The sequence below is a fragment of the Pseudomonas allokribbensis genome, assembly GCF_014863605.1.
Classification (GTDB): domain Bacteria; phylum Pseudomonadota; class Gammaproteobacteria; order Pseudomonadales; family Pseudomonadaceae; genus Aquipseudomonas; species Aquipseudomonas allokribbensis.
On record NZ_CP062252.1, the window covers coordinates 2,124,976 to 2,182,646 of the forward strand.

The 57,671-nt window shown below is 60.9% G+C and carries 46 protein-coding genes and 5 tRNA genes (2 of these 51 only partly in view); 31 read left to right on the forward strand and 20 right to left on the reverse strand.

The genetic code is table 11. From position 1 onward, the window contains the following. The 4 genes from IF199_RS09600 to pvdM form a co-directional block, all read right to left on the reverse strand. A protein-coding gene (locus tag IF199_RS09600; protein WP_192560205.1) for a cyclic peptide export ABC transporter crosses the window boundary here: on the reverse strand, positions 1-1,572 show its 5' portion. The gene continues 87 nt to the left of window position 1, outside the view; the window shows 1,572 of its 1,659 coding nt (coding positions 1-1,572); it begins with the start codon at positions 1,570-1,572; its stop codon lies beyond the left edge, outside the window. Between the two features lie 88 nt (positions 1,573-1,660). After that, positions 1,661-2,569, reverse strand: coding sequence for a dihydropyoverdine dehydrogenase (gene pvdO, locus IF199_RS09605; protein ID WP_192560920.1), 909 nt, complete (start codon positions 2,567-2,569; stop codon positions 1,661-1,663). Positions 2,570-2,608: 39 nt separating this feature from the next. After that, positions 2,609-3,904, reverse strand: a complete 1,296-nt coding sequence (gene pvdN, locus IF199_RS09610) for a pyoverdine-tailoring periplasmic protein PvdN (RefSeq protein ID WP_192560206.1) — start codon at positions 3,902-3,904, stop codon at positions 2,609-2,611. Then, positions 3,901-5,271: a pyoverdine-tailoring dipeptidase-like protein PvdM gene (gene pvdM / locus IF199_RS09615; protein ID WP_102621958.1), complete on the reverse strand. Its 1,371-nt coding sequence runs from the start codon at positions 5,269-5,271 to the stop codon at positions 3,901-3,903. Before pvdM ends, pvdN begins: the two co-directional genes overlap by 4 nt. Positions 5,272-5,455: 184 nt before the next feature. Between pvdM and pvdP the strand changes: the two genes are divergently transcribed. After that, positions 5,456-7,066, forward strand: a complete 1,611-nt coding sequence (pvdP, locus tag IF199_RS09620) for a pyoverdine maturation tyrosinase PvdP (protein WP_192560207.1) — start codon at positions 5,456-5,458, stop codon at positions 7,064-7,066. A 33-nt stretch (positions 7,067-7,099) separates the two neighbouring features. Here the strand turns inward: pvdP and IF199_RS09625 are convergent, their stop codons facing one another. Genes IF199_RS09625 through IF199_RS09635 form a run of 3 tightly spaced genes read right to left on the reverse strand, consistent with a single transcriptional unit; the run spans position 7,100 to position 11,648 of the window. Further along, positions 7,100-8,494, reverse strand: a complete 1,395-nt coding sequence (locus IF199_RS09625; protein WP_192560208.1) for an efflux transporter outer membrane subunit — start codon at positions 8,492-8,494, stop codon at positions 7,100-7,102. Positions 8,495-8,501: 7 nt separating this feature from the next. Continuing rightward, positions 8,502-10,475 (reverse strand): MacB family efflux pump subunit, encoded by a 1,974-nt coding sequence (locus IF199_RS09630; protein ID WP_096821161.1) that lies wholly within the window; start codon positions 10,473-10,475, stop codon positions 8,502-8,504. After that, positions 10,476-11,648 carry an efflux RND transporter periplasmic adaptor subunit gene (locus tag IF199_RS09635; RefSeq protein ID WP_096821162.1) on the reverse strand — a complete coding sequence of 391 codons (1,173 nt, stop codon included), beginning with the start codon at positions 11,646-11,648 and terminating at the stop codon, positions 10,476-10,478. It lies immediately after the preceding gene. A gap of 320 nt (positions 11,649-11,968) precedes the next feature. Here IF199_RS09635 and IF199_RS09640 point away from each other — a divergent pair, with 320 nt between their 5' ends. The 7 genes from IF199_RS09640 to IF199_RS09670 all read left to right on the forward strand — a co-directional run bounded on the left by IF199_RS09640 (position 11,969) and on the right by IF199_RS09670 (position 22,430). After that, complete coding sequence (locus IF199_RS09640; RefSeq protein WP_096821163.1) at positions 11,969-12,451, forward strand: sigma-70 family RNA polymerase sigma factor; 483 nt, start codon at positions 11,969-11,971, stop codon at positions 12,449-12,451. A gap of 132 nt (positions 12,452-12,583) precedes the next feature. Next, positions 12,584-13,921, forward strand: coding sequence for a lysine N(6)-hydroxylase/L-ornithine N(5)-oxygenase family protein (locus IF199_RS09645; RefSeq protein ID WP_096821164.1), 1,338 nt, complete (start codon positions 12,584-12,586; stop codon positions 13,919-13,921). Between the two features lie 493 nt (positions 13,922-14,414). After that, positions 14,415-17,114 carry a magnesium-translocating P-type ATPase gene (gene mgtA, locus IF199_RS09650; protein ID WP_096821165.1) on the forward strand — a complete coding sequence of 900 codons (2,700 nt, stop codon included), beginning with the start codon at positions 14,415-14,417 and terminating at the stop codon, positions 17,112-17,114. A 54-nt stretch (positions 17,115-17,168) separates the two neighbouring features. Continuing rightward, a complete protein-coding gene (locus IF199_RS09655) occupies positions 17,169-17,885 on the forward strand; it encodes an MgtC/SapB family protein (protein ID WP_085711975.1) in 717 nt (238 codons plus the stop codon). 110 nt (positions 17,886-17,995) lie between these two features. Further along, complete coding sequence (locus IF199_RS09660; protein WP_192560209.1) at positions 17,996-18,427, forward strand: chemotaxis protein CheY; 432 nt, start codon at positions 17,996-17,998, stop codon at positions 18,425-18,427. A gap of 144 nt (positions 18,428-18,571) precedes the next feature. Further along, positions 18,572-19,198 (forward strand): response regulator transcription factor, encoded by a 627-nt coding sequence (locus IF199_RS09665; RefSeq protein ID WP_096821167.1) that lies wholly within the window; start codon positions 18,572-18,574, stop codon positions 19,196-19,198. Between the two features lie 10 nt (positions 19,199-19,208). Beyond that, positions 19,209-22,430: an ATP-binding protein gene (locus IF199_RS09670; protein WP_192560210.1), complete on the forward strand. Its 3,222-nt coding sequence runs from the start codon at positions 19,209-19,211 to the stop codon at positions 22,428-22,430. A 4-nt stretch (positions 22,431-22,434) separates the two neighbouring features. Here the strand turns inward: IF199_RS09670 and dkgB are convergent, their stop codons facing one another. Together dkgB and IF199_RS09680 are read right to left on the reverse strand one after the other, a co-directional pair. Next, positions 22,435-23,238, reverse strand: a complete 804-nt coding sequence (dkgB, locus tag IF199_RS09675; protein ID WP_192560211.1) for a 2,5-didehydrogluconate reductase DkgB — start codon at positions 23,236-23,238, stop codon at positions 22,435-22,437. A 116-nt stretch (positions 23,239-23,354) separates the two neighbouring features. Next, positions 23,355-24,263 (reverse strand): LysR substrate-binding domain-containing protein, encoded by a 909-nt coding sequence (locus tag IF199_RS09680; RefSeq protein WP_192560212.1) that lies wholly within the window; start codon positions 24,261-24,263, stop codon positions 23,355-23,357. A 104-nt stretch (positions 24,264-24,367) separates the two neighbouring features. On the opposite strand from IF199_RS09680, the gene IF199_RS09685 reads away from it, so the two are divergent. The 4 genes from IF199_RS09685 (at position 24,368) to IF199_RS09700 (ending at position 28,282) form a co-directional block, all read left to right on the forward strand. Beyond that, positions 24,368-25,234 carry a pirin family protein gene (locus tag IF199_RS09685; protein WP_102621969.1) on the forward strand — a complete coding sequence of 289 codons (867 nt, stop codon included), beginning with the start codon at positions 24,368-24,370 and terminating at the stop codon, positions 25,232-25,234. A 93-nt stretch (positions 25,235-25,327) separates the two neighbouring features. Next, positions 25,328-26,011 carry an isochorismatase family protein gene (locus IF199_RS09690; protein WP_192560213.1) on the forward strand — a complete coding sequence of 228 codons (684 nt, stop codon included), beginning with the start codon at positions 25,328-25,330 and terminating at the stop codon, positions 26,009-26,011. A gap of 51 nt (positions 26,012-26,062) precedes the next feature. Further along, on the forward strand, positions 26,063-26,689 hold the full coding sequence (gene ycaC, locus IF199_RS09695) for an isochorismate family cysteine hydrolase YcaC (RefSeq protein WP_096821173.1): 627 nt from the start codon (positions 26,063-26,065) through the stop codon (positions 26,687-26,689). A 150-nt stretch (positions 26,690-26,839) separates the two neighbouring features. After that, positions 26,840-28,282 (forward strand): mechanosensitive ion channel family protein, encoded by a 1,443-nt coding sequence (locus IF199_RS09700; protein ID WP_192560214.1) that lies wholly within the window; start codon positions 26,840-26,842, stop codon positions 28,280-28,282. Positions 28,283-28,288: 6 nt separating this feature from the next. Here the strand turns inward: IF199_RS09700 and IF199_RS09705 are convergent, their stop codons facing one another. Then, positions 28,289-28,876, reverse strand: coding sequence for a GNAT family N-acetyltransferase (locus IF199_RS09705; protein ID WP_096821175.1), 588 nt, complete (start codon positions 28,874-28,876; stop codon positions 28,289-28,291). Positions 28,877-29,074: 198 nt separating this feature from the next. Here IF199_RS09705 and IF199_RS09710 point away from each other — a divergent pair, with 198 nt between their 5' ends. Further along, complete coding sequence (locus IF199_RS09710) at positions 29,075-29,902, forward strand: arylamine N-acetyltransferase family protein (protein ID WP_192560215.1); 828 nt, start codon at positions 29,075-29,077, stop codon at positions 29,900-29,902. A 3-nt stretch (positions 29,903-29,905) separates the two neighbouring features. Here the strand turns inward: IF199_RS09710 and IF199_RS09715 are convergent, their stop codons facing one another. Further along, the gene (locus IF199_RS09715; RefSeq protein ID WP_102621970.1) at positions 29,906-30,235 is read right to left on the reverse strand and encodes a BrnA antitoxin family protein; all 330 of its coding nucleotides are present in this window, start codon (positions 30,233-30,235) and stop codon (positions 29,906-29,908) included. A gap of 3 nt (positions 30,236-30,238) precedes the next feature. Next, complete coding sequence (locus tag IF199_RS09720; RefSeq protein ID WP_102621971.1) at positions 30,239-30,523, reverse strand: BrnT family toxin; 285 nt, start codon at positions 30,521-30,523, stop codon at positions 30,239-30,241. A 254-nt stretch (positions 30,524-30,777) separates the two neighbouring features. Between IF199_RS09720 and IF199_RS09725 the strand changes: the two genes are divergently transcribed. Continuing rightward, complete coding sequence (locus IF199_RS09725; RefSeq protein WP_096821179.1) at positions 30,778-32,298, forward strand: nucleobase:cation symporter-2 family protein; 1,521 nt, start codon at positions 30,778-30,780, stop codon at positions 32,296-32,298. A gap of 121 nt (positions 32,299-32,419) precedes the next feature. On the opposite strand, the gene IF199_RS09730 is transcribed toward IF199_RS09725, so the two are convergent. Further along, positions 32,420-32,495, reverse strand: a tRNA-Asn gene (locus IF199_RS09730). Positions 32,496-32,723: 228 nt separating this feature from the next. Between IF199_RS09730 and IF199_RS09735 the strand changes: the two genes are divergently transcribed. Further along, positions 32,724-32,954, forward strand: a complete 231-nt coding sequence (locus IF199_RS09735) for a hypothetical protein (RefSeq protein WP_192560216.1) — start codon at positions 32,724-32,726, stop codon at positions 32,952-32,954. Here IF199_RS09735 and IF199_RS09740 read toward each other — a convergent pair. Beyond that, positions 32,951-33,151 carry a hypothetical protein gene (locus tag IF199_RS09740; RefSeq protein ID WP_007956421.1) on the reverse strand — a complete coding sequence of 67 codons (201 nt, stop codon included), beginning with the start codon at positions 33,149-33,151 and terminating at the stop codon, positions 32,951-32,953. The genes IF199_RS09735 and IF199_RS09740 overlap by 4 nt on opposite strands. 113 nt (positions 33,152-33,264) lie before the next feature. Further along, entirely contained in the window at positions 33,265-34,461 is a 1,197-nt protein-coding gene (locus tag IF199_RS09745) for an amino acid aminotransferase (RefSeq protein WP_096821181.1), read from the reverse strand. A 336-nt stretch (positions 34,462-34,797) separates the two neighbouring features. On the opposite strand from IF199_RS09745, the gene uvrB reads away from it, so the two are divergent. Then, on the forward strand, positions 34,798-36,813 hold the full coding sequence (gene uvrB / locus IF199_RS09750; protein ID WP_096821182.1) for an excinuclease ABC subunit UvrB: 2,016 nt from the start codon (positions 34,798-34,800) through the stop codon (positions 36,811-36,813). Positions 36,814-36,873: 60 nt separating this feature from the next. Here uvrB and IF199_RS09755 read toward each other — a convergent pair whose 3' ends face one another. After that, a complete protein-coding gene (locus IF199_RS09755; RefSeq protein WP_482082704.1) occupies positions 36,874-38,424 on the reverse strand; it encodes an MDR family MFS transporter in 1,551 nt (516 codons plus the stop codon). Further along, entirely contained in the window at positions 38,414-39,463 is a 1,050-nt protein-coding gene (locus tag IF199_RS09760; RefSeq protein ID WP_192560217.1) for an HlyD family secretion protein, read from the reverse strand. The genes IF199_RS09755 and IF199_RS09760 overlap by 11 nt, the downstream gene beginning before the upstream one ends. A 230-nt stretch (positions 39,464-39,693) precedes the next feature. Between IF199_RS09760 and gltX the strand changes: the two genes are divergently transcribed. The 12 genes from gltX (at position 39,694) to IF199_RS09820 (ending at position 49,105) form a co-directional block, all read left to right on the forward strand. Further along, positions 39,694-41,175 (forward strand): glutamate--tRNA ligase, encoded by a 1,482-nt coding sequence (gene gltX, locus IF199_RS09765; RefSeq protein ID WP_102621977.1) that lies wholly within the window; start codon positions 39,694-39,696, stop codon positions 41,173-41,175. A 202-nt stretch (positions 41,176-41,377) separates the two neighbouring features. After that, positions 41,378-41,453: transfer RNA gene (locus IF199_RS09770), tRNA-Ala, on the forward strand. Positions 41,454-41,532: 79 nt separating this feature from the next. Then, positions 41,533-41,608 (forward strand) — tRNA-Glu (locus IF199_RS09775). Between the two features lie 53 nt (positions 41,609-41,661). Next, a tRNA-Ala gene (locus IF199_RS09780) sits at positions 41,662-41,737 on the forward strand. Between the two features lie 78 nt (positions 41,738-41,815). Further along, positions 41,816-41,891: transfer RNA gene (locus tag IF199_RS09785), tRNA-Glu, on the forward strand. A gap of 181 nt (positions 41,892-42,072) precedes the next feature. Beyond that, positions 42,073-42,612 (forward strand): TetR/AcrR family transcriptional regulator, encoded by a 540-nt coding sequence (locus IF199_RS09790; RefSeq protein ID WP_102621522.1) that lies wholly within the window; start codon positions 42,073-42,075, stop codon positions 42,610-42,612. A gap of 30 nt (positions 42,613-42,642) precedes the next feature. Next, positions 42,643-43,476 carry an alpha/beta fold hydrolase gene (locus IF199_RS09795; RefSeq protein ID WP_085732470.1) on the forward strand — a complete coding sequence of 278 codons (834 nt, stop codon included), beginning with the start codon at positions 42,643-42,645 and terminating at the stop codon, positions 43,474-43,476. Positions 43,477-43,523: 47 nt separating this feature from the next. Continuing rightward, positions 43,524-43,985, forward strand: a complete 462-nt coding sequence (locus tag IF199_RS09800; protein WP_085732471.1) for an acyl-CoA thioesterase — start codon at positions 43,524-43,526, stop codon at positions 43,983-43,985. Between the two features lie 35 nt (positions 43,986-44,020). Then, a complete protein-coding gene (locus tag IF199_RS09805; protein WP_102621523.1) occupies positions 44,021-44,980 on the forward strand; it encodes a tRNA dihydrouridine synthase in 960 nt (319 codons plus the stop codon). Between the two features lie 119 nt (positions 44,981-45,099). After that, a complete protein-coding gene (locus tag IF199_RS09810) occupies positions 45,100-45,546 on the forward strand; it encodes an Hsp20 family protein (RefSeq protein WP_102621524.1) in 447 nt (148 codons plus the stop codon). Positions 45,547-45,731: 185 nt separating this feature from the next. Beyond that, positions 45,732-46,430 carry a DUF1266 domain-containing protein gene (locus IF199_RS09815; RefSeq protein ID WP_192560218.1) on the forward strand — a complete coding sequence of 233 codons (699 nt, stop codon included), beginning with the start codon at positions 45,732-45,734 and terminating at the stop codon, positions 46,428-46,430. Continuing rightward, the gene (locus tag IF199_RS09820; protein ID WP_192560219.1) at positions 46,427-49,105 is read left to right on the forward strand and encodes a DUF805 domain-containing protein; all 2,679 of its coding nucleotides are present in this window, start codon (positions 46,427-46,429) and stop codon (positions 49,103-49,105) included. The genes IF199_RS09815 and IF199_RS09820 overlap by 4 nt, the downstream gene beginning before the upstream one ends. Here IF199_RS09820 and IF199_RS09825 read toward each other — a convergent pair. The 3 genes from IF199_RS09825 to IF199_RS09835 all read right to left on the reverse strand — a co-directional run bounded on the left by IF199_RS09825 (position 49,102) and on the right by IF199_RS09835 (position 55,140). Then, the gene (locus IF199_RS09825; RefSeq protein ID WP_192560220.1) at positions 49,102-50,793 is read right to left on the reverse strand and encodes a molecular chaperone HscC; all 1,692 of its coding nucleotides are present in this window, start codon (positions 50,791-50,793) and stop codon (positions 49,102-49,104) included. The two genes, IF199_RS09820 and IF199_RS09825, sit on opposite strands and share 4 nt — an antisense overlap. A 109-nt stretch (positions 50,794-50,902) precedes the next feature. Then, positions 50,903-54,181, reverse strand: a complete 3,279-nt coding sequence (locus IF199_RS09830) for a PAS domain S-box protein (RefSeq protein WP_192560221.1) — start codon at positions 54,179-54,181, stop codon at positions 50,903-50,905. A 68-nt stretch (positions 54,182-54,249) separates the two neighbouring features. Next, positions 54,250-55,140: a LysR family transcriptional regulator gene (locus IF199_RS09835; RefSeq protein WP_096821193.1), complete on the reverse strand. Its 891-nt coding sequence runs from the start codon at positions 55,138-55,140 to the stop codon at positions 54,250-54,252. A gap of 140 nt (positions 55,141-55,280) precedes the next feature. On the opposite strand from IF199_RS09835, the gene leuC reads away from it, so the two are divergent. The 3 genes in view from leuC to IF199_RS09850 are tightly spaced (at most 37 nt apart) and all read left to right on the forward strand, a layout consistent with a single transcriptional unit that may run on beyond the window. Next, complete coding sequence (leuC, locus tag IF199_RS09840; protein ID WP_096821194.1) at positions 55,281-56,699, forward strand: 3-isopropylmalate dehydratase large subunit; 1,419 nt, start codon at positions 55,281-55,283, stop codon at positions 56,697-56,699. A 10-nt stretch (positions 56,700-56,709) separates the two neighbouring features. Then, entirely contained in the window at positions 56,710-57,354 is a 645-nt protein-coding gene (leuD, locus tag IF199_RS09845) for a 3-isopropylmalate dehydratase small subunit (protein WP_192560222.1), read from the forward strand. Between the two features lie 37 nt (positions 57,355-57,391). Then, positions 57,392-57,671, forward strand: the 5' end (the start) of a protein-coding gene (locus tag IF199_RS09850) for a class I SAM-dependent methyltransferase (RefSeq protein ID WP_011333352.1). It continues 488 nt past the right edge of the window; only the first 280 of its 768 coding nucleotides appear in the window; it begins with the start codon at positions 57,392-57,394; its stop codon lies off the right edge, out of view.

Sequence of the window (57,671 nt, forward strand, 5' to 3'; positions counted from 1 at the left end):
GTCGTGGGAGATCACGATGATGGTCTTGCCCAGGTATTTGAGTTCCGGCAGCAGCTCGGTGTAGAAAATCCGCCGGAACACCGGGTCCTGATCCGCTGCCCATTCGTCGAACACCAGCACCGGACGTTCCTCCAGCCAGGCGTTGAGCAGGGCCAGACGCTTGCGCTGGCCGGTGGACAGGTCGGTAGTGCTGAACGCGCCATCGCGAATGCTGACCTTGTGCGAAATTTCCAGGCGTTCGAGGTAGCGGTTGGCGTCCTCGGGCACTTGTTGATCGCCTTGCACCAGTTCGTCGAACAGGTAGTAGTCGGCAAAAATCGTGGTGAACAACTGACGGTAATCGTCACGGTTCTCGGCCACCACGGGCGCACCGTTGAGCAGGATTTCCCCGCCCTTTGGCGCGTACAGCCCCAACAGCAATTTGATCAGGGTGGTTTTGCCGCCGCCGTTCTCGCCGACGATGAACACGATCTCACCCTGACGGATCGACAGGTTGACCGGGCCGAGGGTGAACGGTTTGTTCTCGTCCACGGCGGCGAATGCGTAGTGAACGTCACGCAGTTCCAGATGCTCGACCACCGGTTTGGCGCTGGCGGTGTCGCTCAGCAGCAGGTGGGGTTCCGGGGAGGAAAACTGCTCCGCCAGATCGGCAATGCGTTTGAAGGCGATGTTGGCGCGACTGACCACTGGCAGGGTGGTCACCAGGTATTCCAGCGGGCCTTTCATGTACAGCAGCACCAGCACGAAACCACTGAGCACCGCTTTGTCGGTGCCCAGCCAGAAGGATTGCAGGGCGAGTGCCAGGCCGATCACCACGAAGAACAGCATCGAGCCAAACGTCTTGGCGACCACGAAGGTGTTGATCGACCGGATGTGGGTGTTGCAGATGTAATCGGCGGTGCCTTCGATGCGCTGGCTGAACATGCGCTGACGGCGTGGGCGATGGATGCGCAGTTCCTTGGCGCCGGCCGCGATGGCGCTGTAGTGCTTTTGCAGTTCGTCTTCGGCTTCACGGGCGGCTTCGAAACCTTTGATGCCTTTGGCCCGGGCGACGTACTGCACGACGGTGCCGATGATGATCGCCACCAGCAGCAGCGCGAACATCGGCACCGAGAGGTAGGCCAGGTAACCCAGGCAACCGAGGGTGACGGTGAAGGCGATGGCCAGCGGCGCGAAGGAAAACGCGAAGTCGCTGACGGTGTCGACGTCGTGGGTCAGCACCGGGATCAGGCGATGGCTACGGAAGCGTTCGATCTGTTCGATCGGCGCCAGCAGGACTTTTTCGCCAAGGGATTTTCGCAGTCCGGCAATGATGTGCTGGCCGACATGGTTGGTGCCGATGTCGGACAGGATCGAGCTCAACAGTGCCAGTGCACAGAGCCCGGCGAAACTGGCGAGCACGCCCAGCGACGGGCTGCCGTTGGCGTTCAGGGCGTCATTGATGGTCGCCAGCAACGCCGTGACGCTGAGGCCGCCGACCATGCCGAGCATGATCGAGATCATGACCACCAGCCAATAGGGCTTGAGCAGACTGAGAACTTCGCTGATGGCGCCACGGGATTTAGTGGTCATGGGGGGATTCCGCTTTAGGAGGCCGCTGGGGGCGATGATTCGAGAAAAACCGGGAGGGCGTCGACCCGATGGTCGACGCCGGGGTGGATCAGAGGTCGCGGGCTACACGAAAGCCCAGCCAGTCGCCCCGCACTTTGGGGTAGACCGCGTTGCGGTTGCCGGAGCGCGAGAACACCGGCGCTTCGCCCCAGTCATTGCCGCGGATGCGCTGGATGGTGCAGTCGCCGCTCCGCCACGCGCTGCCGTCACTTGGGGCACCGACGTAGTTTTCGTTGTAGCAGTCGGCCGTCCATTCGTAGACGTTGCCGTGCATGTCATAGACGCCGAAGGCGTTGGCCGGAAAGCTGCCGGCCGGTGCGGTGAAGTTGTAGCCATCGGCCGCGCCGTAGGTGTTGGCGTGTTTGGCGATGCTGTATTCCTTGCCCTCATCGAACGGGAACGGGAAGGGTCCGGTGCTGCCGGCACGCGCGGCGTATTCGCGCAGAGACTCACTGACCAGACGGTATTGTTTGCCGGTCTTTTTCGAGAGCCACGCCACGTACGCGTTGACCTCGGCGAAGTCCATGCACACGGCCGGATGCCTGTCGGTGTACTGCTTGCGCGGGTCGCTGCCCGCATAATCCGGAATCCCGGCCTTGCACGCGCGGCCCTCGCGATCATCACCGTCGGGCATCTGATAACCGGTGTCCTTGAGGTAGGCGTCCCACTGGCCCCGAAGGACCTGGAAGCGGCTGATGGCCAGCGGTTTGGCGAACGTCACCGGGTGCATCGGGCCTTCGTCCGGTTCGCGGCCGACTTCGTCTTCCGGGGTGCCCATGGTGAACGTACCGGTGGGCAGCACGACCATTTCCGGGCAGTCCTTGCAGTCTTTGAACATCTTGCCCGGCTGCAGCGGTTCAGCCGCCTGCGCCAGCCCCGGCAACAGGCTGGCGAGCAGGGCGGCCAGGGTCAGCGCGGGGAGCGACTTGATGGAAAAACTACGTAGCTCACTGTTCATCATTTCTCTCGATAACAGGTTTAAAGGAGTTCGCGGTGCTCAGATCTGGCTGACGAGCACGGTCATGAAGCGGTCGATTTCTTGTTCGTTGTTCAGCAGGCCCGGCGCGCTGCGAATGACCGGGCCGACGTCGCGGTCGACGGCATCGGCGATCACCTTGTTCTGCATCAGGTAGGCGGCGATCTTGTCGCAGTCCTTGCCCTTGACCCGGAAGAAGGTGAAGCCGGCGGACAGTTCGGGGCTCAGTGGCGTGACCAGTTCGATCTGCGGGTGTTCCTGCAGGCGTTTTTTCAGGTAGCTGTTCAAGGCGTGAATGCGCGCCTGGACCTCGGCCTTGCCCAATTGCAGGTGCAATTTGAACGCTTCGTTCAAGGCCCAGCGGTGCTCGAAGGCGTGGTAGCCGCCGGGGGTCATGGTGGTGGAAAACGCGGTGGCTTCGGAGAAGGTCGGAATGATCGGCGTGACGTACCTGACCTGATCGAAACGGCTGCAGACGATGCCGGTCCCGCGCGGGCCGAACATCCATTTGTGCGTACCGGCGATAAAGAAGTCGCAGTTCATCGCCGGGAAACTCAGATCGTCGACGCCGAAGCCGTGCACGCCGTCCACCAGATAAATGATCCGGTTATCGTCCGAACGGCCCTTGTTGTGCTTGTCGACCAGTGCGCCGATTTCAGCGATCGGCAGTTTCACGCCGCTGCCCGAATGCACCCAGCACATGCCCAGCACGCGGGTTTCGGGGCGGATGTTGCTGTCGATGGCCGCGAGGATTTCGGCCTTGGTCGCCGTGTGCGGATCCTTGAACAGACGGATCTTGCGCACCTTGGTGCCTTCACGCTGCGTGCGCAGCGCGAGGATGGTGTGGGTGGCGTAGTGTTCGTGCTGAGTGGTGAGGATTTCCTGATCGGTACGCACATGGGCGCCGCCGTAAATCATCGCCAGGCCCTCGGTGGTGCTGCCGGTCAGGGCGATCTGTCTGGCGTCGGCTTGCAGATAGCGTCCGGCCCAGACCCGCACCTCTTCTTCGCGCTGCTCGATCACGCCCAGGTCCCAGTCCATCGCCAGTCCCGGATTCTTGTCGAGGGCGGCGCGGTGCTGGGCGATGGCGTCACGCACCGGTTTGGGGTGCGAGGTGATCAGGAAGTTGGAGAAGTGCAGGCAGTCCGGGTCCTGCTCGAACAGCGTGCGCAACTGCGCCCATTTGTCCTGTGCCGGCGCTGCTGGCGCAACGTTTGCGGTGCTGGCGGGGCCGGCGCCCTGGACGATGCCCGAGGCCAGCGGCAGGCCGGCGGCGAGAATCCCCGCCTGCTTGAGAAACGTACGACGATCACTCATGGCTTGATCTTGTCCTGCTGTGAAATCAGCGCAGGTCGGGCGGCTTTCTGCACCTGATCCCAGACCCGCAGGAAGTTGCCCCCCCAGAGCTTGGCGATGTCGGCTTCGGAGTAGCCGCGCGAAATCAGTTCGGCGGTGACGTTGGGGATGTCGCCGACGTTCTCCCAGCCTTTGACGCCGCCGCCTTCGTTGAAGTCGGAGCTGATGCCGACATGGTCGATGCCGATCTTGCGCACGGTGTAATCGATGGCGTCGCCGTAGTCCTTGAGCGTGGCTTTGGGTTCTTCATCGAGGATCGCGTAGAGGCGGCTGGCGTACTGGCCGAACTTGGCCTCGGGCCACGCGGCGATGATCGGGTCGCCCGGCATCAGCGCCATCGCGAGGTTGGGCAGTGGCGGCAGGTCAAAGCTCTTGCGCAGTTCGTTGAGTTTGTCCTGGGTGGTCTGGGTCAGCGGGCGCAGATACTGCGAGAAACCCACCACCTGCACCACGCCGCCGCTGTTCTTGATCAGTTGCAGTTCTTTGTCGCTGAGGTTGCGGGGGATGTCGACCATCGCCCGAGGCGCCGAGTGCGAGGCCACCATTGGTGTACGGCTCAGTTGTGCGACTTGCTCCAGGGCTTTGGTCGACATCTGCGACACGTCGATGATCACGCCCAGGTCATTGAGGCGCTTGACCGCTTGCTTGCCGATGTCGGAGAGGCCGTCGAGTGCATCCGGCGAATCATTGAAGAACGGCAGTGGTCGGGACGAGTCGGCCCAGTCGTTGTTGCCGATGTAGCTGAAGCCGAACATGCGCATGCCGCGCGCGGTCCACAGGTCCAGCAGGTTCAGGTCGTGGCCCAGCGGGTAGGCGTTGAGCATGCTGATGAAAATCGCGAACTTGCCTTCGCCGTGCAGGCGCCGGAAATCATCGGGCGTGTAGGCGATCCCGACCTGATTGGGGAAGTCGCGGACCATGCCGGAGATGATCTTGTAGCGGATCTCCTGCTGGTTGCGCGCCTCTTCAACGAAACCCGCCGTCGGCTTGTGCGGCGCATTGGCGCCGTTCCACAGCTCTGGCCAGCCGAAAATCGTCAGCGCCGCACCGGACAGTTGCCCGCGATTGGCCTTGATCAGGTCGAACTGCCCCGGGCCGTCCTTGTCGGCTTCATTGCCGTGGGTGCCGAAGTCCTGGAGGACGGTGATGTGGCTGTCGAACGACAGCAGGTGCTGGTGCATCTCGCGGGCCTGGTCCATCACCTTGGCCGGATAGCCGGGGTTGTCGTTGAGCCAGTAATCCCAGGCTGCGAAGCCTGCTGCGGCACTGATCGCCAGGGCCAGTGGCAGGCCAATGAAAAGAGCCTTTTTCGAACGTGGTTTTGTCATTGCCATCTCAGTCAGGTTCGCCGTCGAGGTGCTGGCGCAGGGGCCATTGCTATCTGGAAAGAACGAGTGATTGGCAACGAAATTTAGTCGCATCGCCCCGTGGCGAGGACGCCCTTAAATTTGTCGGGGCAGCGTACGTTCTAGCTTGGATAAGGCCTGCTTCATGGCTGACACAGGTAGGGCAATGAAGATTTCTCGACGATGGTTCATGGCAGGCCTGGCGCTGACCGGCGCTGCGGTGCCTGCGGCTTATTTTGGTCATCGTGAATGGACCAGACCGGACCCCACGATCACCCCCGGCGAGGCGTCGTTCGACGTGGCCGACATGGCCGGTCAGCGTCTGGCGAACAAATTGCGCGGGGTCTGGGACATCCGTTTCGAGGGCCGCGACGCCGGCGTCGAAGGGCTGCCGGCAAGCGGTCTGCAAGTGTTCCTCGACATCGGCCAGAAGGGGCGCGGTGTCTGCGGTTTTCTGGATACGCCCGAGCGTCTGCGCTCTGGCGAAACACCGCGTTACCGAATAATCGGAGATCTGGCCGAGGGCGACGCGGCGAAGCTGAGCTGGCGGCTGATCAGTGCCAACGGTCATATCGACTACGAACTGCAAATGATCCTCGACGAAGTCTGGGCCGATTTCGGCAACGCCGGCAGCGGCAGCCTCAGCGGTCGGGTGTCGCGTCTGGATCGGCCGTTGGCGCTGCCGATGCAGGACAACCGCTTCATTGCTGTCAAACATCTGTTCCCCGAAGCCCGGCAGCGCACGCCGCTGAATCCGACGCTGCTGGCGTGGCTGATCTCTCCCGAGCATCGGTTGTTTCACCAGGTCTGGCATGCGACGCGGGACAAGTGGCACACCCTGGCCGAAGACAAGCGCAACGCGTTGCGCGGTCTCGGCTGGCAGCCCGGCCCGCGCGACAACGAGCGCGATGCCCGTGGCGACCGCAAGGATCGCAACGGTTCGGGCGTCGACTTTTTCTTCATGCACCGGCACATGCTGGGCACAGCGCGTTCGATGCAGGATCTGCCGTCGTGGGAGTATTTCCCGCTGCCGCAGCCCGAACTGATCCGCGACCGCATCGGTTTCGCCCGCTACTTCGACAACCACGACGGCACGGCACTGCCGCCGACGTGGCTGGCCGATGGCGACAATGAGTACAGCCAATGGGTCAGCGACCTGAAAACCGCCGAGACCTATGAAAGCAACTTTCAGGTCTGGGAGTCGCAGTACCGCGATCCGGCCTATCTGGCCAAGCTCACGTTGGGCCAGTTCGGTTCAGAAGTGGAGCTGGGGCTGCACGACTGGCTGCACATGCGCTGGGCCTCGGTGCCGCGCGATCCGTCCAACGGTCAGCCGGTGCCGTTTGCCCGGGATCCGGCGGATTTCGCCGCACGCTGGTTTGCGGCGGAAAACGACTTCCTCGGCGATCCGTTTTCATCCCATGTCAACCCGGTGTTCTGGCATTTCCACGGCTGGATCGATGACCGCATCGAGGACTGGTTCCGCGCTCACGAGCGTTTCCATCCGGGCGAAGTCACCCGGCAAGTGGTCAACGGTGTGCAGTGGTTTGCGCCGGGGCGCTGGAACGAGGTCGCGGATCCGTGGCTGGGGCCGACCACCCACGGTTGCAGCACCACGCCGGGTTTGCAGGTGGGCAAGTCAGTGGAGATGGACCCCGAGACCATGAAGCTGGCGCTGCGCATCACCTTCATCGGCGACGAGAAGAAACTCGCCGCGCTGTTCCGCCGCGTGCCGCAACGGCCGTGGTATGCGCGTCATTTGAAAGCCAAGGTTTGAAGCAAAAGATCGCAGCTTGCGATCTTTTGTTTTTCAGCGCGTCTCCCAACCCCCACCCAACGCTTTGTACAACGCAATGCTCGCCTGCATCCGCGCCAGTCGCAGTTGCACGTTGAGATCCTGCGCGGCGTACAGCGTGCGCTGGGTTTCCAGCACGGTCAGCAGGTCTTCGGCGCCGGCCTGGTAGCGGCTTTGGGAAAGGTTGAACGCAGTCTGTGCCTGGTTCAGTTCTTCGGTCTGCCATTGCCGCTGCTGATCCAGACCCTGAATGCTGTTCAGGGCTTTTTCCACGTCGGCAAAGCCATTGATGATCGCGCCGCGATAGGTTTCCAGCAGTTCTTCCTGGCGGGCGGTTGCCTTGTCGCGTTCTGCGGACAGACGACCGTTATTGAAGATCGGCGCGATCAACCCGGCGGTGAAGTTGTAGAACGGGCTGCGCATTACATCGTCGAAGCGGTTGGCGCCGGAACCCAGCTGCGCGCTCAGGGTGATCTTGGGCAGCATGGCGGCGCGGGCGACTTTGACGTCCGCCTGGGCGGCTGCCAGTTGCGCTTCGGCGCGGGCGATGTCCGGGCGGCGGGTCAGCAGGTCGCTGGGCAATCCGGCAGCGATTTGTGGCCATTGCAGTTGATCGAACGATTCGAGGCTCGGTGGCAATTCCTGCACCGGTCGCCCGAGCAGTGCCGCGAGACCGATTCGCGCGTCCTCGGCCTGTTGCTGCACCGTGGGCAGTTGTCGCTGTTGCGCGGCCACCAGACTTTTCTGCTGGGCCAGTTCCAGCGCGGTGGCAGAGCCGGCATTGAAACGGGTCTGCACCAGTTGCAGAACACTCTGCGCGTTGGCCAGGTTCAGTGCGGCAATGCGACTTTGTTCCTGCAATGACAGCGCCTGGGTGTAACGGTTGGCGACGTCGCTGAGCAGGGTCAGTTCCACGGTGGCCTGATCGAACTCACTGGCGCGCAAGCCCTGGCGGGCGCTTTCGCGGGTGGCGGCCTGACCGCCCCAGAAGTCGATTTCATAACTGGCGCTGAGGTTGGCGTCGAAGTAGTCCACAGCCTTGTTGCTGCTGTCGGCATCCAGTTGGCTGTAGCCGTTGCCGCGCAGCAGTTTCTGGCGGTTGGCATTCAGGCCTGCGGTTATTTCCGGCAATTGCGAACCGCCGGCGATCACCGTGCTGGCGCGGGCCTGACGCACGCGGGCAATGGCGGCGGCCAGGTCGTGGCTGCCGCTTTGCGCCTGTCCGATCAACTGGTTCAGGTGCGGGCTGGCGAAATGCGTCCACCATTGCTGGTTGGTCTGCGCCACCGATTGCCCGGTCGGCGACTGCCACGCGGCGGGCGCGGTCACGCCGCTCTCCGGGCGGGGTGCGGGGCTGCCGCAGGCGCTCAGCATCAGGCAAAGGGTCAACAGGCTCAGTTGCGGTTTCATAGATCGATCATTCACTGGTGAGGGCCGTGACCGGGTCGAGCCGGGCAGCTTTGCGGGCGGGCATGAAGCCGAAAACGACCCCGGTGATCAGTGCGCAGGCGAAGGCGCCGGCGATGGCCACCAGGGAAAATGCGACGGCGACTTCGCTGAGTATCAACACGCCGCCCACGAGCAGCGCCAGGCCAATACCGGCAATGCCGCCGACCACCGAGAGCATCACCGCTTCGGTCAGGAACTGACGCAGGATGTCGCGCTGACGGGCACCGGTGGCCATACGGATACCGATTTCGCGAGTACGTTCGCGCACGGTCATGAGCATGATGTTCATCACCCCGATGCCGCCGACCAGCAGCGAAATCGCGGCAATCGAACCGAGCATCAGTGACAGGGTGTTTTGCGTGCGCGCTTCGGCCTGAATCATCGCGGCATTGTTGGTCAGCTCGAAATCCTTCTTGCCGTTGTGCAACTGCAACATCAATTGCTCGATGGCCATTTCGGTTTCATGGACCTTGCGCGCATCGGCGGCAGCGATCACCACGTACTCCGGGTTGTGCGTGCCGAACAGTCGAACGCTGGCCGCGGAGTAGGGGATGGCGATGCGATTGTCGCTGTCCTGGTCACCGGAGCTGGCGCCCTTGCCGGCCAGTACGCCGACCACCTGGAACGGCACGTTCTCGATCAGGATGTATTGGCCGATGGGATTGCTCACGTTCTTGAGCAACTTGTCGCGGACTTTCTTGCCGATCACCGCGACGGCCGCACCGTTGCGCTCATCGGCCTCGGTGAAGTAGCTGCCTTCGACCACTGGCCAGTTGAAGATGTCCGGGAAATTGGTGTCGTTGCCGCCGATGTAACTCATGTGATCGAGATTGCCGAAGCGCACCCCGGCTTCGGCACCGTTGACCGGCATGATGCGAGTGATCTGCGGCAGGCTGGCCAGTGCGGCGACTTCATCCAGGGTGACGATGCCCGGCGGCGTGCGCGGGTTCGGCGCGGCGCCGCTGAGGTAAATGATGTTGGAACCGAAGGCACCCATCTGCGCCATGACCTGGCGTTTGCTGCCTTCACCGACGGCGAGCATGACCACCACCGACGCCACGCCGATGATGATGCCCAGCAGCGTCAGCGCGGTCCGGAAGCGGTTGATCCACATGACGCGCCACGCCGCTTGCACTGCATCGACCAGTTCGCCTTTCCAGGCGCCGCTCGCTTCGCTGCCCTCGCTCAGGCGCTTGCGCAGATCCACGGCCTGCAAGGCGCCGGGGTTGGCGCTGGCCTGCACGGTGGGGTCTTCCGTGGCGCTGTCGCGAATGATCAGGCCGTCGCTGATTTCAATGATGCGCTTGGCCCGGGCTGCCACTTCACGGTCGTGGGTGATGAGGATGACCACATGACCCTGGCTCGCCAGCTCGTCGAGCAGCGCCATGACTTCCTTGCCGCTGTGGCTGTCGAGGGCGCCGGTCGGTTCGTCCGCAAGGATGATGTGACCGCCGTTCATCAAGGCGCGGGCGATCGACACCCGTTGTTGCTGACCACCGGACAGTTGATGGGGACGGTTGCCGGTGCGCGAGGCCAGACCGAGGCGCTCGAGCAGGGCGGCGGCCCGTGCATGGCGCTCGGCGGCGGGAATGCCGGCATAGATGGCCGGCATCTCGACGTTTTCCTGGGCGGAGCCGGACGGAATCAGGTGGTATCCCTGAAACACAAAACCGAAGGCTTCGCGACGCAGCCAGGCCAGTTCATCGGTGTCCAGGCCGGCGACGTTTTCCCCGGCAAAGCGGTATTCGCCGGACGTGGGCCGGTCGAGGCAGCCGAGGATGTTCATCAGCGTCGATTTGCCGGAGCCGGACGCGCCGACGATCGCCACGAACTCGCCGGCATGGATCGACAGGTCGATGCCGCGCAGCACGTGAACTTCGGGTGCGTCACCGCCGCCGTAGGATTTGCGGATGTCCTGCAGGTCGATCAGGGGCGTTTGCATTCAGCCTCCGTTGCCGTCGGCCGGGCCGATCAACAGATGATCGCCTTCGCTGAGGCCGTCGAGGATCTGCACTTTCAAGCGATCGCTGATGCCGGTGCGCACGGTGCGTTGCTCGATGTCGCCGTTCTGTGCCACGACCCGGGCAATCTGGCTGTCGGGTTTGGTGCTGCCATGCAGGGCAGCAATCGGTGCGGTGAGGACGTCTTTCGCCTGATTCGAGACAAAGAACACTTGCGTGGTCATCTCTGCCATCAGCGCGTTGTCGGCGTTGTCGACATCCAGCAACACGGTGTACAGCACCACGCGACCGGCCCCGCTTTTACTGGTGCTGGTCGGGCTGCCGCCGCCCTGGCTGGTCTGGTCCAGCGGTTTGGGTGGCACCGGCAGGATCTGCCGCACGGTGCTGCTCCAGCGCCGGTTGCCACCGCTGAGGGTGGTGAAATAAGCGCTCATGCCCGGTTTGACGTGGCCGATGTCGGCCTCGGAGACTTCCGCCCAGACCGTCATTGGCGACAGTTTGGCGATCCGCAGGATCAGCGGTGTCTGTTGTTGCGCGTTGAGTGTCTGGCCTTCGCGAGCGTCCAGCGCAACCACGGTGCCGGCCATCGGCGCGAAGATCCGGGTGTAGCCGAGTTCGGCCTGATCGCTGCGCAGGCTTGCCTGTGCCTGGCGGATCTGCGCCTGGAACATGTCGATGCGCGCCTGTGTGGCTTTGAGTTCGGCGCGGGCGGTTTGCACGTCTTCTTCGCGGGTGGCGCCGCCGGCGGCCAGGTTCTGCTGGCGTTGGTACTTCTGGCGCGCCAGTTCGTGTTGAGCCTGTTGTTCCTGCAACTGCGCCTTGAGGTTTTCGATGGAAAACTGGCTGGCGTCGAGTTTGGCCTTTTGCGTGGCCGGGTCGATTTCCACCAGCAGTTGGCCTTCCTTGACCACGTCGCCGACTTCCACGTGGATCTTGCGAATCTGCCCCGAGGCCTGGGCGCCGACATCTACGTAACGGCGAGGCTGGAGGGTGCCGAGTGCGGTCACGCTGCTTTCTATATCGCCACGGGAGACTTGTACGGTGGCGAATTTGTCCCGACCGGGCGGCAAGACTTGCCAGGCGGCAACAGCAATAACGGGAATCAGACAAAGGGCGATGAGCAGGGCGCGTCGGGCGGGGCGGGGACGTTTCATGCAGGGTTCCGGCCAGTGGAAATCGGCCCGTCGTTCAGCAGGCACCGCGAACGGGCCACGGTCGAACGCTGTCGCAGGGCGCGACAGACACGGGGGGCTGTCCTTTAAACGAGAGACGGGGTGGGGAATTTAAGCGCTGAAAAACGCGGTAACAGGTATAGCTGGCAACAATTTGTCGGGCAAATGGAAACAGCGCTTTAAATCTATATGAGAATTACTATAAATTACGCGTCTGAATTTGCCACCATCGTGCCATTGCCTGTTTTGGCAGATCGCCGGTCTGGCTCAAGGATCGAAACCGCACCCTGCGGCCGGGAGTCATGTTGGAAAACTACTATCGCGAGCTGGTGTGTTTCCTGAACGCCAAGCTAGGCAACCGCCAGGTGGCCGAAGATGTGGTGCATGACGCTTATCTGCGGGTACTGGAACGTTCCAGCGACACGCCAATCGAGCAGCCCCGCGCATTTCTCTACCGCACGGCGCTCAACCTGGTGATCGATGACCACCGGCGCAATGCTTCGCGCCAGGTCGAATCCCTTGATGTGCTCGACAGCGAAGAGCGCTATTTCAGTCCTTCTCCTCATCACAGTCTCGATCATGGCCAGCGCCTGGCGCTGTTGCAGCGTGCACTGGCCGAGCTGCCGGCGTTGTGCCGCGAGAGCTTTTTGCTGCGCAAGATCGAAGGGCTGTCGCACCCGGAGATCGCCGAGTGCCTGGGTATTTCCAAGGCCTTGGTCGAAAAACACATCGTCAACGCCATGAAACATTGCCGGGTGCGCATCAAGCAATGGGATGGACATTGATCGTTCCCGGTTAAATTTTTTTTCACCGTCCTCGTTCCTACTCAACAGACGATCTGCTGTCCTGCACAAGGCCGGTCAGGTCACCCAGGCTTCATCCCCGCTGTTGAGGGGTACATCCAGAGGACACTGGAAATGACACAGGCAATTGCATCGCCCATCGTTCACGACCTGATCGGCGTCGGTTTCGGCCCTTCGAACTTGGCGCTGGCCATCGCTCTGCAAGAGCGCGGCCCGACCCAGGGTGAACTGGATGTGCTGTTTCTCGACAAGCAACCGACCTACAGCTGGCACGGCAACACGCTCTCGACCCAGAGCGAGTTGCAGATTTCCTTCCTCAAGGATCTGGTGACCCTGCGCAATCCGACGAGCCCGTACTCGTTCGTCAATTACCTCAAGCAGCACGGTCGTCTGGTGGACTTCATCAACCTCGGCACCTTCTATCCGTGCCGCATGGAGTACAACGACTACCTGCGCTGGGTGGCCGCGCAGTTCACCGAACAGAGCCGCTACGGCGAAGAAGTGCTGACCATCGAACCGGTGCTGCACAACCATCAGGTTGAAGCGCTGCGGGTGATTTCCCGTGGTGTGGACGGCCAGCAATTCGTTCGCACCGCACGTTCGGTAGTGGTCAGCGCCGGCGGCACACCGCGCATTCCCGAAGCCTTCAAGGCACTGAAGGGCGATGCGCGAGTATTCCACCACTCGCAGTACCTGGCGGAGATGGCCAAGCAGCCGTGCGTCAATAATCAGCCAATGAGCATCGCGATCATCGGTGGCGGCCAGAGCGCGGCGGAAGCGTTCATCGATCTGAACGATTCGTTCCCGTCGGTGCAGGTCGACATGATCCTGCGCGGCTCGGCGCTGAAACCGGCGGACGACAGCCCGTTCGTCAACGAAGTGTTCTCGCCGGAGTTCACCGACCTGATCTTCCAGCAGAAGAGCAGCGAGCGTGAGCGTCTGGTCAACGAGTACCACAACACCAACTACTCGGTGGTCGACATTGACCTGATCGAGCGCATCTACGGCATTTTCTATCGGCAGAAAGTCTCGGGCGTGGCGCGCCATGCGTTCCGCACCCTGACCACTGTCGAGAAAGCCACCGCCACCGAACACGGTATCGAACTGACCGTGCGCAACAACGCTACCGGCGAAGTCACCGTGCGTGCCTACGACGCAGTGGTGCTGGCCACCGGTTACGAGCGTCAGATGCATCGCAAACTGCTGGCGCCGCTGGAAGAGTACCTGGGCGACTTCGAGGTCGATCGCAACTACAAGCTGATCACCGACGAGCGCTGCAAGGCCGGTCTGTACATGCAGGGCTTCTGCCAGGCCAGCCACGGCCTGAGCGATACGCTGCTGTCGATCCTGCCGATTCGTGCGGACGAGATTGCCGGCTCGCTGTATGAGCATGGCAAGCACCGCGGGCACAGCCGTTCGGTGATGGACTTGTTGTTGGCCACGGCCAGCTGATGACGTCCTGACGACTCCTGCGCCGAGCGCGGGAGTCGTTTCGAGGTCAATCCTGAACCCTTCCTGAATGACCTCCACATCTCCCGACCTCATTCCCTTTACGGGTTTACTCTCCAGGCATCGGGGCGTAAGCTTCGCGCGTTTTCATCAATAGCGGAGACCCACAGTGGGTACTTGTTCGAGTGACAGTTGTCGGCCGGTCCTTGTAACCGGCAGATTCTCGGCAAGATAACGCGCATTCCTTTGTGCCGTTGTCTCGCCGAACAGCGAGCAGCGGCATCCCGATCATGGTCAGTTGAGACCATGTCCCGACGTCCTTCTCATCGACGCTGAAAAGAGCGTGGTTTCGACTTTTTCGTCGCAATCGCAGCCCTATCGACACGCCTGTCTTTTTTGACCGGCGCGCCAACCCTTGCCGTGCCGAATTTTTCGGTGCAAGAGGGCTGGACGTATCTGCTTGACGGTTTCCCGGCTGACCATAGGGGCAACAGCCATGAAACTTACGCTCAAGGAATTTTTCGCAGGCTTCCTGCGGACCCGTCACATCGCCCGGCACTTCCGTCGTCTGGCCGTGCTGGAAAGTCTTCGCGACACCACGGTCAGCCGTGAAGTGCCGCCCACCCTGGCCAATACGTTGGTGGACGCCGCCCATTGCGACAGCGGCGTGTTGCTGTCGAACCTCGGTACCCACACCGACGGCCTCACCGATTTCGAAGTCGATGTGCTGCGTGCGCAGCATGGCCTCAACGAAGTCGAGCATGAGCAACCGCTGCCGTGGTGGACCCACCTGTGGCACTGCTACAAAAACCCGTTCAACCTGCTGCTGACCCTGTTGGCGGTGATCTCGTGGCTGACGGACGACCTCAAGGCCGCCACCGTGATTTTCTCGATGGTGGTGCTCTCGACCCTGCTGCGCTTCTGGCAGGAAAGCAAATCCAACCGGGCGGCCGACGCGCTCAAGGCGATGGTCAGCAACACCGCCACCGTGCTGCGCCGGGATGCGCCTCGCACTGAACTGCCGATCAAGCAACTGGTGCCCGGCGATCTGATCGTGCTCTCGGCCGGTGACATGATTCCTGCCGATTGCCGGGTGCTCAGCGCCAAGGATCTGTTCGTCAGCCAGGCCGCGATGACCGGCGAATCGATGCCGGTGGAGAAATTCCCCCGTCAGGCGGATCGCGATACGCGTAACCCGCTGGAGCTCGACAACATCCTGTTCATGGGCACCAACGTGGTGTCCGGGACAGCGGTGGCGGTGATTCTCACTACCGGCAACAGCACCTATTTCGGTGCGCTGGCGCTGCGGGTCGGGGCAACCGATCGCGGGGTGACGTCGTTCCAGCAAGGCGTGAACAAAGTCAGTTGGCTGTTGATCCGCTTCATGTTCGTCATGGCGCCGCTGGTGCTGTTCATCAACGGTTTCACCAAGGGTGACTGGACCGAAGCCCTGCTGTTCGCGCTGTCGATCGCCGTGGGCCTGACCCCGGAAATGCTGCCGATGATCGTCACCTCGACCCTGGCCAAGGGCGCGGTGTTCCTGTCGCGCAAGAAGGTCATCGTCAAACGCCTGGATGCGATCCAGAACTTCGGCGCCATGGACGTGCTGTGCACCGACAAGACCGGCACCCTGACTCAGGACAAGATCTTCCTGGCGCGCAATGTCGATGTCTGGGGTGAAGACTCCGACGATGTGCTGGAAATGGCTTATCTGAACAGCTACTACCAGACCGGCCTGAAAAACCTGCTCGACGTGGCGGTGCTGGAACACGTGGAAGTCCACCGTGAACTGAAGGTCGGCACGGCGTTTCGCAAGGTCGACGAGATCCCGTTCGACTTCAATCGCCGGCGCATGTCGGTGGTGGTCGAAGGGCACGGCCAACCGCATCAGTTGATCTGCAAAGGCGCGGTTGAAGAAGTGTTGTCGGTGTGCACCCGGGTTCGTCACGGTGAAGTCGACGAAGCCTTGAGCGATGAATTGCTGGCGAGAATTCGTCAGGTAACAGCAGCATTCAACGCTGAAGGCTTGCGCGTGGTAGCGGTGGCGGCACGGTCGATGCCTGAAGGTCGCGACACTTACAGCCTGGGCGACGAGCAGGAACTGACGCTGATCGGTTACGTGGCATTCCTCGATCCGCCGAAGGAAAGCACCGCACCGGCACTCAAGGCTCTGGCCGAACACGGCGTGGCCGTGAAAGTGCTCACCGGCGACAACGAGCTGGTGACCGCCAAGATCTGCCGCGAAGTGGGCCTCGCGCAACAAGGCCTGTTGATGGGTAACGACATCGAACGCATGAGCGACGCGGAACTGGCGGTGGCGGTAGAGACCACCAACGTGTTCGCCAAGCTGACGCCATCGCACAAGGAGCGCATCGTGCGCATCCTCAAGGGCAACGGCCACGTGGTCGGATTCATGGGCGACGGTATCAACGACGCACCGGCGCTGCGCACCGCAGACATCGGTATTTCCGTGGACAGCGCGGTGGATATCGCCAAGGAAGCGGCCGACATCATCCTGCTGGAAAAGAGCCTGATGGTGCTGGAGGAGGGCGTGCTGGAAGGGCGCCGGACCTTCGCCAACATGCTCAAGTACATCAAGATGACCGCCAGCTCGAACTTCGGCAACGTGTTCTCGGTGTTGGTGGCCAGTGCGTTCATTCCGTTCCTGCCGATGCTGCCTATGCACCTGTTGGTGCAGAACCTGCTGTATGACATTTCGCAGATCGCGATCCCGTTCGACAACGTCGACGACGAAATGCTGAAACAGCCGCAACGCTGGCAGCCTGGGGATGTCGGGCGCTTCATGCTGTTCTTCGGCCCGATCAGTTCGATCTTCGACATCACAACGTTCGCCTTGATGTGGTACGTGTTTGATGCCAACACCCCGGATCACCAGACGTTGTTCCAGTCTGGCTGGTTTGTGGTGGGATTGCTGACCCAGACGCTGATCGTGCACATGATCCGCACGCCGAAGATTCCGTTCCTGCAAAGCCGCGCGGCCATGCCGCTGCTGGTGATGACCGGAATCATCATGGCCGTGGGCATCTTCCTGCCGATGGGACCGCTGGCGCACTACTTCAAATTGCAGGCGCTGCCGTCGATGTACTTCGTGTTCCTGCCGGTGATCCTGCTGGCGTACATGGCACTGACCCAGGCCGTAAAAGGCTTCTACATCCGCCGGTTCGGCTGGCAGTAACAGGAAAGATTCCCCCCTTGTGGGAGCAAGGGGGGCGGTTTCAAGGAGTTCAACATGCAAGCCATCAACAACATCAACCTCGATTCGCTGCTCGACACCCTGGTCAGCCTCAGCGCGGCCTTCATCCTCGGTGGCCTGATCGGCTTCGAACGTCAGTACCGGCAACGTACGGCGGGCTTGCGCACCAACGTGCTGGTGGCGGTCGGCGCGGCGATTTTCGTTGACATGGCCAATCGGCTCGGCGGGGCCGAAGGCGCGGTCCGGGTGGTCGCCTACGTGGTATCCGGGATCGGCTTTCTCGGTGCCGGTGTGATCATGCGCGAAGAGGGTAATGTGCGCGGTCTCAATACCGCCGCCACACTCTGGACTTCGGCGGCGGTGGGCGCCTGTGCCGGTGCCGACCTGCTGGCCGAGGCGGTGCTCGGCACCTTGTTCGTGCTCGCCGCGAATACGTTGCTGCGACCGATCGTCAACAACATCAACCGCCAGCCACTGGATGTGGTCTCGGCGGAAGTCACCAACATCGTCTACGTCATCGCCCGGCGCTCGCAGCAGACGGCTGTGTTCGCCTTGCTTGAAGCCGAGCTCGAACGCAGCAACTACCCGGCCAGTGACGTCGATGTGCACGCCTTCGGTGCCGATGAAATCGAGATCGAAGCCACGCTCGCAACCACGTCGGTGGACGGCGATGAGCTGGACGCCCTGGTGAAGCGGATTTCAACGTCGAACCTGGTGGTGCAGGCGTTCTGGAGCCCGAGCACTACGGAGTAAAGCGTTCAATCCGGATGAGTGACGGTGTTTTTCGGAAAAGTCCTACAGAGCTCGTCCCGATGCTTGGGTAGTCTTTGCCGCCACTTGAAGCGACTACCGGGACTCCCACATTGACCGACAAAACCCTGCGCATCCTGATCGCCGACTTACAGCATTTTCACCGGATGAAAATCGAGCGGATGTTCAATAGCCTCGATTACTACCGCATCGCACCGGTGCAGAACCTTGCCGAACTGCTGACGCTGGTCGATTACGGCTGCCAGCCGTTCGATGTGCTGGTGATCAATGCCGAACTGGCGGCCGGGATGTCGGATCTGCGCGGTTTTCTGTTCGATCATCCGCAAGTCCGGCATGCGCTGGTCTATGGCGAGCCGGCGAACTCATCGGCTGTTTCCGGGCTTTTTCAGGCGAAAATCACTTCCAGCCACGCCGCGTTGCCATCAATGAATGCAATCACGCAGTTGATGGCGTCGGTCGAGGTTTCCCTAGAGCGCTCGTCGCGCAGTGGCCAGACAAAATCACCGGCGCCAATGCGCGCCTGATCACAGATCGGTCGATGGCGCAACTGTCAGGTCTGACAGGTGCTTCGCCACGCGTCCCGTGTAACAGTCGTAGCGAAGCTACCAATAGTCCCGTTCATGCAAGATCGGTGGCGCCATCGTGATGTATTCGCCCCGGGAGTGGTCATGGATTCAGCATTGATCGTCGACGATCACCCGGTGGTCGTCGGTGCCGTCAGAATGGTTCTGGAATCACTGGGCTATAAACCGGTTCATGTCGCTTCGAGCGGCGTCGACGTGGTGCCGATGATCCGTGCACACGCGCCGAAACTGATCGTGCTCGACTTGAAGCTCACGGGCTTCGGCGGTCTGGAGGTGTTGGAGCGCATCAGGACCATCGGGCTGGACTGCAAGGTGGTGATTTTCACTTCGGCCGACCCAGAGCACTATCTGATGCGTTGCCGGCGTGCGGGTGCGATGGCGTTTGTCACCAAATCCGCCGCAATGCAGCAGTTGCAGAGTGCAATCAAGGCTGTCCGTTCGGGTTATAGCTTCTTCCCCGAATTGCCTGTGAACAATGCAGGTCAATCCGACGCGAGCCGTGATGAGCGAGAGTCGATAGCAAGCCTGTCCACTCGCGAAATGGAGATCATGATAAAGCTCGCCCAAGGCGACTCCAACAAGCGAATTGCGCAAGCGATGAGCCTCAGTCACAAAACCATCAGCACCTACAAGACCCGCTTGATGCTGAAACTCGGGGTAAGCTCACTGGTAGTGTTGCGAGAGTTTGCCAAACGCAACGGCCTGTTCTGAGCGGCTGCGCATGATGAGGCCGCTACGTTTCGTCTTCCTCTTTCTGGTGATGCTCGCCAGCGGAGTGCAGGCAGGCGAGGCCGCACAAAGACTGGAAATTGTCTCTCGCACCCGGTTGGAGGGCGTGCAGCTTCGCCTCGATGAACAGGATCGGCAGTGGCTCAGTGCACATCCGGTGCTGCGTATCGGTGCCTCCTGGCCGGATTACCCACCCTTTGAATTGACTCGCAAACGATACGAACTGGAAGGCCTCACAGCCGATTACGCCGACGCGATCGCCCAGTTGCTGAGCATCGGTGTCGAGGTCTGGTGCTACCCCGATCGCGAAGCCGCCATGGCGGCACTCAAGGCCGGGGAGGTGGACCTGCTGGGCACGTCGAACAACTTCGAAATCGCTGATCCCGACCTGATGTTGTCTCGCGCCTACGCCGAGGATCAGCCGATGTGGGTGACTCGGCTTGACGAGCCATTGCCGGAAGATCTGGCAGGAAAGAGCATCGCCATGGTGGACGACTACCTGCCAGCCGCGGTGATCGAGAAGACTTACCCGCAAGCCTCCCTGCAGCGTTACCGCTCGATTCTCGATGCCCTCGGCGCCGTGGCGTTCGGTCGGGATGCTCTGTACCTCGGTGACTTCATCAGCGCCAGTTATCTGATCAACACCAATTTTCACAACGACCTGCAACTGGCCGGGCCTTCCGGCCTTGACGCCAACCCGTTCGGCTTCGCCCTGACTCGCAGCAACACGCGTTTGAAACGTCTGGTCGACAAGGCGTTGCTGGCCATTCCCATGGAGCAGCGTCTGGCCATTGAACTGCGCTGGAGCGCCGGTCGCGCCGACATGGCGGCCCAATCGCGAGTGAGCCTGAGCGCCAGCGAGCAGCAATGGCTGGATCAACATCCGGTGGTGCGGGTCGGCGCTGTCGAGGACTTTGCGCCGTTGACGTTCTTTAACGCTGACGGCCGTTTCAGTGGGCTGGTTGCTCAACTGCTCAACCTGATCAGTCAGCGCAGCGGCCTGAGGTTCGAAGTGGTACGCGGGCAGTCCCTGGATCGCCAGGTCGAGCAATTGAAGACCGGGGAGCTGGACCTGTTGCCGGTGCTGACCCCGAGCCGCGAGCGCGAACTTGAAATGCTGTTCACCCGGGCGTACGCCAACAGCCCCTTTGTGCTGATCGCCGATTCAAAGGCGCCCGGGCCTCGCAGCCTGGACGAGATGGCGGGCAAGCGTCTGGCGCTGTATCGCGGCAATCCATTGCGCACTTATCTGTTGGAACATGTGCCGCAGATCCGCCTGGTCGAATTGCCAAGCCCCGCAGCGGGCACGCAGGCACTGCTCGACGGTCAGGCCGACGCGACATTGAGTTCGTTGCTGGTGGCGCGTTATCAGATCGATCACCAGTACCGCGATCGCCTGCGTATTGTATCGACACTGGGCGATCAGCCGGCCCGGATTGCGATGGCCACGGCGCTTGAGGCTCCGCAGCTGCAATCAATTCTGAACAAGGCACTGCTGAGCATCGCTCCGCAGGAAATGGACGACCTGGTCGCGCGCTGGAGTCGCAACGTGGTGCTGCAGGACAGTTACTGGCAGCGTCATCGGGAGCAAATCCTGCGCGGGTTTGCCGTTGCGGCGGGGTTGTTGTTGCTGGCATTGGGCTGGATCGGTTTTCAACGCCGGCAGATTCGCCAGCGTCAGCAATGGCTGCGTCAATTGCAGGAAGCCAAGGAGGCGGCCGATGACGCCAACCGTGCCAAAAGCACGTTTCTCGCGGTCATGAGCCATGAAATCCGCACGCCCATGAGCGCGTTGCTGGGCATGCTCGAGCTGGCACTCAAGCGTGCCGACGAAGGCGTAACCGATCGCTCGGCGATTGAAGTGGCGTCCCATGCGGGGCAGCAGTTATTGGCATTGATTGGCGATATTCTCGACATCGCGCGGATCGAGTCCGGGCATCTGTCACTGGCTCCCGAGCGTGCCAATCTGCGCGAGGTGGTGGCGTCGGTGTGTCGGGTGTTCGAAGGCCTGGCACGACAGAAGTCATTGTCCTGGCGGGTGGAGCTGGATGAGCGTAGCGACGTCGACGTGATGCTCGACCCCGTTCGCTTCAAACAGGTGCTGTCGAACCTGTTGAGCAACGCGATCAAGTTCACCGACGAAGGTGAGGTCAGCCTGCGCTTGCAAGTGTTCACCGAACAGGACGGGCAGCTGGAAACCGGTGTGATCATCGAAGACAGTGGCCGGGGGATCAGCGCCCAGGATCAGCAACGATTGTTCAGCCCGTTTGTGCAGGTTGGCAGCCATCAGCCGTCGGCGCGCAGCGGTTCCGGTCTGGGGCTGGTGATCAGCCGCAATCTGTGTCGACTGATGGGCGGCGACTTGTGGATCAGCAGCGAGCCGGGACGTGGCACGCAAGTCATGCTGCGACTGGAGTTGCCTGTGCTGGAGCCGCTCGTGCAGGAGGCCGCAACGACGTCAGCGGTGACGGCGGTAAAGTCGCTGAAGGTGCTGGTGGTGGATGATCATCCGGTCAATCGCTTGTTGCTGTGCCGGCAGTTGAGCGAACTCGGGCATCACACCGTCGACGTCGAGGACGGTGAGCGCGGACTGGTGGTGTGGCGCGAGCAACCTTTCGATGCGCTGATCACCGATATCAACATGCCCGGGATCGACGGTTATGAACTGGCGCGGGCGATTCGTGCAGAAGAGACGGCAACGGGCAGGGCGCGTTGCCTGATTCTGGGGTTTACCGCCAATGCGCAGGTCGAAGAAATACAGCGATGCCTGGCGGCCGGCATGGACTATTGCCTGTTCAAGCCGATTCTGCTGCGCGAACTGAGCCAGGCCTTGCTGGCCGCAGAGGCCGACGAAACGCAGGTAGAGAGTGTGGATGATCAGGGGGCGACTGAATTCGACCTGAGTGCGCTGTTGCAGGTGGCGGGTGCGGACAACCCGCTCATCGGCCAATTGCGTGAAGAGGTACTGAGCAGTCTGCACGCCGACCTTGAACGGCTTGACGTGTCAGGCCGCAAAGGGGACCGCGCAGGCTTGCGTGACCTGGCGCATCACGTCACGGGTGGGGCACACATGATCGGTGCCGAGCGCGTGGTCTCGGCCTGCCGGGTACTTGAACAGGCGTGCCGCGACGACGAGCCCGAGGCGGCACTGACGGCCGCCATCAATTCGCTGCGCGAGGCCATGCACGACCTCGCGCAGCATCTTCAGGCCTGATCGATCAGTCCCACTGCGGCGCGACGCCTTTGGGGCTGGTCAGGCGATGGCCGCGCTCCAGTGTGGCGATCAGTGCCATGTCGGCGTCGCTCAGGGTCAGCGCGGCGGCGCCGAGATTGCCTTGCAGGTTGGCGCGCTTGGTTGAGGACGGAATCACTGCGTAACCCGACTGCATCGCCCACGCCAGCGTGACTTGCGCCGGGGTGGCTTGCAGACGTTCGGCGATCTGCACGATCAGCGGATCCTTCAGCACTTCGCCATAGGCCAGGGTCATATACGACGTGATCTGGATGCCCTGGCTCTGTGCGAACTCGACGACCTGGCGGTTTTGCAGGTACGGGTGCAGCTCGATCTGGTTGGTGGCGATGTTTTCTGCGCCAACGGCGGCAATCGCCTGTTTCATCAGGTCGATGGTGAAGTTGGACACACCGATCTGCCGGGTCAGGCCCAGGCGCTTGGCCTCCAGCAGGGCGCCCATGAATTCCTCCATCGGCACCTGATCTTCCGGCGATGGCCAGTGGATCAGTGTCAGGTCGAGGTAGTCGGTCTGCAGCTTTTGCAGGCTCTCCTTGAGGCTCTCGATCAGCCGGTCGCCGGCGAAGTTGGCGATCCAGATCTTGCTGGTGATGAACAGTTCGTCACGAGGGATGCCGCTGGCGGCGATGGCCTGGCCGACCTCGGCTTCGTTTTCATAGATTTGTGCGGTGTCGATGACCCGGTAACCGAGTTCAAGGGCGGTGCTCACCGAATCGATGACCACCTGACCTTGCAGGCGAAACGTACCAAGACCGAAAGCGGGAACAGACATGCAGGACTCCAGGGTTGCAGTGGGAATGGGCGGGAGTATCCGCGTCTGATTCCTCTGGAAAAACCGCTGTCGGGGCAAAGTACTGTTGACCAGAAGTCACGAATCAATCGCAGGTCTCAAGCGATGTCGCTGTGGGCAAATTCCTCACCCAGAAAATCGATCAACGTGCGCACCGACGGCAACAAACCCCGGCGCGACGGAAAGATCGCATGCACGATCCCGCATTTCGGCGCCCAGCCCGGAATCAACTCCACCACGCGTCCTGCGGCGATGTCTTCGCGCACGACCACGCTCGGCAGATGCGCGACGCCGACTCCGGCAATCACCGCCTGACGCAGGGCGATCAGGTCATCGGTGACCAGCCTTGGCGTGTGCCGGATCTGCGCCGAAGCGCCGTTCGGCCCGAGCAGCTCCCATTGATACTCACGTTGCGCCGCGCCCCAATGCAGGCTCGGCAAACCATTGAGATCGGCCGGCGAGGGCGGTGATGACAGGCGCTCGGCAAACATCGGGCTGCCGACCACCGATTGGGTGCTGTTGCCCAGCACCTTCATCACCATGTCGGTGTTTTCCAATGGCGGAAAGCGCACGCGCAGCGCAATGTCGAAACCTTCGTGCAGCAGGTCGACCCGGCGGTTGGTGCTCTCGATGAACACTTCCACCAGCGGGTACTTGAGCATGTAGCGGGTGAGCATCGGCCCGACCCAGGAATTGAGCAGCGCCGTCGGGCAGCTCAGGCGTACCAGCCCCTGAGGCTCGGAGCGATTGCGCTCGATCAGCTCGGCGGCACTCTCGGCCTCGACCCGCATCGCCAGGCAACGCTGGTAGTAGGCCTGGCCGATCTCGGTCAGTGAACAATGCCGGCTGGTGCGGTGCAGCAGGCGTACGCCAAGGCGTTCTTCGAGCTGCGAGATGCGTCGGCTGAGTTTCGACTTGGGGATGTCCAGCGCACGACCAGCGGCGGCAAAGCCGTGATGCTCCACCACTTGAGTGAAGTAATAGAGGGTGTTGAGGTCTTCCACCATCGTTCTCCATATAGAACGCTAAAGCTGATTTTTGCAGTCTAGTCCATCAATGGTCATGGATTTAAGCTTAATCCATCGCGTCATTCACCCGATTGGAGGCAACCATGAAAAACATCATCGGTATCTACACCAGCCCTCGCGGCCATTGGGTCGGCGATGGTTTCCCGGTTCGCACGCTGTTTTCCTACGACAACCTGGGCAAGCACATCAGCCCGTTCCTGTTGCTGGATCACGCCGGGCCTGCGCAATTCACCCCGACTACCGAACGACGTGGCGTTGGTCAGCATCCACACCGTGGGTTCGAAACCGTGACTATCGTTTACGAGGGCGAAGTGCAGCACCGCGATTCCACCGGCGCGGGCGGCACCATCGGCCCGGGCGATGTGCAATGGATGACCGCTGCGTCCGGGATCCTGCATGAGGAGTTTCACTCGGACAACTTCGCCAGAACCGGCGGCAATCTGGAAATGGTGCAACTGTGGGTCAACCTGCCAGCCAAGGACAAAATGGCGGCGCCCGGTTACCAGACCATTCTGGACGGCGACATCCCGAGCATCCCGCTCAAGGACGGCGCGGGCAGCCTGCGCCTGATCGCCGGTGAGTTCGACGGCCACAAAGGCCCGTCCCGCACCTTCACGCCGATCGACGTGTGGGATCTGCGCCTGAACGCCGGCAAGTTGCTGACGCTGGATCTGCACGAGGGCCGCAACACCGCGTTGGTGCTGTTGCGCGGTTCGGTGCAGGTCAACGGTCTGGAATCGGTGCGCCAGGGCCAGTTGGCGCTGTTCGAGCGTGACGGCCGGCAACTGACGCTTGAGGCCAGCGAGGATGCGGTGGTGTTGCTGCTCAGCGGCGAGCCGATCGACGAACCCATCGTCGGCCACGGTCCGTTCGTGATGAACACCGAGCAGGAAATCCACCAGGCATTCGCCGACTTCCAGTCCGGCCGCTTCGGCCGCATGCACGGCTGACACGCCGCGCTTCCACACCCCGCTCTACACAGGACGCGTAGGCCGGTTCGAAGGCCAGGGATGGCTGCTGCCCAAAAGAAAGAGGAAACGCACATGAACACTGTCAATGCGGCCAACTTCAATGGCCAAAAACCGACTATCGACCCAAACGACAGCGCCATGCTGTTGATCGATCATCAAAGCGGTCTGTTCCAGATCGTCAAGGACATGGATGTACCGCAACTGCGCGCCAACGCCATCGCGCTGGCCAAGGCTGCGACGCTGTTGAAGATGCCGGTCATTACCACGGCCTCTGTGCCGCAGGGGCCGAACGGGCCGTTGATTCCCGAGATTCACGAAGCCGCGCCCCATGCGCAGTACGTGGCGCGCAAAGGTGAAATCAATGCCTGGGACAACCCGCAGTTTCACGCGGCTGTCAAAGCCACCGGCAAGAAAACCCTGGTGATCGCCGGGACCCTGACCAGCGTGTGCCTGGCATTCCCGTCCATCGCCGCAGTGCAAGAAGGCTACAAGGTCTTCGCGGTGGTCGATGCCTCCGGCAATCACTCGAAACTGGCCACTGATCTGACCATCGCCCGCCTGGCCCAGGCCGGGGTGGTGCCGATCGACATCATGGCCACGCTTTCCGAGCTGCAGGGTTCGTGGAACCGTCCCGATGCCGAGCAATGGGCAGCCGTCTACGCCCAGGCCATGCCGCATTACCAACTGCTGATCGAGAGTTACCTCAAGGCCCAGCAAGTCGCGAACGAACACGAAACGCTGGATTCCCAGCGCTGACCCGAGACCTCGACATTCCGTCGAGGTCCACTACACGCGAGGATTACTGCAATGAGCACTCAATACAAACGTCTGGACAAGAACAACGCCGCCGTTCTGCTGGTCGACCATCAGGCCGGGCTGCTGTCGCTGGTGCGCGACATCGAGCCTGACCGGTTCAAGAATAACGTGCTGGCGCTGGCCGACCTGGCCAAGTACTTCAAGCTGCCGACGATCCTGACCACCAGTTTCGAAACCGGCCCCAACGGCCCGCTGGTGCCCGAGCTCAAGGCGTTGTTCCCCGAGGCTCCGTACATTGCCCGGCCCGGCCAGATCAACGCCTGGGACAACGAGGACTTCGTCAAGGCGATCAAGGCTACCGGCAAGAAACAGCTGATCATTGCCGGCGTGGTGACGGAGGTGTGTGTGGCATTTCCGGCGCTGTCGGCCCTGGAAGAAGGGTTTGATGTATTCGTGGTGACCGACGCCTCCGGCACGTTCAATGAACTGACCCGTGAATCGGCATGGAACCGCATGTCCAGCGCCGGCGCGCAATTGATGACCTGGTTCGGTCTGGCCTGCGAGTTGCACCGTGACTGGCGCAACGATATCGAAGGGTTGGGCACGTTGTTCTCCAACCACATCCCGGACTACCGCAACCTGATGACCAGTTACAGCACGCTGACCAGCGGCAAGTAACCAGCTCCATGAAAACCTGTGGGAACAAGGTGTCTCCCACAGGTTTTTTCGGCGCCTGCCAAATAGCACGCATCCCGCCAAATCAATTGCTCCTACACTAAGCCCAATCTGTGCGATCTTCTCGCGATTGACCTCTGTCGGAGTTGTTTGATGCTGTCTCTGCTGACTGAACATCCGTTGTTCTGCGCGTTGATCCTGATCCTGCTCGACCTGGGCCTGTGGCGCCTGATCAGCTCCCGGGGCAGCGAATGGAAGCTGCTGGTGCGGGTGCTGATTTTCAGCCTGTTCAGCGTGCTGCTGTTCAACGAAGGCCTCAATCCGATGGAGCCGGCGCCGTGGGCCGACAACGTGCCGCTGCACCTGGCGGCGACCGGGTTGCAGATCGGCTGGTGGCTGTTCGGGGCGCGCACGCTGACGGTGTTGATCGGCGCGGTGATGATGCAACGGGTCGGTCATACCGGACGGCTGTTGCAGGATCTGCTCGGCGCAGTGATTTTCCTGATCGCCATTATTGCGGCACTGGCCTATGTGCTGGATCTGCCGGTCAAAGGTGTGCTGGCCACGTCTGGAGCCTTGGCGATCATCGTCGGTCTGGCGCTGCAAAGCACCCTGAGCGATGTGTTCTCCGGCATCGTCTTGAACACCACCAAACCCTATCAACTCGATGACTGGATCTCCATCGACGGCACGGAAGGGCGGGTCACCGACATCGACTGGCGCGCCACGCGCCTGCAAACGTCCCAAGGCAGCATGGCGGTGATTCCCAACTCGCTGGCGGCCAAGGCCAAGATCATCAACTTCAGCCGGCCGAGCAATATGTTCGGGGTTGCCGTCAGCGTGCAGGTCAGCCCCCATGCGCGGCCGAATTCGGTGATCGACGCCCTGGAGCGGGCGATGCAAGGTTGTCGCCCGCTGCTGGACACCCCGGCGCCGAGCGTGGCGCTGAAGAGTTCCAGCAGTGCCGGTGCGGAATACGAAATCAGCGGGTTCGTGGCCTCGATGAACGAGAAGCGCGCAGTGCGCAATCAACTGTTCGATCTGGCTTACCGGCATCTGCAAGCGTCCGGGTTCAATCTGCTGTCGAGCGATGAGCCCGCGGCCCCGGCCCATCTCTCACGGCCACGGGCGCTGCTCGACAGCTCGCCGATTTTCTCCACCCTGCGTCAGGAAGAGAAAGAAACCTTCAGCCAGAACATGACCCTGCAAACCTTCCGTGCCGGCGAGATCATTCTGGCGGGCGGGGAGGTCAGCGATCATCTGTTCATCATTGAATCCGGTGTGGTCTCGGTGACCTTGAAACGCCACGGCACACCGTTCGAGTCTGGGCGCATGGGACCGGGTGAAGTGATCGGCGAGGCAGGGATTCTTTCCGATACCTCGCTGCCGGCGGACTTTTCCGCCAAGACCTTCTGTGCGCTGTATCGCATCGAAAAGTCGTATCTCAAGCCTTGCCTGGACGCCCGCCACGACATCAACGACGCGATGAAGGCATTGCTCGATTTCCGTCTGCTCAAGGCCCAATCCCTGACCCAGGAAGCACCGGTGGTTGCACCGAAAAAAGGCTTCCTGCAGTGGCTGCGCAATCGCGCCTGATGACCGTCAGCGTTGCTCGTACCCGGCGAGTTTGCGCTCAAGGTTCAGGCGCACCTGCGGCCATTCGTCATCGATGATGCTGAAGCGCACCGAGTTGCGCTTGCGGCCGTCCGGCATGATCCGCTCGTGACGCACGATGCCTTCCTGCTGTGCGCCCAGGCGCAGGATCGCGTTGCGTGATTTCTGGTTGTTTTCGTCGGTGGTGAACTGCACGCGCACGCAATCGAGCACTTCGAAGGCGTGCCGCAGCATCAGGTACTTGGCCTCGGTGTTGACGAAGGTTTTCTGAAAGCGTGCCGAAATCCAGCTGCTGCCGATTTCCAGCTTGCGATTGAGCGGGTCGATCTTCCAGAACCGGGTCGAGCCGATCACCTCGCCGGTCTCCTTCAACACGATCGCAAAGGGCATGACCGTGCCGGCCTCGCGGCCGTCGAGGGCCTTTTTCAGATAGCTGTCAACGGTAGTTGCCGAGGGCACCACGGTGACGGTGAGGTTCCACAACTCGCCGTCGGCAGCGGCATGGAGCAACGCATCGGCGTCGGTGTATTGGAGAGGGCGCAGGAGGATGCCCTGGCCTTGCAGCGTGGTTTGCATGAGGGGCGGCTCTTGTCGGTTCGGGCGAGCGTCCATTACGCCGCAACGGGCGGCGTCGTTGCAACTGCTCAGGGAGCCTGATTCAAATCAGTCGACAGAGCCGATTGGTGAAATCTATTGTCGATCCAATAGCCGGATCCCGTATACATGGCGACCATCGGCGGAGTGATCCGCGTCTCCCTGCAAAAGGACTGAGCAATGAGCGAGCCACGCCTGGCGAATCTGAAACAGTATCTGCAACGGCTGGGGTTCGACACGTCCCCGGCACCGACCCTTGAAACCCTGCGACTGTTGCAGTTGCGTCATACCGGTGCCTTTCCTTTCGAGAATCTGTCGACCCTCTCTGGCGAGCCCGTGCTGATCGATCTGCCATCGATCCAGCGCAAGGTCCTGGACGATGCCCGTGGCGGTTACTGCTACGAACTCAACAATCTGTTTCTGGCCTTGTTGCTGGAGTTGGGGTTCGATGCGCGGGGCATCAGCGGGCGAGTGGTCATGAATCAGCCCGAAGGCAGCTGGACGGCACGGACTCATCGCTTGAGTCTGGTGACCCTCGACGGCGTGCGCTACATCACCGATGTCGGCTTCGGCGGCATGGTACCGACCGCGCCGCTGATTCTGGATACCGAAGCCGAGCAGTCCACACCCCACGAACCCTATCGCATCGAAGTACAGATCGATGGCTACATGCTGCGGGCCAGGGTCGCTGGCGAATGGCGGCCGATGTACCTGTTCGACCTGCAACGCCAGGAAGACATCGATTACACCCTTGGCAACTGGTACGTCTCGACCCATCCGGATTCACCGTTCGCCCAGCGCCTGATGGTCGCGCGTACGGGCGACGGCTGGCGGCGTACATTGAACAACGGCAGTTTCGCGATCCATCGCATCGGTGCCGAGAGCGAGCGACGCGAGGTGACGGATGTCGATGAGCTCATCGAGTTGCTGGAGCGGGAATTCGGCCTGCGCTTGCCGCACCAGCCTGGTGCGCGTCTGGCGCTGGCGCGCTTGATCCAGCCGGCCTGAAACCTACGGTTTTACATCCGGCTCCAGTACCCGCCGGATTTCGTTCACGGCCGCTGACAGTTTTTTCTCAAGGCTCTTGAGGTCGGTGGCGGTGATGCCTTTCTTGAATTGCCCGCTGGCATGCTCGGGTTCATCGGCTGCACCCCGGCTGTCGAGCAGTGCATGGCGCAGGGTGTTATTGATTACCGTCTGATAGCCATACCCCTCGCTTTCAGCGACCCCCCGCGCGGCGTCGATGACCGCGTCGTCGAGCATGATGGTGATGCGAGTCTTGCCTTTGTTGGAGGCGACGGCGCCCCGCTTGCCCTGGGTGAAATCGTATTCATCCTTCATTGATCATGTCTCCAGAAAATATTCGCGACGTTCGCTCGGTGTAGCGACACGTGCGGAAATGATTCGAACCACATTCGGCTCCCGATAGCTGTACACGACAACCAGCAAACGTCCCTTGCCGTCGTTGCCGAGAGTGATCCAGCGTTGTTCGTCATGGTCGTTATCCTCAATCGTCAATGCTCGCTCATCGTGGAAGACCGGTTCGGCCTCGGCGAGGCTGATCCCTCTGTGCTTGAGTTTGTTGGCAGCATTCTTGCTTTTGTCGAACTGAATCTGGAATGACTTCATTATGCATACTTTATATGTATAAAAAAGAGCGCGACCGCGCCGTCGGTCGCCATGAACACTTCAGCCTAGGTGGATAGAGCGCAGGGGCAGTTAACGATGTGTTGCCGGATTTGTGAGGGATGGAAGCGGCGGGATAGAAGGTTGGGTGGCTACCTATCCATAATGTGACCGATAAGTTGTATACAACTCTATGGACATTTGTCACGAGTATTGAATACAGTGTGCGCATAACAAAAACCAGGGAACCCCCCACCATGAAAACGCCCCATGTTTCACACCAACGGCCCGAGGACGAAAACCTCGGGGTCGGCGCGAATATGGCTTACGGCCTGCAACATGTTCTGACCATGTATGGCGGTATCGTCGCGGTGCCGCTGATCATCGGTCAGGCCGCCGGGTTATCGCCGGCGGACATTGGTCTGTTGATTGCTGCTTCATTGTTTGCGGGGGGGCTGGCCACGTTGCTGCAAACCCTGGGTCTACCGTTTTTCGGATGTCAGTTGCCGCTGGTGCAGGGCGTGTCGTTCTCCGGTGTTGCGACCATGGTGGCGATTGTCAGCAGTGGCGGGGAGGGCGGCTTTCAGTCGGTACTCGGGGCGGTGATTGCCGCGTCGTTGATCGGTTTGCTGATCACGCCGGTGTTCTCGCGAATCACCAAGTTCTTTCCACCGCTGGTTACCGGCATCGTGATCACCACCATCGGCCTGACGCTGATGCCGGTGGCCGCGCGCTGGGCCATGGGCGGCAACAGCCACGCTCCGGACTTCGGCAGCATGCAGAACATCGGTCTGGCGGCGGTCACGCTGGTGCTGGTGCTGCTGCTGAGCAAGGTCGGCAGCTCGACCATCTCGCGTCTGTCGATCCTGTTGGCGATGGTGATCGGCACGGTGCTGGCGGTGTTCCTGGGCATGGCGGATTTCTCAAGCGTTACTCAAGGGCCGATGTTCGGCTTCCCGACACCGTTCCATTTCGGCATGCCGACCTTCCACTTCGCTGCGATCCTGTCGATGTGCATCGTGGTCATGGTGACCCTGGTGGAAACCTCGGCGGACATCCTGGCGGTCGGTGAAATCATCGGCACCAAGGTCGATTCCAAGCGTCTGGGCAACGGCCTGCGCGCGGACATGCTGTCGAGCATGTTTGCGCCGATCTTCGGTTCGTTCACCCAGAGCGCCTTCGCCCAGAACGTTGGCCTGGTGGCGGTGACCGGGATCAAGAGCCGCTATGTGGTGGCGACCGGCGGCATCTTCCTGGTGATCCTCGGCCTGCTGCCGTTCATGGGCCGGGTGATCGCAGCAGTGCCGACGTCGGTACTCGGTGGTGCCGGCATCGTGTTGTTCGGCACCGTGGCGGCGAGCGGCATCCGCACACTGTCCAAGGTCGATTACCGCAACAACGTCAACTTGATCATCGTCGCGACCTCGATCGGCTTCGGCATGATCCCGATTGCCGCGCCGAACTTCTACGATCACTTCCCGAGCTGGTTCGCGACCATTTTCCACTCGGGCATCAGTTCGTCGGCGATCATGGCGATCCTGCTGAACCTGGCGTTCAACCACTTCACGGCAGGTAACTCGGATCAGCAGTCGGTGTTTGCGGCGGCAGAAGAGCGAACCCTGCGTTATCGGGATCTGGCGGCGTTACGCGAAGGTGACTACTTCAGTGACGGCAAGCTGCATGACTGCGACGGCAATGAAGTGCCGGTGATCGAGGCGGATTCGGATCACGGACACGGCGCACCGAAGGCGCATGCCAAGAGTGGTGAGCACGTCTGACTGCTGTTTCTGAATGAGAAGGGCCGATCAGTTGCGAAACTGATCGGCCCTTTTTATTGCACTGCATTTTCCAGCGCCCACAAAAAAGCCCCTGAATCTTTCGATTCAGGGGCTCTGTATTTGGCTCCACAACCTGGACTCGAACCAGGGACCCAGTGATTAACAGTCACTTGCTCTACCAACTGAGCTATTGCGGAATTGGTGCGTATGTTACTGATTTAAAAAGACTAGTCAAGCGCCAGTTGTAATTTTTTTGGAAGGGTCAGGACGGACGGCGGCAAATCGGCGATTGGCGGTTACCAGAACCGCAGCAGAGGTCTACCATGGCCGCCCGGAAGTGGTCACACGCGCTGCCGGCCATTCGCCGAAAAGGTACGCGCCATGAATAGATCCATCCTGATCCCTCGTCCTGCCGAGGTGTTCGCATGAGCACCGTGCAAATCAGCCTGCCCAAAGGCGTCGGCCCGCACGCCGAAAAGCTTTTCGACGCGATCACCCAGGCCGCCACGGCTGAAGAACTGAACCGCGCAGGCGGCAAGGCCGAAGGTTTTGTCCTCGGTCTGGAAAGCACCAAGGCCATCAAGAGCCAGGTCGCCGAATCGCTCTACGTCGTTTATGACGATGCGGCGACTCAGCGTGCAACGGAACTGGCTTAACCGCCGAACGTGAAGGTGCCGAGCATCAGTTTGGCGTACAGCATCGTCGCGCCCAGTTGCACCAGCCACAGCGCCAGCCCGCCGAGAAACACCCCGGCCGCGACTTGCAGCACCAGGTTGTTGCCACGTTTGGCCGGAGCGCGGGGGATGAAGTCATCCAGATCGTCGCGGTCGGCGCGCAGGTCATCGTTTTTCATGTTGTCTCTCTGAAATATCGTCTGTGTGCAGTCTAGAGGGTGTAGCGGCTTTTCTTCAGACAAATAAAAAACGGGAAGCCCGAAAGCTTCCCGTTTATCAGTGCTACGTCAGATCAGATGACCTGAACGATGGCGTCCGTCACGACTTCGATGTTGCTCTGGTTCAGCGCGGCGACGCAGATGCGGCCGGTGTCCAGGGCGTAGATGCCGAACTCGTTGCGCAGGCGGTGAACCTGCTCGGTGGTCAGGCCGGAGTAGGAGAACATGCCGCGCTGGCGACCGACGAAGCTGAAGTCACGCTGCGGGGCTTTCTTCGCCAGCAGAGCGACCATCTGCTCGCGCATGCCGCGAATGCGCAGGCGCATTTCAGCCAGTTCCGCTTCCCACTGGGCGCGCAGTTCCGGGCTGTTCAACACCGCAGCAACGATGCTTGCACCGTGAGTCGGCGGGTTGGAGTAGTTGGTGCGGATCACGCGTTTGACTTGCGACAGCACGCGCGCGCTTTCTTCTTTCGATTCGCTGATGATCGACAGGGCACCGACGCGCTCGCCGTACAGCGAGAACGACTTGGAGAACGAGCTCGACACGAAGAAGGTCAGGCCGGAGTCGGCGAACAGACGCACGGCAGCGGCGTCTTCGGCGATGCCGTCACCAAAGCCCTGGTAGGCCATGTCGAGGAACGGCACGTGACCTTTGGCCTTGACCGCTTCCAGCACGTTGTTCCAGTCAGCCGGGCTCAGGTCGACACCGGTCGGGTTGTGGCAGCAGGCGTGCAGCACGATGATCGAGCCGTTCGGCAGAGCGTTGAGGTCTTCGAGCAGGCCGGCACGGTTCACGTCGTGGGTGGCGGCGTCGTAGTAGCGGTAGTTCTGCACCGGGAAACCGGCGGTTTCGAACAGCGCGCGGTGGTTTTCCCAGCTCGGATCGCTGATCGCCACAACGGCATTCGGCAGCAGTTGCTTGAGGAAGTCGGCACCGATTTTCAGCGCGCCGGTCCCGCCGACCGCCTGAGTGGTGACAACGCGGCCAGCCGCCAGCAGTGGCGAATCATTGCCGAACAGCAGCTTTTGCACGGCCTGGTCGTAGGCAGCGATGCCGTCGATTGGCAGATAGCCACGGGAGGCATGCTGAGCGGCGCGAATGGTTTCGGCTTCGATGACGGCGCGCAGGAGTGGAATTCGCCCCTCTTCGTTGCAGTACACACCCACCCCGAGGTTGACCTTATTGGTCCGGGTATCGGCGTTGAATGCTTCGTTGAGGCCCAGGATTGGATCGCGGGGTGCCATTTCGACAGCGGAGAACAGGCTCATTTTTACGGCAGCTCTATTGGAGAGTGGAGGGACGTGTGGCGCTCCAGCCGAATGCACTAGAGCGGTGCACAAACGGGGAGCTAGTATAGAGGCCATCATCGATCAATGGCGACAGGCGATTCGGCTTTTAAGGTAAGTTTTTCCGATTATTTCTCGACCGTTAGTCGAATGGACTTGTCGGAGACTTTACCGGATGTAGGACGTTTACCTTGAAAGGCGAGGCAATCGGCTCCACATTCAGCACAATCTTCGTTTTTCCTTGCGCGACATCGGTCGTTTGCGGTCTTTCTCGTGGGGCTCCGGTTTGTCCGCAGCGTCGCGAATCCAGAGGTGTTTATGTCTGAATTCCAGCTCGTCACCCGATTCGACCCAGCCGGCGATCAGCCTGAAGCCATTCGCCAGATGGTCGAGGGCATCGAAGCCGGGCTGGCGCACCAGACCCTGCTCGGTGTGACCGGCTCGGGCAAGACCTTCAGCATCGCCAACGTGATTGCCCAGGTACAGCGTCCGACCCTGGTGCTGGCGCCGAACAAGACCCTGGCGGCGCAGTTGTATGGCGAGTTCAAGTCATTCTTCCCGAACAACGCCGTCGAATACTTCGTTTCCTACTACGACTACTACCAGCCTGAAGCCTATGTGCCATCGTCCGACACCTTCATCGAGAAGGATGCGTCGATCAACGACCACATCGAGCAGATGCGTCTGTCGGCAACCAAGGCATTGCTGGAGCGCAAGGACGCGATCATCGTCACCACGGTGTCGTGCATCTACGGTCTGGGTAGCCCGGAAACCTATTTGAAAATGGTCTTGCACGTCGATCGCGGCGACAAGCTCGATCAGCGTGCGCTGGTGCGGCGCCTGGCCGACCTGCAATACACCCGCAATGACATGGATTTCGCCCGGGCCACGTTCCGTGTGCGCGGCGATGTAATCGACATCTACCCGGCGGAATCCGATCTCGAAGCGATCCGTATCGAGTTGTTCGATGACGAGGTGGAAAGCATTTCCGCGTTCGACCCGCTCACCGGTGAGGTCATCCGCAAGCTGCCGCGCTTCACCTTCTATCCGAAGAGCCACTACGTGACGCCCCGGGAAACCCTGCTCGACGCCATCGAGGGGATCAAGGTCGAGTTGCAGGAACGCCTGGAATACCTGCGCAACAACAACAAACTGGTTGAAGCCCAGCGTCTGGAGCAGCGCACCCGGTTCGACCTGGAGATGATCCTCGAACTCGGCTACTGCAACGGCATCGAAAACTACTCGCGTTACCTGTCCGGGCGCCCGGCCGGTGCGGCGCCGCCGACGCTCTACGATTACCTGCCGGCCGACGCCTTGCTGGTAATCGATGAATCCCACGTCAGCGTGCCGCAAGTCGGCGCGATGTATAAGGGCGACCGTTCGCGCAAGGAAACCCTGGTGGAATACGGCTTCCGTCTGCCGTCGGCGCTGGACAACCGGCCGATGCGGTTCGACGAGTGGGAAGGGGTGAGCCCGCAGACGATTTTTGTCTCGGCCACGCCCGGCAACTACGAAGCCGAGCACGCCGGGCGGGTGATCGAGCAAGTGGTGCGCCCGACCGGCCTGGTCGACCCGCAGGTCGAAGTGCGTCCGGCGCTGACCCAGGTCGACGATCTGCTTTCGGAAATCACCAAGCGTGTGGCGGTGGAGGAGCGAGTGCTGGTCACCACGCTGACCAAACGCATGGCCGAAGACTTGACCGATTACCTGGCCGATCACGGCGTGCGCGTGCGTTATCTGCACTCGGACATCGACACCGTTGAACGGGTCGAAATCATTCGCGACCTGCGCCTGGGCACCTTCGATGTGCTGGTGGGGATCAACCTGCTGCGTGAAGGCCTGGACATGCCGGAGGTCTCGCTGGTGGCGATCCTCGATGCGGACAAGGAAGGCTTCCTGCGTTCCGAGCGTTCACTGATCCAGACCATCGGTCGCGCGGCACGTAACCTCAATGGCCGGGCGATTCTCTACGCGGATCGCATGACCGGTTCGATGGAGCGTGCCATCGGCGAAACCGAGCGCCGTCGCGACAAGCAGATCGCCTTCAACCTGGCCAACGGCATCACACCGAAGGGCGTGTTCAAGGACGTCGCCGACATCATGGAAGGCGCCACCGTGCCCGGTTCGCGCAGCAAGAAGCGCAAAGGCATGGCCAAGGCCGCCGAAGAGAACGCCAAGTACGAAGCCGAACTGCGCTCGCCGAGCGAGATCACCAAGCGCATCCGCCAACTGGAAGAGAAGATGTACCAGTTGGCCCGCGACCTGGAATTCGAAGCGGCGGCGCAGATGCGCGACGAGATTGCCAAAATGCGCGAGCGATTGTTGGCGGTCTGACTGATCATTCCCGCGCTCTGCGTGGGAATGCAGCCTTGGACGCTCTGCGTCCACTCAAGGTTAGTGCGCCTCGCCGGCCTTCAGGCCGGCGGGCAGTTTCTTGGTCAGCAAGATCGCCAGCATGCTGATCCCCAGCGCAATCCCGACAAAACGAAACGCATCGTTGTAGGCCATGATCAGCGCCTGCTGATGAACGATCTCGCTCAATTTCCCCAGCGCCGCCGTGTCACTGCCGAAGCGATCGGCCATCGACGCCAGCCGTTCGGCCACCTGCGGATTGGTGGGTACCACTGCTTCACGCAGATAATCGAAGTAGGTCTTGGTGCGCGCGTCCAGCAGGGTGGCAAGCAGGGCAATACCGATGGCGCCACCGAGGTTGCGCAGGATGTTGAACAGACTCGATGCCGAGCCCGCGTCCTGCGGCAGGATGTACGCCGTGGCGATCAGCGAAATGGTCACCATGATCAGCGGTTGGCCGAGGGCGCGGATGATCTGGATCTGATTGAACTGCGGTCCGGCAAAGTCCGGGTTGAGCACGCCGGATGAAAAACTCGCCAGTCCGAACAGGCCGAAGCCGATCGTGCACAGCCATTTCGGCGATACGAACTTCATCAGTTTCGGCACCAGTGGAATCAGAAATAGCTGGGGAACGCCCATCCACATGATCACTTCGCCAATCTGCAAGGCGTTGTAATTCTGGATCTGCGCCAGGTACAGCGGCAGCAGATAGATCGAGCCGTACAGCCCGACCCCCATGCCAAGGCTGGAAATGCTTGACAGCCCGAAGTTGCGATTGCGCAGGATGCCGAGGTTGATCAGCGGATTGGGCTTGGAAATCTGCACGATGACGAAGGTGATCAGGCTCAACAGAGCGATGCTGCCCAGCGTCACGATCAGACTCGATTCCAGCCAGTCCTTGCGATGGCCTTCCTCAAGAAACACCTGCAGGCAACCGAGGCCAACGCCCAGCGTGAGAATGCCGGTGTAATCGGTGCTTTTCAGCAGTTCCCAGTGCGCTTCTTTTTTCTCCAGACCGTACATCAGCCCGGCGATCATGATCAGCCCCGGCGGAATGTTGATGTAGAAGATGTATTCCCAGCCCCAGTTCTCCGTGAGCCAGCCGCCGAGGGTCGGGCCGATGGACGGGGCGAAGGTGGCGGTCATGGCGAACATCGCCATGCCTTTGGCGCGGTGGTGTTCGGGAAGTTTGATCAGGGTCAGGGTGAAGGCCAGCGGGATCAGCGCGCCGCCGGTGAAACCCTGCATGGCGCGGAACACGATCATGCTGTCGAGGCTCCAGGCCATCGAGCACAGCAACGACGAAATCAGAAACCCCAGCGACACCCACACCGCCAGCCGCCGTGCCGAGAGCAACTGCACCAGCCATGCGGTCAGCGGGATCATGATGATTTCCGCCACCAGATAGGAGGTGGAAATCCACGAGCCTTCTTCCAGGGTCGCCGACAGGGCGCCCTGAATATCCTTGAGCGACGAGTTAGTGATCTGAATGTCGAGCACCGCCATGAACGCGCCGAGCATGACGCTCATCACCGCGATCCAGTCCCGCCGGGTCGGTTCGCCGACCGGGCGGATCAGTTGATCACCGGCCATTGTCTGGGGCGTCTTTGATATTCACGGTGGCGGTGACCGACATGCCCGGACGGATCTTGCCGTGCAGCGGGTTATCGGCCTTGAAGGTCAGCTTGACCGGAATCCGCTGTACGACCTTGGTGAAGTTGCCGGTGGCGTTGTCCGGCGGCAACAGGCTGAACTGTGCGCCGGAGGCGGCGAACAGGCTGTCGACCCGCGCTTCGATCGGCGTATCGCCATAAGCGTCGAAGACCAGTTCGGCCTTCTGGCCCGGCAGCATGTGGCCGATCTGGGTTTCCTTGAAGTTGGCCTGCACCCAGATGTCTTCGTCCGGAACGATCGACAACAAGTAAGCGCCGGCCTGCACGATTTGGCCATTGCGTGCGGCGCGCTGGCCGATCAGGCCGCTGATCGGCGCGTGGATTTCGCTGCGGGTCAGGTTCAGCTCGGCCTGGGCGAGGTCGGCGCGGGCGTTGGCGATCTGTGCGTCGAGGCGTTTGATTTCGGCGCTCAGCGCGTTGACTTGCTGGCGCTGGCTCTGTGCATCGGCCTGGGCCTTGGCCACTTGCGAGCGGGCGATATGGGCGTCGGCGGAGAGGGTGGTGACCCGCTCCTCGGAGACGTAGCCGGGTTTGCGCAGGGTTTCTGCCCGTGACAAATCGACCTGCGAGCGGCCGAGGGTGGCTTGCGTGGTTGCTACCTGTGCGTCGCTGGCAGCGATCAGGCTGGCTTGCTGGGTCAGTTTGCTCTGGGCTTGCAGGCGCTCGGCTTCGCGGGTGGCAAGGGCGGCGTTGGCACGATCGACCGCGAGACGGAAATCATCGCCTTCGAGGCGGACCAGCAACTGGCCTTTTTCCACATGCTGGTTGTCCTGCACCAGGACTTCGTCGATGCGTGCGCTCAGCTGGCTCGACACGCGGGTGATTTCACCCTGGACATAGGCGTTGTCGGTGCTTTCATAAAAGCGTCCCTTGAAAAACCAATGAGCAAAAAAGCCCCCGGCAATCAGCAGGACGAGCAGCAGGAAAATGAACAGGCGACGCTTGAGTTGGGCAGGCATGGGCAAACTGTAGTCGAGGAATTGTAAGGAAAGTTATCAGCAGGCGAATCTGGCATACAGCCGATGAACGGTAAATGCCGTCTGCTGATATTCAGCCATTCACCACGGCCAACGGGCGTTACAGACGCAAAGTTGGCTTAAATGCCCTGTCCGCTGGAGCGGGGCGGGTGTCGCCTGTTACCATTCGCCGCTTGATCGTTCTTTGCTTTTCATTCTTTTCGAGACATGCCATGACCACCGTCCGCACTCGCATCGCGCCATCGCCTACCGGGGATCCCCACGTAGGTACCGCTTACATCGCATTGTTCAACTACTGCTTTGCCAAGCAGCACGGCGGTGAGTTCATCCTGCGCATCGAAGACACCGATCAGTTGCGCTCGACCCGCGAGTCCGAACAGCAGATCTTCGACGCTCTGCGCTGGCTCGGTATCGACTGGAGCGAAGGCCCGGACGTCGGCGGCCCGCACGGTCCTTATCGTCAGAGCGAACGCGGCGACATCTATCAGAAGTACTGCCAGCAACTGGTCGATATGGGCCATGCCTTCCCGTGCTTCTGCACCGCCGAAGAGCTGGACCAGATGCGCGCCGAACAAATGGCTCGCGGCGAAACCCCGCGCTACGACGGCCGTGCGCTGTTGCTGTCCAAGGAAGAAGTCGCCCGTCGCCTGGCTGCGGGCGAGCCGCACGTGATCCGCATGAAAGTGCCGAGCGAAGGCGTGTGCGTTGTTCCCGACATGCTGCGTGGTGATGTCGAGATCCCGTGGGATCGCATGGACATGCAGGTACTGATGAAGACCGACGGTCTGCCGACGTACTTCCTGGCCAACGTGGTCGACGATCACCTGATGGGTATCACCCATGTGCTGCGCGGTGAAGAATGGCTGCCGTCGGCGCCGAAACTGATCCTGCTTTACGAATACTTCGGCTGGGAACAACCGGAGCTGTGCTACATGCCGCTGCTGCGTAACCCGGACAAGAGCAAGCTGTCCAAGCGCAAGAACCCGACCTCGGTGACGTTCTACGAGCGCATGGGCTTCATGCCGGAAGCCATGCTCAACTACCTGGGCCGCATGGGCTGGTCGATGCCGGACGAGCGCGAGAAGTTCTCGCTGCAGGAAATGGTCGACAACTTCGACCTCAAGCGTGTCTCGCTGGGCGGGCCGATTTTCGACATCGAGAAGCTGTCGTGGCTCAACGGCCAGTGGCTGCGTGATCTGCCGGTGGAAGAGTTCGCCGCTCGCGTACAGAAGTGGGCGTTCAACTCCGAATACATGATGAAGATCGCACCGCTGGTTCAGGGCCGCGTCGAGACGTTCAGCCAGGTTGCACCGCTGGGCGGTTTCTTCTTTGCCGGTGGCGTGAACCCGGATGCCAAGCTGTTCGAATCGAAAAAGCTCTCGGGTGATCAGGTTCGTCAACTGATGCAGTTGATCCTGTGGAAGCTCGAAAGCCTGCGTCAGTGGGAGAAGGACAGCATCACGGCGACGATTCAGGCAGTAGTCGAATCCCTCGAACTGAAACTGCGTGATGCGATGCCGTTGATGTTTGCCGCGATCACCGGTCAGGCGAGCTCGGTATCGGTGCTTGATGCGATGGAAATTCTCGGGCCGGACCTGACCCGTTTCCGTCTGCGCCAGGCGATTGACCTGCTGGGCGGCGTGTCGAAGAAAGAAAACAAAGAGTGGGAAAAGCTGTTGGGCGCTATCGCCTGATTGCGTTTGACTCTGCAGGACGCGCCGGAGGTCAGGATCTTTTGATCCCGTCCTTCGGCGTTTTCCCCCGAATTTACGGGGGGAGGGTGGTAAGTGATTGTTATGCCGACAAAAAATTTTGAAATTTTTCAAAAATAAGTTTGACAGCCTTTCGATACGCCCTTAAGATTCGCCCCGTCCTCAGCGATGACATCAACGATGAGGGGCTATAGCTCAGCTGGGAGAGCGCTTGCATGGCATGCAAGAGGTCGACGGTTCGATCCCGTCTAGCTCCACCAATTTACACTTCGAAGCCTGGCCACACCGGCTTCGAAGCGATCAACACTCAGCGTTGATCAGATGTATAGAAGGGTTTGCGTCCCCTTCGTCTAGTGGCCTAGGACACCGCCCTTTCACGGCGGTAACAGGGGTTCGAGTCCCCTAGGGGACGCCAGTTTTACAGAAGCGATGTTGCAAGATGTCGCTCCGCCGCGAGGCGAAAAATCCGGGGCTATAGCTCAGCTGGGAGAGCGCTTGCATGGCATGCAAGAGGTCGACGGTTCGATCCCGTCTAGCTCCACCAATTTACAGTTCAAGGTCTGGCCACACCGGCCTTGAATCGATCAGATCTCAGCACTGATCAGTTGTACAGAAGGTTTGTGTCCCCTTCGTCTAGTGGCCTAGGACACCGCCCTTTCACGGCGGTAACAGGGGTTCGAGTCCCCTAGGGGACGCCACGATTACCCGCTCTGCGGGATTTATAAGGGTCATTCAATTATTGAATGGCCCTTTTGTTTGTCTGGCGTTTGGCCAAATCTCCTTTTTCCTTAAACTGTGCTTCAGACCAGCGGTCATATTTTCGACTTGCAGAATATTATTATGAGAATAATATTCTAATCGTAATATTCGGAGGCAACGATGAACGACAAAAAAGCTCAAACCCGCGAACGCATCCTCAAGGCTGCCAGCGCCGCACTGATCCAGCGTGGCCCGGCCGAGCCGAGCGTGGGTGAAGTGATGGGCGCCGCCGGCCTGACTGTCGGTGGCTTCTATGCGCACTTTGAAAGCAAGGACGCCATGATGCTTGAGGCGTTCAAGCAGTTGCTGGGGCGTCGCCGAGACCTGATCGCCGACATGGACTCTGAATTGACCGGCGAAGAGCGTCGCGCCCTGGTGGCAGCGTTCTACCTGTCGCGCAAACACCGTGATTCCAGCGATTCGGCCTGCCCGATCCCGGCATCCATCGGTGAGCTGGGACGGCTGCCGGAAGAGTTCCGCATCGCGCTGAACGAGCACCTGGAGTTGATGATCGCGCAGTTGGCTTCAAGCCCTGAAGACATCGATAAAACGTTGGCCGACGTGGCCTTGATGGTGGGTGGTCTGGCGCTCTCAAGGGCGTTGGGGCCTGGTGATTTATCCGATCGATTGCTGCGCGCTGCCAAGTCGGCGGTGCGTTGACCTGAAGGCAACGAGCCTGAGGAGAGAGCGATGAGCACGTTGAAGTGGGTTCGCGGCGTTAATGGCACCTTGGGCTGGTTTGCACCGAAACTGGTGGCAAGCAAAATGCGGCTGGCATTCATGACCCCTCGCGCCAATGCGCCACGGGATTGGGAATTGCCGCTGCTGGCGAAATCCGAGCGGATCACTTTGCGTTTCGGCCTCTCCGCGCTGCGCTGGGGGCAAGGTCCGACGGTTCTGCTGATGCACGGTTGGGAAGGGCGTCCGACCCAATTTGCCGCGCTGATCACGGCGCTGGTCGAATCCGGCTACACCGTTGTCGCTCTCGACGGTCCGGCCCACGGTCGTTCGCCAGGGCGCGAAGCCAACGTCGTACTGTTTGCTCGGGCGATGCTCGAAGCCGCCGCTGAATTGCCTCCGCTGCAGGCCGTCATCGGCCATTCCATGGGCGGCGCCAGCGCCATGCTCGCGGTGCAATTGGGGTTGCGCACTGAAACCCTGGTCAGCATTGCCGCTCCGGCTCGCATTCTGGGCGTGTTGCGCGGGTTTGCCCGTTACGTCGGAATGCCGCCAAGAGCTCGTTCTGCCTTCATTCGGCAAGTCGAGCAGGATGTCGGCATGCGTGCCGCAACCCTCGATGTCGCCCACTATCAGCTGGATATGCCGGGCCTGATCGTGCACGCCGAAGACGACACCTTCGTCTCGGTCAAGGAATCCCAACTGATCCACGAATCCTGGTTCGACAGCCGACTGCTGCGCCTGGAAGCCGGCGGTCACCAGCGCGTGCTGGCCGACCCTCGGGTGATTGATGGCGTGTTATCACTGCTGGCCGGTCGCAGCCTTCAGGCGCGGCAATCGGCGTAGTCATCCGTTACACTGCCTCGGTTGAATCATTTGACCGGGAGTAGGGCATGGGCTGGGATCGGGCAACGCCGTTTACCATTGATCTGCAAGTGGGCGCCGAGGACATCGACGGGCTGGGGCACGCGAACAACGCGGTGTACGTCTCCTGGCTCGAACGTTGCGCCTGGCGCCACTCGCAGCGGCTGGGTCTGGATCTGGTCGAGTACCGTCGTCTGGATCGGGCGATGGCGGTGGTGCGGCACGAAATCGACTACCTGGCGGCCGCCTACGAAGGTGATGAACTGCAATTGGCGACCTGGATCGTCGATTGGGATCAGCGCCTGAAAATGACCCGTCACTTCCAGCTGATTCGCCCCAGCGACAACACCACGCTGCTGCGTGCCCAGACCACCTTTGTCTGCATCGAGCTGTCCACCGGCAGGCCCAAGCGCATGCCCGCCGAGTTCATCGAAGGCTACGGCCCGGCCATCCAGACAGCGGACATGGGTTTAACCCGCGAAACCCAGTAAACTGCCGCACGTTTTTCCTTGAGTGTGTGTTTCCCATGCAAATTGCTCTGGCGCCGATGGAAGGGTTGGTCGATGACATCCTGCGCGATGTCCTGACCCGTGTCGGCGGTATCGACTGGTGCGTGACCGAGTTCATCCGGGTCAACGACCAGTTGCTGACTCCGGCCTATTTCCACAAGTTCGGCCCTGAATTGCTCAACGGTGCCCGCACAGCTTCCGGCGTACCGTTGCGCGTGCAATTACTGGGTTCCGATCCGGTGTGCCTGGCGGAAAACGCTGCGCTGGCCTGCGAACTGGGCTCTGAAGTGATTGATCTGAACTTCGGCTGCCCGGCCAAGACCGTCAACAAGTCTCGTGGCGGTGCGGTGCTGCTCAAGGAGCCGGAGCTGCTCAACCAGATCGTCGAACACGTGCGGCGTGCCGTGCCGGCACATATTCCGGTTACCGCCAAGATGCGCCTCGGTTTCGATAGCCCGGACGGCTCGCTGGTCTGCGCCACGGCGCTGGCCGAAGGCGGCGCCGAGCATATTGTGGTTCACGCCCGGACCAAGATGGACGGCTACAAGCCACCGGCTCATTGGGAGTGGATTCCGCGCGTGCAGGACGTGGTCAAGGTGCCGGTGTTCGCCAACGGTGACATCTGGAGCGTCGAAGACTGGCGCCGCTGCCGGGAAATCAGCGGCGTCGAGGACATCATGCTCGGTCGCGGCCTGGTTTCGCGTCCGGATCTGGCCCGTCAGATCGCTGCCGCCCGTGCCGGCGAGGAAGTCGTCGAGATGACCTGGGCCGAGCTGCTGCCGCTGATCCAGGACTTCTGGCTGCAAGCCAAGGCGCAGATGACAGCGCGCCAATCCCCGGGCCGCTTGAAGCAATGGCTGGCGATGCTGACCCGCAATTATCCTGAGGCTACCGAGCTGTTCACCGTGTTGCGCCGAGAAACCGAGCCGGACCACGTCTCGCGTTTGCTGGGCTTGCCGGTCGCCGAAGCCGCCTGAAAAAATCTCCGAACAATCTCTTGAAAACAAAACGCAGGTCCCTATCTAAGGGTTACGCGATGCCGAATTCGGGTCGCGGAGACAAAAACCTTGCTGATTATTTTCAGGAGATTTGAACCATGAGTACTGCATTTTCCCTCGCGCCACTGTTCCGTTCCTCGGTAGGCTTCGACCGTTTCAACGACCTGTTCGAAACCGCCCTGCGCAACGAGCCAGGCAGCAGCTATCCGCCTTACAACGTCGAAAAACACGGTGACGATCAATACCGCATCGTCGTGGCGGCGGCCGGTTTCCAGGAAGAAGACCTGGAACTGCAAGTCGAGAAAGGCGTGCTGACCATCAGTGGCGGCAAGCGTGACGCGAACGAAGGCGTCACTTTCCTGCACCAGGGCATTGCCCAGCGTGCATTCAAGCTGTCCTTCCGCCTGGCCGATCACATCGAGATCAAGGCCGCCGGCCTGAGCAACGGCCTGCTGAGCATCGATCTGCTGCGTGTGATCCCGGAAGAAGCGAAAGCCAAACGCATCCCGATCAACGGGACGCAAAAGCCGGCGCTGCAACACTGATTCACTTGCAGAAACAAGTCGTCTGAACGGGCGATAAGCCGCTGAATGAAGGCCCCGATACGTCGGGGCCTTTTTTGTGGGCGCAGGAAAACTGCAGTTCGGCTTTGCCGCCAGCGACGGTTTCTCTACAATCCGCCGCAGTTTTGCCGACCCCCATCCTTACCGGTCGGCCTGGAGCCTTTTTCATGGACGATATTCAACAGCGCTGGCTGTGCGCCCTCTCTGCGCCGATGGTGGCGCTCAATCCTCGCGCCGAATACGACGAGCCAGCGTTTTACGCCGATCCGCAATTCATCGACTTGCAATGCAGCTGGGGAATCAATGACCGCCCGCAATTATTGAGCATGTTCAAACGCATGACCGACAACGGTCATGCCAGACATCTCAATGGTGCCTATCAGGCCTGGCAGCGTTGTCTGCCCGGCGAATGGCACGCATTGATGGATACCCTCGAGCCGCGTGAGCGCGTTCTGCACGATTTTGCCAGTCGCACCTTTGGTGACTGCGGGCCTGGCGGCATTCTGGCCTGGGACTATGGTCGCATGGGGTTTCTGCTGCGCTGCGCGGTGCGCAACCAGTGGATTGATCCGACTGAAAGCGCCTGGTTGCACGGGCGGTTGGCGGTCAGGGCCCAGTATCACTACAGCAGCTGGAAATCGTATTTCAACGGATTCCTTTTCGGTCGCGGGTTCTGGGGATGTGAAAGCAAAGGTGATGACACCTTTGCTTTCGAGCTGGATCGGCAGGGCGAGCAATCGAACAGCGTGCAAGTGGCCCGTGGGCTTGCGCAGAACATGCCGGTTTTTCTGAACAACCTGCCTTGGCATCTGGAGCTCGACTTGCCCCAGCGTCCGGAATCTCTTGAGGAGTTCGACTGGTCATGAGTTGCTGGATACGTTTGGGTATCGAACCCACCGACGATGAATCGTTGATTCGAGATGCGTACCGCGCACGGCTGCCGGAACATCATCCGGAATCCGACCCTGAAGGATTCCAGGCACTGCGTCAGGCATACGAAAGTGCGATTCGCTTTGCTCGCGAAGAAGCACTTGAAGTGTCTGAAACCGTGGTTTCGGAAGTGCCTCAGGCCCTTGCCGACTTTGACAATCTGTTGAACGACCCGGCGCAGCGTTTTGATCCGCAGGCCTGGCAGAGCTTTGTCAAAACCCTGGATCAACTGCCGCTCGGCGTGCTCGACGACCTGCGCTGGGCGCTGTTTGGCCAGATGTTCAACGCCGATCTGTTGTCGCATCGTTGCGCCAGCGTACTCGTTGACCACATGGGCTGGCAGCATCAGTTGATGTCGCTGGGCTTCGAGCAGGCTCGGCAGGCGGAAGACTTTCTCGATCAGATCAATAAGCCCGACCCGTTCGATATGGCGTTGATGGGGGATTGGTCCGCCGCTGCGCAGACCGAAAGCCTTTGGTATTTGCACACCCTGGATATGATCTTCAATCAGCGCTCGCTGCAGGAGTTCGACCGCTTTGTCAGTCGGCACACCTGCCTGCCATTGCCGGATCACACGGCGTCGATCAAGCGTCTGGTCGTGCAGTTCACTCAGGCTGGCATTGGGGGCGAGGGGCTGCGGCAGTTCTGCGTCGAGCTACAGCGTGAAACGCCGAATGACGTGGATTCGCTGTACCTGCTGGCCTGTCAGAACAGCCTGCTGGGGCTGGAGGACGAGGCATTTGCGTGCTGGGTGCAACTCTGGCAGGAACACCGGCACCCGAAGGCCGAGAGCGAGTTGTTGGGCTTGTGCGCCAGGCGTCAGCCGGATTTTCTTCCTTTGTTGATTCAGGCCTTCGACCGTCTCGGTGATTTTCGCGATTGGGCCTTTGATCTGGGGGATGCCACTCAAGCCTACGGCAGTCCATCGCTCCGGCCCGAAACCCTGGCTCGCTGGATGGGCATTGGCCCGGACCAGGCTCAGGGCCTGGCCAAGGCGTTTTTGAACTGGCGGATGGCCGACGACGAATTGCCTTTGCTCGCGTTGCTGTTGGGCGCGCACGACGATGTTCGACTGCAGCAGCTTTATCGACACGCCTGGGCTCTGCATCGAGGCGATGTGCAACTGTTACAACAGTTGGTCGATCAGCCTCCGGCCATCGATGCACTTGAAGAACTGGTTCTGAGCGGGTTCAGGTCTCAAGCCCGACAGCATTTGCGTTGGTTGAGTCATGGGCCGATCCCGCTGACGATGGGCGCGTTTATCGATGAGGGTTCACAGCAAACGCACCTGCCCGAAGCGCTGGAGAAAGGCAGCGGCCACAAAGTCTGCCTTGCATGGCTGCGCAGGTTGCGAGCATACAGCCCGGTAGCGCTGGAGCGAATCGAGCAGGCGTTCTCCTTGGGCGACACGTACACGGCCGGCGAGCTGGCGGTGCTGAGTGTGCTGACCCAATTGAGTGATCGAGGCGTGGCATTGCCACCTGTCGGCTCGGGAGAAGCGGTGTGGCAATGGCACGCCAGCACCCTATATCTGTTGGCATTGCTCAGCGAGCCGGAACGCTGGCTGAGCTTGACGGGTGATCTGACGCTGGAACACCTGCCGTTCGATTCGGCCCAGCCAGCCAGTCGGTTGCAACCGCTGTTGCGGCGTCTTTATCGCGAGCAGGGAGATCTCAACGGTTTGCTTGGCTGGTTGCAGGTCGAAGACCCGGTGCATGCCGTTCTTGCCCGGCAATTGATGGGCGTCCAGCAAGCACTCGACAGCGTGCGATTACTGAGCAATGACCGCTTGTATGATTGTGTGCACAGCGACCTGCGTGCGTTCAGTGATGACGTGCTCGGACGCATGCTGCTGACCGGTGTGCTGTATCACGATCCATTGATGGATGCGCAGCAGCGCCGCTATTTGCTCGAAAGGACAACCGAGATCATCAACTCACAGGACTGGTTCGACGGTTTCCGTCACAGTCTGATCAAGGGCGAGCCGACGCACCCGCCATCACAGGCGTTGACGGAGTATGAAGGTATCCACAGCGAGACCTTTTACCTGGCCCTCGATGCGCTCAAAGGGTTGGTGCGCTACGGCAGCGCCGGGGTGCCGCGACAGAAAATTTTGCTGCGCATGCAGCGCGCCAAGGACAACCCGGACCATGGGGTCGGTCTGCGTCTGGCGTTCAGTGCATTGTTGTCGTGGTCGGAACGCTTGCTGCTGGCCCGGGCCGACAGTCGTCCGGCATCGCCTGTGGCCTTCTGGCGCCTGAATACTCGCCTGGCGCGTGGGCCGTTCTTCTGGCAGGTGCTCGGCTCGTTGTTGGTGACGCCGCTGGCGGCTTTGCTCAGCGGCACACCGTTGTCCGCAATTGCCGTATTGCTGCTGGGCGGTGTGTTCTTGCTTGGGGCCATACTGCGACGTTTGCATGACATGGGGCGGGGCATCCCGACGTTGTTGATCCTGCTCTGCCTGTCGCCGGTGTTGCCGTTTCTGCCGTTGATGCTGTTTGCGTTTCCCGGTGACAAGCTGCCCAACCGTTATGGTGTGCCGCCGGACAGCGCCGGTGAAGACATGCTGCCCGGCGGCTTGCAGGCTACGCTGCGTCGGCTCAACGGTTAGAGATGCAGTTCATCGAGCGCCTTCTCGAGCTGTGATCGATGGCTGGCAATCTCTCTGGGTTGCTGGCCGCCGAGCACGGCGTTGAAGGTGTCCATCCAGTCGGCAATGCGTTCGCGTTCATTGCCGAGGCTCTGCATCCAGGCGCGTTCAAGGCGTGCCAGCAATGTGCGGTTGGGCAGCGAATCGCGAGGGTGGACTTTCAGGGTAGAAAGTCGTTCACGGCTGTCTTGCCGAGCCTGCTCGTCGAGCCCGGTCGGACTGCGGTCGATACTGTGGCTGTGACGTTCGCCACTGTCGAGCAGGGTGACGTCCACTTCCAGCAGGCCATTGATGTCATAGCTGAAGCGTACATCCAGGCTCTGAATGTGTTCGCTGGGCTTGAACTGCACATCAAAGGAATCGATGAAGATGTTGTCGCGCACCCACGGGCGCTCACCCTGATAAACCGCAATGCGGATCTCGGTCTGTTGTGCAAACGTTGTGGAGTAGCGCTGTACCCGTGAGGTCGGAATAACGGTGTTGCGCTCGATAATCGGCGAAAAAGCACCACTGATACCTTCACCACGGTTGGTCGAAATCCCCAGGGTGTAAGGGCAGACATCGGTCAGAATCAACTCTTCAACTGCACCGTCCCGTGCCTTGCACGCCGCTTGCGTCGCCGCACCCAGTGCGACGATCGTGTCCGGATCGAGGTGTCGGTAAGGCAGGCGTCCGAAGAGCGTGGCCACCATTTGCTGCACCGCCGGCATCCGTGTGGCGCCGCCCACCAGCACCAGGCTGTCGAGGTCTCGGGGTTTGAGGCGGGCATCGCGCAGGGCTTGCTCGATCGGTGCGCGCAAGCGGGCCAGAAGAGGTTCCCAGATTTTTATCGCGCGGGTTTCGTCCAGCGACCATTCGAACGTCCTGTCGGTATATCGCCAGTTCAGGTGCCGGGTGCCTTCACCGAGTTTGCATTTGAGCTGTTCCAGCGCATCGCTCAAGCTGGCCATGCCCTGCGCGTCGATCATGGCGGGCGTCAGTTGCCATTCGCTGAGGCACGCCTGCAGCAAGGCCTCGGTAAAGTCTTCGCCACCCAGAAAGTTGTCACCAGTGGACGCATGCACCTCGATCAGCGGCAACGCATATTCCAGCACCGTGACATCGAAAGTCCCGCCGCCCAGATCGAAGATCAGCGTGCGTTCGAATTTCTGTTCATGCAGCCCGTAGGCCATGGCGGCGGCGGTCGGCTCGTTGATCAGTCGGGAGACTTTCAGCCCTGCCAGTTCGGCAGCGAACAGCGTGCGTTTGCGTTGCTCGTCACTGAAATACGCCGGCACGGAAATCACCGCTTCAGACACCGGATGACCGAGAAAGGCCTCGGCATCCTGTTTGAGCGAACCGATCACCAGCGCCGAGAGTTCTTCCGGGCTGAATGAGCGCCCACCCAGTTCCAGACGTTTTTCACTGCCCATGAATCGCTTGAACGCCGCCGCTGTGCGTTCCGGGTGGGTGGTCAGGCGTGCGCGGGCGGCTTTGCCGACCAGAATGCTGTCGTCTTCATCGAGGCTGACGACGGAAGGCGTGAGTACCTCGCCGAGGGCGTTGGGGATCAACCGGGCCTGACCGTCCTGCCAGACGGCGATCAAACTGTTGGTGGTACCAAGGTCAATGCCCAGCAGGGCCGGGCGGGGGAGGGTTGCATCCTGCATGATCGATCTCGAAACGGCGCGAAAAAACGCGACCCTACAGGTTGCCGCCAACCCTGGCAATTACCGGCCTGACGTCAATGCCTGCGGTCAGCAACCGCAGGCGTTCCGGTCAAGCCAGCAACCCTTTCAACACCTCCAGCGCCACCGGCCGACTGTGCAGATACCCCTGATACAAATGGCAACCCAGCCCTTGCAGGAACTCCAGTTGCTCCGGGGTTTCCACGCCTTCGGCGATCACTTCCAGCTCCAGGCTGCGGGCCATGGCGACGATGGCGCGAATGATCTCGGCGTCGTTGGGGTCGCTGGTGGCGTCGCGGATGAAGGATTGATCGATCTTCAGCGTGTCCACCGGTAGGCGTTTCAGATAGGTCAGTGATGAATAGCCAGTGCCGAAGTCGTCCATGGCGAAGCTCACGCCGAGTTTTTTCAGGCGGCGCATCTTGCTGATGGTGTCTTCCAGATTCTGGATGACGATGCCTTCGGTGATTTCCAGTTTCAGCAGCGAGCAGGGCAGGCCGTGGCTGGTCATGCTGTGTTCGATGCGTTCGACGAAGTCGTTCTGGCGGAACTGCCGGGGGCTGATGTTCACGCACAGGCTGAACGCCAGAGGATCGATCAGGCCTTCGGCGATCAGTTGTTTGAAGGCATCGCAGGCCTCATCGAGGATCCAGGTGCCGACCTCGAGGATCAGCCCGCTGTCCTCCAGGACCTTGATGAACTCGGTGGGTGATTGTGCGCCGAGTTCCGGGTGATTCCAGCGCACCAGCGCTTCGGCGCCGATGATGCGATTGTCCCGGGCGTCCACTTGCGGCTGGAAATGCACGTTGAATTCGCCACGGGACAGCGCCAGGCGCAGATCGGTCTCCATGCGCAGCCGTTCGCTGGCCGCTTTCTGCATGGTGTTGTGGTACATCTGCGTGGTGTTGCGCCCGGAATCCTTGGCCCGGTACAACGCAATGTCCGCGCGCTTGAGCAGGTCGGTCGGGGTCGAGCCGTGATCGGGAATCAGTGCGACGCCAATGCTCGGCGTCACTTGCAGGCGCTGGCCGTCGAGGAACATCGGCTCCGAGAGCAATTCGCGAATGGTGTCGGCCAGTTCACGCACCTGGCCGCTGACTTCGTTGCGGGTGCCTTCCAGGCCGCTGAGCAACACCACGAATTCATCGCCACCGAGCCGAGCCACGGTGTCTTCCATGCGCACACTGGCTTCGAGGCGCGCGGTGATGATTTTCAGCACCGTATCGCCGACCGGATGGCCGAGCGAGTCGTTGATGTGCTTGAAGTGATCCAGATCGAGAAACAACAGCGCGCCGCGCAGGTTGTGGCGTTTGAGCAGGGCGATCTGCTGGCTCAGGCGATCCATCAGCAGCGCACGGTTGGGCAGGTTGGTCAGCGGGTCGTGGTAGGCCAGATGACGGATCTGCGCTTCGGCGTTCTTCAGCAGGCTGACGTCCCGGGCGGTCATCAGCAGGCAGGCGGTTTCGTTGAGCGTGATCGGCTCGACCGAAACCTCCACCGTCAGCAATTCCCCGCGCTTGTTGCGCCCGAGCATTTCCTGATGGTGCACGCGGCCCTTGATCTGTAGCTCTGCGAGCAGCCCCGAGCGCTGTTTTTCCTCGGCCCAGATGCCGACCTGATACACGGTCTTACCGACCACTTCATCGGCACGGTAGCCGGTCAGGCGACAGAAGCCGTCGTTGACCTCCAGATAACGCCCGGTGTCTCGTTCGGTGATGGTGATGGCGTCGGGGCTGGAGTGAAACGCCTTGGCGAACTTCTCTTCACTGGCCTTGAGCGCCGCTTCCGAGCGCTGTTGCTGGGTGATGTCGCGCAGCGTGGTGACGATACACGGCTGGTTGCCGACGCTGATCTGGCGGCTGGAAATCACACAGGTCAGCGACTGACCGTCCTTGTGCTGGACGATGATCGCGACATTGCTCAGGCCCTGTTCGCGGATCACCCGTTCGATGCGCTGCAGGCTTTTCGCCGAGGCATCCCACAGACCGATTTCTTCGGCGGTATGGCCGATGACGTCAGTGGCGCTCCAGCCGAAAGTCTGGGTGAAACTGGAGTTGATCTCGATGAATTCCCCGGTTTCCTGGCGGGTCACGCAAATCGGGTCGGGGCTGACCTGGAACAGCGTGGCGAACTTCTCTTCTGAAGCCACCAGCCGTTGTTCGCGTTCGACCTGATCGGTGATGTCCAGCAGGGTGCCCGCCATGCGCAGCGGCGCGCCGTTTTCATCGCGATAGAGGCGGGCGCGGCTTTCCAGATAACGTGAGCTGCCGTCCGGCAGTTGCACGCGATACGTCAGCTGATAATTGCCCGCCGGACCTTCGCGCAGGCTGCGGTAGGCGTCGCGCATGCTGTCGCGTTCCTCGCCGGGCACGCCTTCGAAGAACTCGTCAAAAGATTCGTGAAACGGAATCGGCTCCAGCCCGTGCAATTGCGCGGCCCGGGCCGAGCCATAGAGCATGCCGCTGGGAATGTGCCAGTCCCAGGTGCCGAGCTGGGCAGAGTCCAGCGCCAGATCGAGGCGTTCCTGGCTGTCCTTGAGCGCGTGCTCGGCGGCTTTGCGTTCGGTGGTGTCGAGAAACGTGCTCAACAGATAAGGCTGGCCTTCGAGTTCGACCTTTTGCGCACTGAGAATGCCGTCATGGACTTGGCCATTGCTGGCGCGGAACTGCACTTCCATGCTGATCAGTTCGCCCTTGGCCTTGGTCTTCTTGACCAGCTCCGCCCGTTGCTCGGGATGCACCCACAGGCCCAATTCCAGGGTGGTGCGCCCGATCGCACTTTGCACCGGCCAGCCGAACAGACTTTCGAAATACTGGTTGGCCTCGCTGATCAGGCCGTCTTCCTGGCGGGTCAGCAGCACCATGTTCGGGCACAGATGAAACAGTGTGGCGAAACGTTTCTCCGAACTGCTGAGGGCCTGTTCCCGTTGCCGCTGGTGGGTGATTTCACGGATCACCCCGATCATTCGGGGCCGGCCATGCTTGTCCGGCAGCAGGCTGCCATTGATCTCCAGCCAGTGCAGGCTGCCATCGGGCCAGCGGATGCGGTGGTGCATCGCCTGTTCCAGCGGCGCGCCGGCTATTACCGCGTGGAAGGCGCGAACGGTTTTCGCCCGGTCTTCCGGCGGCAGCAGGTCGAGGTATTCCAGGTCTTCGGGCAACGGCTGCCGTGGATCGAAGCCGAACAAGGCCTGAGTGCCCCGCGACCAACTGATCTGCCCGCGTTCGATGTCCCAATACCAGGCGCCGAGCCGGGCGCCATTGAGCGCCGCGAGCAATTGCGGCGCGCTCTCCCAGCTCTGCTCGGAACGCCGTGGATCAATGGCCTGAATACGCGGCATCGGCGGAATACGGTCAACAGATTTCGGCATTGTTAAGGGGCCTTGAGCTGATTTGGGCATTAGGCACAGGGACGGCAGCTCTATAGGAGTAGCACAAGTCAGCCGTGATTCCCTGGCAGATCGATTTGAGCGTCCAGCAGGGCCATAAACGCCCGTGCAGCATTCGACAGCGTCCGTTCGGTGTGCAGGATATAGCCTAGCTGGCGACTGAGCTGTATGCCCGGCAAAGGTATGCGCGCCACCTGTTCATCGAGCATGGTGCGCGGCAAAACGCTCCACGCCAGGCCAATCGACACCATCATCTTGATGGTTTCCAGGTAGTTAGTGCTCATGGCGATGTTCGGCGTCAGCCCCTGTGCCTCGAACAGACGTTGGACAATATGGTGGGTAAAGGTGTTGCCGCCGGGGAAAACCGCCGGATGGCCGGCAATGTCCGCCAATGTGACAGCGCCGTTGCTGATCAGTGTGTGTTCCGGTGCAACTACGAAATCCAGCGGGTCATCCCAGACCGGCGTGGCCTTGACCAGTGTGTGCGGCTCCGGCGCCAGGGTGATGACCGCCAGTTCTGCACGGCCATGGAGAATTTCTTCGTAGGCCACTTCCGAATCGAGGAACTGAATATCCAGCGCCACCTGTGGGTAACGGCGGGTGTACTCCCTTAATAAGGGGGGCAAACGGTGCAGGCCGATGTGGTGACTGGTGGCCAGGGTCAGACGACCGGTCACTTCGCCGGTCAGGTTGGTCAGGGCGCGGCGCGTGTCATCGAGCACGTTGAGAATCTGATAAGCCCGTGGCAGCAAGGCCCGGCCGGCCTCGGTCAGACCCACTTCGCGGCCCAGTCGGTCGAACAGCCGCACATTCAGTTGCTGCTCCAGCCCGGCGATGCGTTTGCTGATCGCCGGTTGCGTCAGGTGCAGGCGTTCACCGGCGCCGGAGAAGCTCCCGGACTCGGCGATGGCGATAAAAGCATTGAGGTTGGCCAGATCCATGTTCGTATTCCAGTTGGTTATCCAAAGCATAAAAAATATGAATTTGAGTTATTCAATCTAACCCCATAGGATCGGCCTCACAAGCCAAAGGGTTATTGATAAGCCCAGGGCATAGAAACAAGCTGATGAGGAAACGTCTGATGGCCGGCAAAACGCTCTACGACAAGCTCTGGGATTCGCATTTGGTCAAGCAGCGCGACGATGGTTCGGCGCTGATCTACATCGATCGTCACATCATCCACGAAGTGACCTCGCCGCAAGCCTTCGAAGGCCTGCGTCTGGCCGGGCGCAAGCCATGGCGCATCGATGCCAACATCGCGACCCCGGACCACAACGTACCGACCACCCCGGAGCGCAAGGGCGGCATTGCGGCCATTGCCGACCAGGTCTCGCGTTTGCAGGTTCAGACCCTCGACGACAACTGCGATGAATACGGCATCGTCGAATTCAAGATGAACGACGTCCGTCAGGGCATCGTCCACGTGATCAGCCCGGAGCAGGGCGCGACCTTGCCGGGCATGACCGTGGTCTGCGGCGACTCGCACACCTCGACCCACGGCGCATTCGGCGCATTGGCCCACGGGATCGGCACTTCCGAGGTCGAGCACGTGCTCGCCACTCAGTGCCTGGTCGCCAAGAAAATGAAGAACATGCTGGTGCGCGTCGAAGGCCAGTTGCCGTTCGGTGTGACCGCCAAGGACATCGTTCTCGCCGTGATCGGCAAGATCGGCACCGCCGGCGGTAACGGCCACGCCATCGAATTCGCCGGCAGCGCCATCCGTGACTTGTCCGTCGAAGGTCGCATGACCATCTGCAACATGTCCATCGAAGCCGGCGCCCGTGTGGGTCTGGTGGCGGCTGACCAAAAGACTGTGGATTACGTCAAGGGCCGTCCGTTCGCACCGAAAGGCGCCGAGTGGGATCTGGCTGTCGAATCCTGGAAAGACCTGGTGTCCGACGCCGACGCGCATTTCGACACCGTGGTCGAGCTCGACGCTGCGCAGATCAAGCCGCAAGTCAGCTGGGGCACTTCGCCGGAAATGGTGTTGGCCGTTGATCAGAACGTGCCGGACCCGGCTAAAGAGATGGATCTGGTCAAGCGCGACTCGATCGTCCGCGCCTTGAAGTACATGGGTTTGACCGCCAATCAGGCGATCACCGACATTCAGCTCGACCGCGTATTCATCGGTTCCTGCACCAACTCGCGCATCGAAGATTTACGCGCTGCTGCGGTGATCGCCAAGGGCCGCAAGGTTGCTTCGACCATCAAGCAGGCCATCGTGGTGCCGGGTTCGGGTCTGGTGAAGGCGCAGGCTGAGGCCGAAGGTCTGGACAAGATCTTCCTCGAAGCCGGTTTCGAATGGCGTGAGCCGGGTTGCTCGATGTGCCTGGCGATGAACCCGGACCGTTTGGAGTCCGGCGAGCATTGCGCCTCGACGTCCAACCGTAACTTCGAAGGCCGTCAGGGCGCCGGTGGCCGTACCCACCTCGTCAGCCCGGCCATGGCCGCTGCGGCGGCGGTGAACGGTCGTTTCATCGACGTTCGTGAATTGATCTGAGGAGCGCAGCATGAAAGCTTTTACCCAGCACACTGGCCTTGTCGCACCTCTGGATCGTGCCAACGTCGACACCGACCAGATCATCCCGAAGCAGTTTCTGAAGTCGATCAAGCGCACCGGTTTCGGCCCGAACCTGTTCGACGAGTGGCGTTACCTGGATGTCGGTCAACCGTATCAGGACAACTCCAAGCGTCCGCTGAACAAGGAATTCGTGCTCAACGCCGAGCGTTATCAAGGCGCCAGCGTGTTGCTGGCCCGCGAAAACTTCGGTTGCGGCTCCAGCCGTGAGCACGCGCCATGGGCGCTGGAAGAATACGGTTTCCGCAGCATCATCGCGCCGAGCTACGCCGACATCTTCTTCAACAACAGCTTCAAGAACGGCTTGCTGCCGATCATCTTGAGCGACGCGGAAGTCGACGAACTGTTCAAACAGGTCGAGGCCGCGCCGGGCTATCAGTTGCAGATCGATCTGCACGAACAGACCGTGACCAGCCCGAACGGCAAGGTGTACCGCTTCGAGATCGACGCGTTCCGCAAGCACTGCCTGCTCAACGGTCTGGACGACATCGGCCTGACCTTGCAGGACGGCGATGCGATCGCGGCGTTTGAAAGCAAGCATCGCGCTAGTCAGCCGTGGTTGTTCCGCGACGCGTGAATTTGAAAGGTTGAAACCCCAATAAAAGGAAGTACCCATGACCAGCACCGCCCAGCACAGTCAGGTTGTACAAAAGCAATTCGGTGAACAGGCCGCCGCCTACCTGAGCAGCGCCGTTCACGCTCAAGGCACTGAATTTGCGCTGCTACAGGCTGAGCTGGCGGGGCAGGGCGAGGCTCGGGTGCTGGACCTGGGTTGCGGCGCCGGGCACGTGAGTTTTCACGTCGCTTCGCTGGTGAAAGAAGTGGTGGCCTACGACCTGTCGCAGCAGATGCTCGACGTGGTGGCCGCCGCTGCCGTTGATCGCGGTTTGAGCA

Excerpts from the sequence above, each read along its gene's own strand:
- IF199_RS09735 (WP_192560216.1), top strand. The coding sequence starts at position 32,724 with ATGAGCACCGTGCAAATCAGCCTGCCCAAAGGCGTCGGCCCGCACGCC.
- IF199_RS09810 (WP_102621524.1), top strand. The coding sequence starts at position 45,100 with ATGAGTACTGCATTTTCCCTCGCGCCACTGTTCCGTTCCTCGGTAGGC.
- pvdO (WP_192560920.1), bottom strand. The coding sequence starts at position 2,569 with ATGAACAGTGAGCTACGTAGTTTTTCCATCAAGTCGCTCCCCGCGCTG.
- IF199_RS09665 (WP_096821167.1), top strand. The coding sequence starts at position 18,572 with ATGGATTCAGCATTGATCGTCGACGATCACCCGGTGGTCGTCGGTGCC.
- IF199_RS09725 (WP_096821179.1), top strand. The coding sequence starts at position 30,778 with ATGAAAACGCCCCATGTTTCACACCAACGGCCCGAGGACGAAAACCTC.
- mgtA (WP_096821165.1), top strand. The coding sequence starts at position 14,415 with ATGAAACTTACGCTCAAGGAATTTTTCGCAGGCTTCCTGCGGACCCGT.
- pvdM (WP_102621958.1), bottom strand. The coding sequence starts at position 5,271 with ATGACAAAACCACGTTCGAAAAAGGCTCTTTTCATTGGCCTGCCACTG.
- IF199_RS09805 (WP_102621523.1), top strand. The coding sequence starts at position 44,021 with ATGCAAATTGCTCTGGCGCCGATGGAAGGGTTGGTCGATGACATCCTG.
- IF199_RS09710 (WP_192560215.1), top strand. The coding sequence starts at position 29,075 with ATGAGCGAGCCACGCCTGGCGAATCTGAAACAGTATCTGCAACGGCTG.
- IF199_RS09755 (WP_482082704.1), bottom strand. The coding sequence starts at position 38,424 with ATGGCCGGTGATCAACTGATCCGCCCGGTCGGCGAACCGACCCGGCGG.
- IF199_RS09745 (WP_096821181.1), bottom strand. The coding sequence starts at position 34,461 with ATGAGCCTGTTCTCCGCTGTCGAAATGGCACCCCGCGATCCAATCCTG.
- IF199_RS09835 (WP_096821193.1), bottom strand. The coding sequence starts at position 55,140 with ATGGATCTGGCCAACCTCAATGCTTTTATCGCCATCGCCGAGTCCGGG.
- IF199_RS09825 (WP_192560220.1), bottom strand. The coding sequence starts at position 50,793 with ATGCAGGATGCAACCCTCCCCCGCCCGGCCCTGCTGGGCATTGACCTT.
- IF199_RS09640 (WP_096821163.1), top strand. The coding sequence starts at position 11,969 with ATGTTGGAAAACTACTATCGCGAGCTGGTGTGTTTCCTGAACGCCAAG.
- IF199_RS09655 (WP_085711975.1), top strand. The coding sequence starts at position 17,169 with ATGCAAGCCATCAACAACATCAACCTCGATTCGCTGCTCGACACCCTG.
- IF199_RS09635 (WP_096821162.1), bottom strand. The coding sequence starts at position 11,648 with ATGAAACGTCCCCGCCCCGCCCGACGCGCCCTGCTCATCGCCCTTTGT.
- IF199_RS09790 (WP_102621522.1), top strand. The coding sequence starts at position 42,073 with ATGAACGACAAAAAAGCTCAAACCCGCGAACGCATCCTCAAGGCTGCC.
- IF199_RS09795 (WP_085732470.1), top strand. The coding sequence starts at position 42,643 with ATGAGCACGTTGAAGTGGGTTCGCGGCGTTAATGGCACCTTGGGCTGG.
- IF199_RS09830 (WP_192560221.1), bottom strand. The coding sequence starts at position 54,181 with ATGCCGAAATCTGTTGACCGTATTCCGCCGATGCCGCGTATTCAGGCC.
- IF199_RS09630 (WP_096821161.1), bottom strand. The coding sequence starts at position 10,475 with ATGCAAACGCCCCTGATCGACCTGCAGGACATCCGCAAATCCTACGGC.
- gltX (WP_102621977.1), top strand. The coding sequence starts at position 39,694 with ATGACCACCGTCCGCACTCGCATCGCGCCATCGCCTACCGGGGATCCC.
- ycaC (WP_096821173.1), top strand. The coding sequence starts at position 26,063 with ATGAGCACTCAATACAAACGTCTGGACAAGAACAACGCCGCCGTTCTG.
- IF199_RS09700 (WP_192560214.1), top strand. The coding sequence starts at position 26,840 with ATGCTGTCTCTGCTGACTGAACATCCGTTGTTCTGCGCGTTGATCCTG.
- IF199_RS09670 (WP_192560210.1), top strand. The coding sequence starts at position 19,209 with ATGATGAGGCCGCTACGTTTCGTCTTCCTCTTTCTGGTGATGCTCGCC.
- IF199_RS09715 (WP_102621970.1), bottom strand. The coding sequence starts at position 30,235 with ATGAAGGATGAATACGATTTCACCCAGGGCAAGCGGGGCGCCGTCGCC.
- IF199_RS09720 (WP_102621971.1), bottom strand. The coding sequence starts at position 30,523 with ATGAAGTCATTCCAGATTCAGTTCGACAAAAGCAAGAATGCTGCCAAC.
- dkgB (WP_192560211.1), bottom strand. The coding sequence starts at position 23,238 with ATGTCTGTTCCCGCTTTCGGTCTTGGTACGTTTCGCCTGCAAGGTCAG.
- IF199_RS09760 (WP_192560217.1), bottom strand. The coding sequence starts at position 39,463 with ATGCCTGCCCAACTCAAGCGTCGCCTGTTCATTTTCCTGCTGCTCGTC.
- IF199_RS09645 (WP_096821164.1), top strand. The coding sequence starts at position 12,584 with ATGACACAGGCAATTGCATCGCCCATCGTTCACGACCTGATCGGCGTC.
- pvdP (WP_192560207.1), top strand. The coding sequence starts at position 5,456 with ATGAAGATTTCTCGACGATGGTTCATGGCAGGCCTGGCGCTGACCGGC.
- IF199_RS09815 (WP_192560218.1), top strand. The coding sequence starts at position 45,732 with ATGGACGATATTCAACAGCGCTGGCTGTGCGCCCTCTCTGCGCCGATG.
- uvrB (WP_096821182.1), top strand. The coding sequence starts at position 34,798 with ATGTCTGAATTCCAGCTCGTCACCCGATTCGACCCAGCCGGCGATCAG.
- IF199_RS09680 (WP_192560212.1), bottom strand. The coding sequence starts at position 24,263 with ATGGTGGAAGACCTCAACACCCTCTATTACTTCACTCAAGTGGTGGAG.
- IF199_RS09685 (WP_102621969.1), top strand. The coding sequence starts at position 24,368 with ATGAAAAACATCATCGGTATCTACACCAGCCCTCGCGGCCATTGGGTC.
- leuD (WP_192560222.1), top strand. The coding sequence starts at position 56,710 with ATGAAAGCTTTTACCCAGCACACTGGCCTTGTCGCACCTCTGGATCGT.
- IF199_RS09820 (WP_192560219.1), top strand. The coding sequence starts at position 46,427 with ATGAGTTGCTGGATACGTTTGGGTATCGAACCCACCGACGATGAATCG.
- pvdN (WP_192560206.1), bottom strand. The coding sequence starts at position 3,904 with ATGAGTGATCGTCGTACGTTTCTCAAGCAGGCGGGGATTCTCGCCGCC.
- IF199_RS09800 (WP_085732471.1), top strand. The coding sequence starts at position 43,524 with ATGGGCTGGGATCGGGCAACGCCGTTTACCATTGATCTGCAAGTGGGC.
- leuC (WP_096821194.1), top strand. The coding sequence starts at position 55,281 with ATGGCCGGCAAAACGCTCTACGACAAGCTCTGGGATTCGCATTTGGTC.
- IF199_RS09740 (WP_007956421.1), bottom strand. The coding sequence starts at position 33,151 with ATGAAAAACGATGACCTGCGCGCCGACCGCGACGATCTGGATGACTTC.
- IF199_RS09625 (WP_192560208.1), bottom strand. The coding sequence starts at position 8,494 with ATGAAACCGCAACTGAGCCTGTTGACCCTTTGCCTGATGCTGAGCGCC.
- IF199_RS09705 (WP_096821175.1), bottom strand. The coding sequence starts at position 28,876 with ATGCAAACCACGCTGCAAGGCCAGGGCATCCTCCTGCGCCCTCTCCAA.
- IF199_RS09690 (WP_192560213.1), top strand. The coding sequence starts at position 25,328 with ATGAACACTGTCAATGCGGCCAACTTCAATGGCCAAAAACCGACTATC.